This is a genomic window from Marinobacterium marinum (assembly GCF_013868415.1).
In the GTDB taxonomy this organism is placed as follows: domain Bacteria; phylum Pseudomonadota; class Gammaproteobacteria; order Pseudomonadales; family Balneatricaceae; genus Marinobacterium; species Marinobacterium marinum.
In genome coordinates this window covers 1-57,671 of sequence record NZ_JACEMT010000036.1, presented here as the reverse complement: position 1 = coordinate 57,671, position 57,671 = coordinate 1, and the positions used below count along the sequence as shown (strand labels likewise).

Genomic DNA, 57,671 nt, shown 5'->3' with positions numbered 1-57,671 from the left:
AAAGGTGCAACCGTATTCGGATACCATGTAAACGATCCCGAGCGGTTCGGTGTGGTGGAATTTAATCAGCAGGGCAAGGCGCTGTCGATCGAAGAAAAACCGACCCACCCCAAATCGAGCTATGCCGTCACAGGCCTCTACTTCTATGACAACGATGTGATTGAAATTGCCCGGCAGGTCAAACCATCGCATCGAGGCGAACTGGAAATTACCGATGTGAACAATGCCTACCTTCAGCGCGGTGATCTCAATGTCAGCCTGTTGGGGCGTGGTTTTGCCTGGCTGGATACAGGCACTCACGATTCGCTGATGGAAGCCAGCCACTTTGTCCATACGGTGGAAGCTCGCCAAGGGTTAAAGGTCGCCTGTCTGGAGGAGATTGCCTACCGTCAGGGCTGGCTGAGCGCGACCAGGCTGGAACAACAAGCTCAGGCGCTGAGCAAGACCGGTTACGGACAATACCTGAAGCGCCTGTTGCAACAGGAGATGCAATGAACGTTATCGAAACCCGATTGCCGGGCGTACTGATCATCGAACCGACCGTATTTGGCGATCATCGCGGTTTTTTTAAGGAAACCTTCCAGTTGGAGCGTTATCGCGAAGCCGGTATTACGCTGCCGTTCGTGCAGGATAACCATTCCCGCTCACAGAAGGGGGTATTGAGAGGTCTGCACTTCCAGAAAACCCGCCCCCAGGGCAAGCTGGTGAGCTGCAGCCGTGGCGCGGTGTATGACGTGGCGGTTGATATCAACCCCGAGTCGCCTACCTGCGGACAATATGTGGGCGTCGAGCTAACCGATGAAAACCATCGCCAGCTGTGGGTTCCGCCCGGCTATGCGCACGGCTTTTGTGTGCTGAGTGATATTGCCGATTTCCAGTACAAGTGTACCGATTACTACCACCCGGAAGATGAAGGTGGGCTGCTCTGGAATGATCCCGATATTGGTATTGAATGGCCGATTGATGAGCCACAGCTTTCGGCCAAGGATCAAGTCAACCTGACCTTGAAAGCACTGCTGGCACAGGGGTAAATCATGCGTGTTTTGATTACGGGTGCCCGTGGACAGGTGGGGCAGGAATTGTTGCGCCTTGCGCCAGAGAGTGTAGAGGCGGTAGGCGTCGGGTCTGACGAGCTGGACATCACGCGGCTGGAAGCGGTTCAGGCTGCCGTGGAGGTTCGTCAGCCCGCACTGATCATCAATGCGGCGGCCTATACCGCTGTTGATAAGGCCGAGTCGGAGCCGGAACGTGCCTATGCCGTGAATGAAACAGGCATCCGGAACCTGGCACAGGCGGCCGCTGCGGCGGGTATCCCCGTGCTACATATCTCGACCGATTACGTATTTGATGGCATGGCCCGGCAGGCCTACCGTGAAACGGATACCCCCTGTCCCGCCAGCGTATACGGTGCCAGCAAGCTGGCCGGTGAGCGTGCACTGGAAGCGACCTGTCCACAGCACATCATCATGCGTACCAGTTGGGTGTTTGGCCGTTTTGGCCACAACTTTGTGAAAACCATGGTACGTCTGGCGCGTGAGCGGGATGTGCTGGGAGTGGTGGCTGACCAGTCAGGTGGGCCAACGGGGGCAGCCAGTATTGCAGCGGCCCTGTGGGCCATGGCCCTGCAGTATCAGACTCAAAAAACACTGCCCTGGGGTGTTTATCACTTCAGTGGCGCTCCGGCGACCACCTGGCACGGGTTCGCGGCTGCCATATTCGAACAGGCCCATCGGCAAGGGCTGATTCAGGCTATCCCGAGGCTCAATGCCATTACGACTCAAGACTACCCGACACCGGCGCGCCGGCCTGCCAATTCGGTATTATCGTGTGAACGCATGATGACGGTATTTGGCATTGCTCAGCCGGACTGGCATGTAGAGTTGGAAGAAATGTTAGGTGACGCTTAATTACAACAGCTTAGTGCTATTGTCTAGCTTATGAAACCATATAAGAAGTGATAAGGTTCGACGCACGCATATTAACGGCGTTATTAATGAGAGTCAATATCATTTGAGTCGCCGCTGAAATAAAAGCCATGGCTTGGGCGATATTGACTGACAATCGGCAAACAGGGGTGTTGAGGATTGCCCGAAATGTAACCTCCGGGCGGTAGCGTGTCTGAAGCGGTTTATCCGGCCCTTCTGTGCCGTGCCGTTTGGCTTGTACCGGTATTCTCAGCGTCCTGAATCGGCAAAGGACCTGCCCGAATGAAGATTGAGCATCATGGAGCTCGCAACGGCGTAACCGGCTCCTGTCATCAGTTGCACGTCAGCGATAACACGAGTCTGCTGGTTGACTGCGGCCTGTTTCAGGGCAGCGAAGCAGGTGACGAGAATACGCACGACCGCCATCAGATTGATTTTGATATCAGTGGCGTCATCGCACTGATTGCCACCCATGTGCATATTGACCATGTGGGGCGTATTCCCTGGCTGTTGGCCGCAGGCTTTGATGGCCCGATCATCTGCTCTCAACCTTCGGCTCGACTGCTGCCGCTGGTGCTGGAAGATGCTTTCAAGCTGGGTATCAGCCGTGACAGGGCTCTGGTTGAGCGTTACCTGTCACGGATAGAATCGCGTCTTGTCGCCTTGCCGTACAAGCACTGGTTTACTCTGCTTGAAACGCCTGAGCAGAGAGTGCGAGTTCGATTACAGCGCGCAGGGCATATCCTGGGCTCTGCCTATGTAGAAGTGGATATAGAGAGCGTTACCCGGCCAGCATCAAAAACTGTCCCTGCCTTGAGTCAAGTGACTGCCGAGTTCAGTGGAAGTTCATTAAAGTACAAAAACAGTACCCGGATCGTTTTCTCGGGTGATTTAGGGGCCAGCCATACACCGCTGTTACCCGCGCCTCGGCCGCCGCAGCGGGCCGATGTCCTGGTGCTTGAAAGTACCTATGGCGACCGCAACCACGAAAGCCGTGCCACCCGAAAGCACCGTTTGAAGGCCGCTATCGACCGAGCCTTGCTGAACCGGGGGACGGTACTGATACCGGCCTTCAGTATCGGACGCACTCAGGAACTGCTGTATGAACTGGAAGAGCTGCTGAAGGGGCAGGATGACTTGCCGGTGATTCTGGACTCGCCCCTGGCTTCAAAATTCACGGCGGTCTACCGTGAACTGCAGCCCTTCTGGGATGAAGAGGCACATGCCCGCTTGAGGCAGGGCCGTAAACCGCTGGCGTTCGATACTTTGCTAACGGTAGACAGCCATGATGAACACCTGAAAATGGTCCACCACCTGGCGCGTTCAGGCAGGCCCGCAATTGTGATTGCCGGCAGCGGCATGTGTAACGCCGGACGTATCGTGAATTACCTGAAAGCGATGCTGGGCGATAAACGCCATGATGTGCTGTTTGTCGGTTATCAGGCGGAAGGTACGCCCGGACGAGCCATACAGCAGTACGGCCCCAAAGGTGGTTATGTGGAACTGGATGGCGAGCGATACACCATCCGGGCGGGTGTTGAAACCATAGGCGGCTACTCGGCCCATGCCGATCAGCAGGGACTGGTTAGTTTTGTGAAGGGCATGAAGCATAGACCGAGTGAAATACGGTTGGTGCATGGGGATCGCGTTGTCAAGAAAGCACTTAAAGCCGCCCTGCAAAGGGCTTATTCAGGTTTGTATATCAAGGAATAACCAGGTTACAGCATGACCCAACTCACCTGCTTCAAAGCCTACGACATCCGTGGCCAACTGGGCACTGAACTCAACGAAACCATCGCCTACCGTATTGGCCGTGCCTATGCCCAATACCTGAATGCGAAAAAAGTTGTGGTCGGTGGCGATGTACGTGCCACCAGTGAAGCACTCAAGCAGGCCCTGGCACAGGGCATCATAGATGCCGGTTGTGATGTCATCGATCTGGGAATGACAGGCACTGAAGAAGTGTACTTTGCCGCATTCCATCTGGATGTAGACGGCGGCATCGAAGTTACCGCCAGCCACAACCCCATCGACTTTAACGGCATGAAGCTGGTCAAACGCGATGCCCAGCCGATCAGCGGCGATAGCGGCCTGAAAGAGATACAGCAGCTGGCCGAACAACAAGCCTTCACCACGCCAGAACATATAGGTCAGCTCAGCCAACTGAATCTGCGACAGGCGTACCTGCAGCACCTGCTGACCTACATTGACCTGCAACAGCTCAAGCCTTTGAAGCTGGTCGTCAATGCCGGTAACGGAGCCGCTGGGCCAGTAATCGATGCGTTGGAATCCGAGCTACAGCAACGTGGTGTTCCGATCATCTTTATCAAAGTACACCACCAGCCTGACCCGACATTCCCCAACGGTATACCCAACCCGCTACTGGTAGAAAACCGTGACGCTACAGCCCAAGCTGTTATCGAACATCAGGCCGATATGGGTATCGCTTGGGATGGCGACTTTGATCGCTGCTTCCTGTTTGACGAACAGGGCCAATTCATCGAAGGCTACTACATTGTCGGCTTGCTGGCCGAAGCCTTCCTGAAGAAACACCCCGGTGAAAAGATCATTCACGACCCACGCCTGACCTGGAACACCATCGACATCTGCAAACAATACGATGGCCAGGCGATCCAGAGCAAAACCGGCCATGCCTTCATCAAAGAGCGCATGCGCAAGGAAAACGCCATCTACGGCGGCGAAATGAGCGCGCACCACTACTTCCGTGACTTTGCCTACTGTGACAGCGGCATGATCCCTTGGTTGTTGGTGGCCGAGCTGATCAGCACCGAGAAAAAAACACTCTCGCAACTGATTCACGAACGCCAGCAGGCCTACCCGTGCAGTGGTGAAATCAACTTCAAGGTAGCGGACGTGAAAGCCTGCATCCGGAAGGTGAAAGCACACTTTGAGGATCAGAGTCCGTTAATCGATGAAACGGACGGATTAAGCATGGAGTTTACAGACTGGCGGATGAATATTCGTGGGTCGAATACCGAGCCGTTGTTGAGGTTGAATGTGGAGAGTCGCCGGGATAGCGAATTGGTCGTGTGTACAGTGAATAGCGTTAAGGAATTGATTCAAAGTTGAATATGAACATCACTATCGCAGGTACCGGCTACGTGGGCCTGTCCAACGCTGTACTCCTGGCCCAGCACAACAACGTGATCGCACTGGACATCGTGCAAGCTAAGGTTGACCTGATCAACGCGCGTCGCTCACCGATTGAAGATGCCGAGATAGAAAACTACCTGGCCGGCAAGCCGCTTAATCTGACGGCCACAACCGACAAACAGAGCGCCTACGCTAACGCTGATTTCGTTATCATCGCCACCCCCACCGATTACGACCCCGACACCAATTTCTTCAACACCCAAAGTGTCGAAGCCGTAATCAAAGACGTACTAACGATAAACCCACGTGCCATCATGGTGATCAAATCCACTGTGCCGGTTGGCTATACCCAAAGCGTCAGGGAAAAGTTCGGCAGCGACAACATTTTGTTCTCACCGGAGTTTCTGCGTGAAGGCAAGGCACTGTATGACAATCTCTATCCCTCGCGCATCATCGTCGGTGAGCAGTCTGAAAGGGCGCAAACCTTCGCCGCCTTGCTACAGCAAGGCGCGACCAAACAGGACGTGCCTACCCTGTTTACCGACAGCGCTGAAGCTGAAGCGATCAAACTCTTCGCCAACACATACCTAGCAATGCGTGTCGCCTACTTTAATGAATTGGACACTTACGCTGAAAGCCATGGCCTCGACAGCCGTCAAATCATCCAAGGCGTCGGGCTGGACTCGCGCATCGGCATGCACTACAACAACCCCAGCTTTGGCTACGGCGGTTACTGCTTGCCCAAAGACACTAAACAACTGTTGGCCAACTACGCCAACGTACCTAGCAACCTGATCCGCGCCATTGTCGACTCCAACACCACCCGCAAGGACTTCATTGCCGAATCCATCCTGAAGCGTAACCCCAAGGTAGTCGGCATCTACCGGCTGGTGATGAAATCCGGCTCCGACAATTTCCGCGCCTCGGCAATTCAGGGCGTGATGAAGCGGATCAAGGCCAAAGGGGTAGAGGTGGTAGTGTATGAACCGGTACTTGATGCCGATAGCTTCTACAACTCCCGCGTGATCCGCGATCTGGATGAGTTCAAGCAGATCAGCGATGTGATTATCGCCAACCGCCAGGCGGATGTGCTGGAAGATGTCGCCGCCAATGTGTATACGCGGGACCTGTTTGGTAGTGATTAACGTGTAGATACCACTACTGTGGGAGCCTGCTTGCAGGCGATGACCTACCCAACCAATACGTTCAGGTTACAAAAAGCTACCCAGTAGCTCGCCCAAAGGTAAACACCCATTATGAAACTCCTCATAACCGGCGGTGCCGGCTTTATCGGTTCGGCGGTTATCCGCCACATCATCCAAAACACTCAGGACAGCGTCGTCAACGTCGACAAGCTCACCTATGCAGGCAACCTGGAAAACCTGCGTGAAGTCGACAGCTCTGACCGCTACGCCTTCGAGCAGGTCGATATCTGCAACCGCACCGAGCTGGAGCGAGTATTTGCTGAGCATCAGCCCGATGCCATCATGCATCTGGCCGCAGAAAGCCATGTAGACCGCTCCATCGATGGCCCGGCTGCGTTTATTGAAACCAACATCGTTGGCACCTACACCTTGCTGGAAGTCGCTCGCAGCTATTGGCAAGGGCTGGACGATACACGCAAACAGGCGTTTCGCTTCCACCATATCAGCACCGACGAGGTCTACGGCGACCTGCCGCACCCGGCAGAGGCGGATGATGCAACCCAGCACTTGTTCACCGAAACTACCGCCTACGCACCCAGCAGCCCATACTCTGCAAGCAAAGCCAGCTCGGACCACTTGGTACGTGCCTGGATGCGCACCTATGGTTTCCCGGTGCTGGTCACAAACTGCTCCAACAACTACGGGCCGTATCACTTCCCGGAAAAGCTGGTACCGTTGATGATCCTCAATGCGCTGGAAGGCAAGCCGCTGCCGATCTATGGCAATGGCGACCAGATCCGCGACTGGCTCTATGTGGAAGACCATGCTCGTGCACTGTATAAGGTCGTCACCGAAGGCAAATTAGGCGAAACCTACAACATCGGCGGCCATAACGAAAAGCAGAACATCGAAGTGGTCCACACCATCTGCGATATTCTGCAGGAACTGGCCCCGGCTGAAACCCGCTACCGTGACCTGATCACGCACGTACAAGACCGCCCCGGCCACGACCGCCGCTACGCGATTGACGCCAGCAAAATACAGCGCGAACTGGGTTGGAAACCGGCAGAAACCTTCGAGTCAGGTATCCGCAAAACCGTACAGTGGTATCTCGACAACCTGGAATGGTGCCGCCGTGTACAGGATGGCACCTACCAGCGTGAGCGCCTTGGGCAGCTCTGATTACAACAGTTTCAGTTACAAGGACAGACCATGAAAGGCATTATCCTCGCCGGTGGTTCCGGCACCCGTTTGTATCCGATCACCAAAGGCGTGTCCAAGCAGCTGCTGCCCATCTACGACAAGCCGATGATCTATTACCCGCTCTCGGTACTGATGCTGGCCGGTATCCGTGACATCCTGATCATCTCCACCCCCGAAGACCTGCCCAACTTTGAAAAACTGCTGGGCGATGGCAGCAACTTCGGTATTCAACTCAGCTACGCCGAACAGCCCAGCCCGGACGGTCTGGCGCAGGCCTTTATCATTGGTGAAGAGTTTATCGGTGATGACAGCGTCTGCCTGGTACTGGGCGATAACATCTTTTACGGTCAGGGCTTCTCGCCCAAGCTGAAACAGGCAGCTGCCCGCACGTCCGGCGCCACCGTATTCGGCTATCAGGTGAAAGACCCGGAGCGCTTTGGTGTGGTCGCTTTTGATGAAAACAACAAAGCGATCTCCATTGAAGAAAAGCCCGAACAGCCCAAGTCCAACTATGCCGTGACCGGCCTCTATTTCTACGACAACGATGTCGTGGAAATTGCCAAGCAGGTGAAACCCTCACACCGTGGCGAGCTGGAAATTACCAGCGTCAACCAGGCTTACCTTGAACGCGGCGATTTGAATGTGGAGCTGCTGGGGCGTGGCTTTGCCTGGCTGGATACCGGCACCCATGAAAGTCTGCTGGAAGCCGCGCAGTTTGTTGAAACCATCGAAAAGCGTCAAGGCTACAAGGTCGCATGTCTGGAAGAGATCGGCTTCAGCAATGGTTGGCTAACAAAAGACAAGCTTATCGAGGAAGGCAAGGCGTTAAGCAAGAATGGTTATGGCCAGTACCTGTTGGCCTTGGCGGGTGAAAAAGCATGATTCCAGTAACTAAGCCATACTTCCCCAGTCGAGAAAAGCTCGATAAATACATTGATGGCATTTACGAACGTCAATGGCTGACCAATAACGGTCAGTTGGTACAAGAGCTTACAAAACGCTTGGAAGACTATTTGGGTGTTGAAAACCTGCTGCTTGTTTCCAATGGCACTTTGGCTCTGCAAATTGCCTATCGTGCTTTGGGCGTGAGCGATGCAGCACCTAGCGCACAGCCTGAGGCGATCACTACCCCGTTTACTTTTATCGCCACCGCCAGTTCTTTGAAGTGGGATGGGGTACAACCAGTATTTGCAGACATAGACCCGAATACCTGGTGCCTAAACCCGGACAACATTGAGGCGGCTATTACACCGAATACTCGTGCGATTGTTCCCGTACACGTTTTTGGTAATGCCTGTGATGTAGAGGCGATTGAGGCTATTGCCCAGAAGTACAAACTGAAAGTGATCTACGACGCCTCTCACGCTTTCGGTGTGAAATACAAGGGTGAAAGCCTGCTCAAGCATGGTGATGCCGCAACCCTGAGTTTTCACGCAACAAAGCTGTTTCACACAGGTGAGGGCGGGGCCATTATCTTCAAGCACAAGGAAGAGCTTGAGCGGGCGAAGAAGATGATTAACTTCGGCATTACAGGGCCGGAATGTATAGAAGAGCTGGGCATTAACGCCAAAATGAATGAGCTGCAGGCCGCGATGGGCTTGTGTGTGCTGGATGAAATTGAAGCCAATTTGAATGCGCGACACACTATTTGGGAGCGCTATGCGCGAGAGCTGGCAGGTTTGGTGCAATTGCAAAAGCGTAGTGACGATCTGTCCTACAACGCCGCCTACTTCCCGATAGTGTTCAAGTCAGAGCAGGAGGTAGTGCGGGTAGCAGACCTGCTCAAAGATAATGGGATTCTGGCGCGTCGATACTTTTTTCCATCATTGGAAATAGTTGAGTTTTTAGACCAAAAGGAAATGCAGCCATACTCAAAAAATATAGCAAGTAGAATTTTGTGTCTCCCAATTTATGCAGCATTGGAAAAGTCGGAACAGGAAGGTATTATTAATGTGATCAAATCACACATGAGGTTGGAGTAGAAAGTCAATGGCATTTCTTTCGTCTGAGCAACTAAATACTATGGGGTTTGCGGAACTTGGTTCGAATGTACTGATTTCGGATAAAGCTTCTTTTTATAATTCAAAAAAAATCTCTATAGGTAGTAATGTTCGTATCGATGATTTCTGTGTTTTATCAGCTGGCGATGGTGGTATTGAAATAGGAGATCACGTTCATATTGCAGTGTTTTGTTCTTTGATGGGAAATGGGCGAATAAAGCTATCAGATTTTTCTGGCTTATCTTCTCGCGTTTCTATTTATAGTAGTAACGATGATTATTCAGGTTTGTCATTAACAAATCCAACGGTCCCCGATGATTTCAAAAATGTTCGTTCCGCGGACGTCCTACTATGTAAGCATGTTATCGTTGGTGCAGGCTGTGTAGTACTTCCTGGCGTAAAAATAAACGAGGGCGCTTCGATTGGAGCACTGAGCCTAGTTTCGAAGGACTGTGAAGAATTTAAAATATATTCAGGTGTTCCCGCTAAGCCTATAAAGGCAAGAAAAAAAGATCTGAAGGCTCTTGAAATGGATTTTATTAATAAACGATGAAGATATTGCACATCGCTTCAGATGATAAATTTATAGATCATGCCTATACGGTCTTCGAGAGGGCTTATCCCAGTGAGAATGAGGTATGGGTTCTGTCCAAATCGAGCGATTTAAAATTTGTGAAGCTCAATGTAGATAAAATAATCCCTTTAAGCCTAATTAAAAGGTGGGCTCCAAAAGTCTATAAAGAATGCTATCAAAATTACGACCTGGTTGTGTTTCACTCTTTTGGTGAGGTGATTTCACCTGAGATATTTAACATACCTAAAAATATACCAACGGTATGGCTGGGCTGGGGGTATGATTACTACGACTTGATCGGTAATCCTGGTGATCTTTTACTGCCCGAAACCAAAAAAGTTGCGGTTCAAAGCTATAAAGCGCTAATTCGATCGACGATTGGTAAGGCCCTTCGGGTTGCATTCAAATTGGCTGGTATTTCAAAGTCTAGAAAAAAAGCTATAGAAAGGCTTTCGTTATTTTCACCTGTTCTCCCGAATGAATACGACATGGTGCTGAGGTCCCGTAACTGGAAGAGCTTCCCTGAACATACGAGCTGGAACTACGGTACCATGGAAGATCATCTCATTAAGGGTTTTGAAGGTGAGCAGGTAGATGGCAACGCAATCCTGGTTGGTAATAGTGCTTCACTGACCTGCAATCACAAAGAAACATTTGATTTCCTGGTTAAAACCGGTGTTGAAAACCGGAAAGTTATAGCACCGCTCAGCTATGGCGATACAGTATATGGTGAAAAGATTGCAGCACTGGGGAAAAAATATTTCGGCTTGGATTTTAATCCGCTGAAAGACTTTATGCCTATACAAGATTATGTGGCCACAATCAAACAATGCGGCTATGTGATTATGAATCATAAACGCCAACAAGCGGTCGGTAATATTGTAATCATGCTGTACTTGGGTGCTCGTGTATTTTTGCGTGAAGAAAACCCGACATTTCCGTTTCTGAAAGATTTAGGTGTTGTTATTTCATCAGTACAAGAACTGGAAAAAGACATTTCACTGTTAGACACACCGCTATCCATTGAAGAAAAGGAACGCAATAAGCGGTTAGTAAGTGATTATTGGTCAAGAGAGTCAGGCATTGCCAGGACAAAGGCACTTGTAGACCGTGCATTAAGCCTTGCAAATAAAAGCAGTTGTAAGCCAAGAGGCAATGTGTGACACCACGTAAAATAGCCGCCTTCGCCATTGGCCCGATCGGTGGCGCACTGCTGAGCCTTATCACGCTGCCGATCATCACCTGGTTCTTTTCACAGGAAGATGTCGGCAGAATGGCGATGCTGCAGGTCACTATCGGCTTTAGCACACTGCTGTTCAGTCTGGGGTTGGACCAAGCCTATGTACGTGAATTTCACGAGGTGGACGATAAACCGGCTTTGCTCAAGCGTGCTTTGTTGCCGGGTTTATCCATACTGTTTGTGACACTGCTGGTCTTGCTGTCATTCGGCGGTACCCTTGCGGGCTGGTTGTTTGAGCGCCCTGAATGGCACTTGAGCCTGCTGATAGCGACGGTCTTGCTTGCGGCTTTCATATCCCGTTTCTTGTCACTGGTGCTGCGGATGAACGAGCAGGGTCTGGCATTCTCAATGAGCCAGTTACTGCCCAAGCTGGTATTGCTCGCCATCATCGCTGGCTATGTCTTGCTGGGTGCCGATACAAGCCTGACCAACCTGGTGATCGCAAATACAGCTGCCTTTGTGTTTGTCTGCGTGGTATTTGCATTCAATACCCGCAAGGAATGGATCGCCGGAATAACTGCAACGCTTGACTGGCAGCATCTGAAACTGATGCTGCGCTTTGGTCTTCCCCTGATACTGGGAGGCGTTGCCTACTGGGGTTTGACAGCAATTGACAAGGTGTTCTTGCGTACACTGGCCAGCTTTGAAGAGCTTGGCGTCTATTCAGTGGCTGTGAGCTTTGCAGGGGCTGCAACCATTCTGCAAAGTGTATTCTCCACCGTTTGGGCGCCTACAGTGTATAAATGGGCCAGCAAGGGCGAAGGGCTGGAGAACGTACATAAGGTAAGCCGTTACATACTTGGCCTTGTTGTATTGGTGTTCTGCCTGGCGGGACTGCTGTCATGGATCGTCACACTTTTCTTACCGGCAAACTATATCGCAGTGCAATGGATTCTGGTGGCATGCCTTGGCGCACCCTTGCTCTATACCCTGTCAGAAACAACCGTGGTGGGCATAGGTATCTCACGCCGCAGCAGCTTTGCCATGTTGTCCGCTTTGGTTGCCTTTGCTGTCAATCTTGTTGGGAACTGGCTGATGATCCCGCGCTTCGGTGCTGCTGGTGCAGCCGTTAGTACCTGTATTTCGTTTTGGGTCTTTTTCGTACTGCGTACTGAGTTTTCAATCTATTTGTGGAAACCGATGCCAAGGTTGCTGCTGTATGGGTACTCAGCTTTGACGGTAGCAGGGGCCAGCATTTTTACGCTTTACGGTGCCAGCATCTACCCATTTATGTTGGCGTTTTGGGGATTGCTGCTTGTTGCGGCACTATTCAGTTTCAAAGCTGAAGTGCTTGAAGCGGTCGGGTTTGTCGCTGTCAGATTAAGAAAATAAACAAGACGCTAAAAATGGACTTAAAAGCCGAGCAGGGTACCGCAGGCAACCAGAGCGCCACCCAGGTACTCAACACACTGCTCGACCGCTACCTCAGCCCTGCATTTGGTGCGCTGCCAAAACTGGAAGTCGAGCTGATCATGCTCGATGCGCTGGAACAGTTGGGCGTGATTAGCCCGCAGCCACAGGTCTATGAGTTGGTTTCCAAACTCAAGGTAACGCGTACCAAAGCGAACAAACTGCTGTACGAGCGTGAGTTGCGTCGTTCAACCAGCACGGATCTCGATAGTCGGGTAAAGGAACTGTTGCGCAGCCCACTGATCGACAAGAAAGGCACCCACTTCATGCTCGAAGTGGATAACCCACTGCTGCTGGATCATCTGCGTGACAAGGTACGCAAGCTTGGTTACATCAGTGACGGATCTTTCTCATCCAGTCTGGTCAAACTGTCGGTCGATGCTTTCGTGGCGCTGGTAGAGGATGCGCTAAAGGACGAGCTTGAAACCGCTGAAAGAGTGCTGAAAGAAGCCGGCGCACCGGATACCAGCATTAAGGGCGTGATCAAGGCGGCCTGTAGTAAGCTTGCCCATCGAATCGCATCCGATACCGGCGAAGCCGCCATGCAGCAGGTATCAGACTTCTTCGGCGCACTGGTGGGTGGCAAGGCCGATGAGTTGAGAGCGGCGGCGGTACAAGTGTTTCAGGGGCAGTAGGCCTGATCCAAGGGCTAGCATGAGCCGAGTCGAGATCATTGAAGTCATACGCCGCGCTGATCAGGGTGTAACTCGCCCATATATCTGTAGAGGTAATGATGGCAATATCTACTTCGTGAAGGGTGAGGGTGCCAGCCGTCGTAGTCTGCTTTGTGAGTGGATTGCAGGCAAACTGGCATTGCTGACTAATGTGCCCATCGCCCCTTTCGCTATCGTTGATGTACCTGAAGAGTTGCTTGCATTCTCTGCAGGCCTGGATTTGTAAGATTTGGGCGCGGGATCGGCCTTCGGTTCGCGTGAATGCGGCGTAACCGAACTGGCATTCAGTCGTATCCACGAAATACCGCAAAATTTGCAACAGCTGGTCGCTGCATTCGATTGGTGGATTCACAACGAGGATCGTACCCTGTCGTTTGAAGGCGGTAATCCCAATCTATTTTGGGATGAGGGTGAGCGGCAATTGGTTGTCATCGACCACAACCAGTCGTTCGATACCGGCTTTGATGCAGCAAGCTTCGTTGATCATCATGTATTTCATCAACAATTCCGTTTGCTGCAAGCCGACTTGGCAGCGCTGGCCGTGTTACGGCACACAATGCACCAAGCGCTGGATAATTGGCATGCTATCATCCTCATTGTACCCAATGAGTGGTGGTACATTGATGATGAGATGAGTGTCTCGGTCAGCTTTGATACAACGCAGATTCTACAATTACTGAACAGAGTCATCGATCCCGATTTTTGGAATACGCCATGAAACGAGTAGCCTGCCAGTATGCCATTCTGCGGTATATGCCCTATGTTGAAACAAGCGAATTTGCCAACGTCGGTATTGTGCTGGCTGCCGGTAATGTAGCTTATTTCGGCTTCCAGCTGCAGGATAAGCGCTACAAGCGGCTGACCGATTTTTTCAAGGACCTGGATAGCCGCACCTACAAAACGGCTATCCAGGCGATGAAAAACGAACTCACGCGCATTCAACAACTGGCCACCAGCCAAACTGCATTGACCGATGGGCTGTTTCAGGAACTGACGCGCCCGCGTGAAGCGCTGTTCCGGTTCAGTGACCCGGGCGTGGTATTGACGGATGATCCAGCCAAAACGTTGACTGAGCTGTACGAACACTACGTCGAGCACCGCTTTGTTACGCTACAATACCGTGAAACGGTGCTCGAAAAGAGAATCAAAACGCTTTTGCATCAGTTCGATCTGGCTGATCGGTATAAGTCTGCCAAATTGGGTGATGACGAATACCAGGTTGCACTGCCGTTTGTGGCTCGCCAAGGCGAGCAAGTATGCAAAGCCATCAAGCCACTTGACCTGAACCAGCGTGAAACCATCAAGATGGTCGAAAAAGCTGGCCAGTGGCAGTTCCGTATGAATGAGCTCGCACGCCGGGGCAAAAAACCCCGGCAGATGCTCTTTGCAGTTGATGGACCCGGAAACCAAGACACACAGCATACACATGCCTACCTGCGTGCCGTTGATCTGCTGGCTGAAACAGGGGCTGAAGTTATTACAATGGCTGAAATCGAACGGCTGGCTGAGTTTGTGATTGCGTAGAAGGCTAACGTCTATTCACTATGCCGCCCCTAATTGACCTTCTCCAGCCAAGCAAACTGCACTGGCTCACCGTTCCGCGCTATGCCGTTATTGCAGTGCCGCTGCTTTTGGCCACCGGCAGCAGCGCAAGTGGGCAGGGGACAGTCGCGCTGCCATTACTGCTGATCGCCACACTCGGTTGCGTGCGCCTGGTTTGGCTCAAACGGCTGCCCCACGAGTGGGCGAGGCTCGATAAGGCTAAACATGCCCTGAATGCAGCCCAACCGGATCGCGCGATCGGCATCCTGCTCAAGCCATTGGCTTTGGCAGGCACGCATTATCAGGTCAAGCGCGCCGTCTTGCTGGCGCGTGCATATTGTCATCAGGGTGATTTCATCAAAGCGCATGAGGTACTCAGTGCACACGACACCCGATACCTGCTACCGGATGAGCAACTGAGTCTGCAAATCGCCTGGGCGCAGTTGTTCATCGAGGCTGATAATCCAGCCGAAGCCCGGCGCAGGCTGGCCGATATTTCTGATCAGGAATGCCAGGCAAACCTCAACTGCCTGCTACTCAAAGCAGAGCTGGCATTACAGGATGAGCACTACCCGCAGGCCCGGACGCTGCTGGAATCCGGTCTGGACCACTGCAAAGAGCCGGCAGATCGAGTGCTGTTACACAATAACATGGCGCGCCTGGAAGGGTTGCAAGGGCACAGGGATGCCCAACTGCGTCATCTGCAATCAGCAAGGGTAGAATTCAGCAAAGCGCCTCGCGCTGGCTTGACCGATATTGTCCACCACAACCTGGCCATCGCATTGGTGCGTAAAGGCCAACCGGAAGATGCCAAAGCGGTGTTACGCGAAGCCTTTGCAGCGGGTGATACCAGCGGATTGGCGCATGTGATTGCAGTGCTTAATAACCACCTGCACACCGCGCGTGAAGCCGGGTATGCGGACTGGGTGCGCAACATCTATGCAGAGTTTGATCGACAGCTCGAACGGTTAAAACCACGCACGTCGCGCGAACAGCTTGCACTGGATATCACCCAGCTACGCATGATGCGCAACGATGGTATATCGTGCACAATCGATAACTATCCCGAGTTGATCGAGCACCTGCTGGACAGGCTGGCAACCACCACACCTGCCGTACCAATAAGCGAGCGTGTGGCCGGGCTGGTCGAACTGCGCCATGATCTCAAGCGAGAGATAGAAACAGAACTCCAGCAAACCAACAAAGTGCCTGTGCAGCTAATCAACCTGATGCAGCAATCCGCCCAGCAGCTGCTGAAACACACCGCGACAATCGAAACGTACTTGAGTAACTTATCACCCAAACTGATCGGCCCGCTGACGCTATGGCACCGCTACCGAACAGATGCCGACAAGGCACGGATCGAACTCGCCGAAGGCTCAACCAACTTACAAGCCGCGTTCAACGCTTTGTTCGACCACCTGCGTGAAAAAGCCGAATGGTTGGCAGAACAGGGCACTGCGCAGCAAACAATAGAAGCCTGGCTGATCATCTGCGATGAGTTGGTGGCCTATCACGATCAATGGCCACCCGCAGCACAGCCCAGCTGGCGTGCGCAGTATTCAGACCTGGCCCAACATGCACTCGATCAGGCCACCGCACTGATGGCAGGCCTGAAACACCACCGCCAACAGGTCGATCAATTGATTGGCCTGGCCTACTTCAACCTGAGGCTGCGTGAAGACAAAGTCGCCGCGGCGCGTTGGATGCGTGTTGTGAAGATGTACGAGCCGTCGCTGGACCATTATGCGAGTTGGTTGAGAGGGCATTATGGGTTTGTTTGTGGGGAGTTGGATGGGGCCTTCTATGTGTGAGTTTTATTCAGTTTTTCTCTGATCTCCATTGCACCTATTTAAGATGGTTTTTTGATGAATAAAAACATAAAAGAAATTATAAGGTCAATATTAGAGCATAGGGTAGACGTCGTCATAGGATTAGTTTTTATTTCTATATTTTCTTTGATATCATGGCAATGGATTGGAGAGTCTTGTTATATAAATAAAAAAGACTTGATTATGCCATCAGTTGTTATGGTTGGCTTGTTTCTGGCTTGGATTCAGTTCTTAAGCAACAAAAGTGTACAGCGGAAAGAAGCAGCGCTTACCTATTATCCCAGGCCCATGGAGCTTGAAAGGATCGAAAATGAAATTGATAGAGTGCTAAATTTTTGGTCAAGTAGCTATGCAATGGCAAGTCACGAGGTGAAACTGATGCTTGATGAAGAAATCACCAGCGTTGAGTATCAATTATGCTGGGATCGATTATCCAACCAAGTTAAGCGCGAAATATTGGATGTATATAATAAATATCATGCTGAAAAACCTAAAAGCCAATCATATAATAGTCCAAATACAGGAGATCATAATTACGATAAGCTACCAAACCAGGTATGCGGATTGGCCTACTGTGACGATTATGCGCCTCTAATTAAAGAGCGTTTCCTTGATATTAGAAGAAAATTTCATCTTTATCTGAACCAAATAGAAGGTTTTTGTCTCGCACTAAATAAGGGAAATATTGACTCAAAAACTGCGAAGGAAATGTATGTTCACAAGCTTGAAAATCACTTCAGAAAAGCTAAGCCCTACATCGACGCGGTAAGAGCAAAAAGAAACTCACCAGAGATCTATATCCAATTTGAAAAGGTTATTGACAAGTGGAAAAGTTAATAATGAATTTTTACCCTGGCCCTTATTCCTATCCTTATTTACTTACTGCCATGGTATTCGAATTTTAATTTTGACAAGATCGATTTTTTTATTTCAACAATCGTTTTAAAATAGGCGCACATGAATTCTTCCTTGCTTAACAATCAAAAAATGTATCTTTTTATATTTGGTGTTATTTTTTTGCCCTATTTAAAGTTGATGAATTATGTTGGCTATTATATAAACTCGCTATTGATACCTTTTTCAGTAGGGATAATTTTATTAATAATTTCAATTTTTGGATCTTTTAAGTTAAGAAAGGATTTTATTTTCTTTGGTTTGGCAGTGTTTTTCTTGGGTGTGTTAAGTTTGCTTGTAGATGGTGCCCTTGGGCGGTTAACTTTATTTAAACTTTTTAATGGATTATACAGTTCAACTCTTCCATTAATATATGCGGTTATTTTTTCATTTGGAATTTCAAAGTTTGGAATTGTATTTGTACATAAATCAATATTTATCGTCTTGATTCTCAATATATCATTTTTGGTTTTTCAGTATTTTTTGTACAATGTTTTTGGATTATACATTGATATGAATTCATGGTTTAATGGTGTGCCTACAACTGCATTTAACACTGCATATATTCATGATTTTGGTGTTAGATATTCTGGTTTTTTTTTGGAACCTAGTATTCAGGCTGCGCATATTGCTGCTTTTCTTTTTCTATATTACTTGTACGGCGGGTCTTCATTATTAATTTATTTTTTTTCTGTAATTACCATATTGATAACTAAATCAACAATTTCTTATTTTTTGGTTATTCCTGCAGTTTTTTTGTTTATTGGAATTCTACATCAGAGATATAGAATCCTTTCACTGGTTGTTATTCCTTCCGCAGTAGTTGTTTTTTTAATTTACATATATGAACCACTTGTTTTGAGATATGAGAGATTTATCGAAGGTGCTGATGCTAGTACTTCACTAAGGTTAAATCTATTGTATAAATTCTTCTCTGACACTAATAAGTTGATTTATGGCTTTGGTGATGTACATAAGAAAAATCTCGAATGGAATGATCCGCTCAATTCATTGGGCGACCATACATTTTTTCTAAACCAATTTGTAGTACATGGCTTAATAATTGGTATGTTTTTTTTAATGACATACTTGTATTTTATGAGAAATGTTTTTTTAAATTTATTCTCGGCATTTTTTCTGTTGGTTGTTTTTTTGAAATTTGGGATACCTTCTTATCCGTCTTCAGCTATTTTTTTTGTTATCATTATTTGTTATAAGACTTGTAACAAATTAAATAGCAGTGTTGGGTTATTTAGTAGTAACTATAAAGGATCTTGATTTTTAAATAAATCATGTAGATAGAATTTATAATCGAAGGTTATTAATGAACACAGCTCCGATAGTACTTTTCGTTTACAATAGGCCTTGGCACACGCGAAAAACAGTTGAAGCACTCCAAGCTAATGAACTGGCAACTATAAGTGACTTGATTATCTATTCTGATGGTGCAAGAAATTCAGAATCTGTTGAAAGTGTTCAAGAGGTCAGAAACTTCATCAAATCAATATCAGGCTTTAAAAGCGTAAAGATATTTGAGCGTGATAAAAACTGGGGGTTGGCAGCAAATATCATAGATGGTGTGACGACTGTAGTTAATCAATACGGTAAGGTTATTGTGATGGAGGATGACATTGTGACTAGCCCTGCGTTTTTAAAGTTTATGAACCAGATGCTTGACTATTATGAGAAGGAAAAGAAGGTTTGGCATGTCAGTGGCTGGAATTACCCAATTGAAACTGAAGGATTAGGGGATTTTTTCTTTTGGCGTGTGATGAACTGCTGGGGTTGGGCAACTTGGGCAGATCGATGGAGTTATTTTAAAAAGAACCCAAAAGAGTTAGTTAAAAAATGGGATAAGACTAAGAAGAAACACTTTGATTTAGACGGGTCGGGAGTGTTTTGGAATCAAGTTTTAAGGAATGCCTACTCGTCACTGGATACTTGGGCTATTTTTTGGTATGCGTCTATTTATGAAAACAACGGGCTTTGCTTGAACCCCACTATTAGTTTTGTAAAAAATATCGGACATGATGGAAGTGGTACTAACTGTAGTAGTTCAAAAATTTCCCAAGAAATTTCTAGTGAAGCGTCTTTTATTGAATACCCTGTAGATGTTTTGGAGTCAGAGCAGGCTGTACATCGCATTAAGTTTTTTTACAAAATCAATACAAAAAGCTTATTTTTGCGTGGAGTTAATAAGTTTTGTAGAAGTTTTTTTAACAAAAATTTGTTTTAGTTTAATTTTTGCAATTTAAACGTTAATAATTAAAGTCTTTCATTAATATATTTTTTATATTGGCGATAAAATTTCTAGTTATTATTATATTTAATATTTGGTGAGGTTTTTTGGCTTTGAAAATAATAATGGTTCATAATTTTTATTCTTCGGCCATACCCTCTGGTGAGAACCAAGTTTTCTTGGCGGAAAAAAAAGTTTTAGAAGAAAACGGATTTTTTGTTGGTACCTTTTTAAGACATAATAATGATATAAAGAAAAAACCTGTTTTGGGTGCATTAAAATCGGCAGTTTTAGCTCCATGGAATTTTTCAGCAGTGCGTCAGCTTCGTAAGATATGCCAAGATAATAGGGTTGACTTGATACATGTACATAATACCTTCCCAATGCTCTCCCCGTCGGTTTTTTATGCGGTCCCTAAGAATGTGGCAACAGTCCTGACTTTACATAATTATAGGATTTTTTGCCCTGCGGCTATCCCTATGCGTGCGGGAAAGGTATGTACATTGTGCATTGATCAAAGGACTTATTTGCCTTCAATCTTTCATGGTTGCTATAAAAAAAGCAGAGCTGCAACGCTACCTTTAGCTTTTTCTAATGCGCTACATGACTATATAAAAACTTGGCATGATAAGGTCGATGCCTTTATTTGTTTATCTGATTTTCAACGGGAGCTGGTTATTAAAGCAGGGCTACCAGCAGAGAGGGTTCACGTAAAGCCTAATTTTTACCCTGGCAATCCTACTGTTGTGCCTTGGTCTGAGCGTAAGCCTTATGTTGTTTTTGTGGGTCGCTTAAGCTCAGAAAAAGGGGTTATGACATTAATTAGGGCATGGAAAAAATGGGGTTCATTGGCACCCGAACTGCGTATTATAGGATCTGGTGAATTGCGCTGTGAGCTTGAAACTATGTCTGCTGGACTCTCGGTTAAGTTCCTTGGGCAGCTCACTGTTGAGCAGACACAAAATGAAATTGGCAATTCTATGTTGCAAATTTTACCGTCTGAGTGGTTTGAAACTTTTGGTCTTGTAGTGATAGAAGCTTTTGCACACGGTACACCTGCTGCGGTATCTAGAATCGGTGCTTTGCCATCATTAGTTCAGCATAAAAATAATGGTCTTATTTTTGAACCAGCTGATGTCGATTCTTTGCTTAATACGGTGAGGTCTGCTTGGAGCGATCCTGCTTTACTCCAAGATCTTGCTTCAAATGCCAGGCAGTCATTTGAAAGCCATTATACAAAAGAGGCTAACTTGAAAATGCTAGTTAATATCTATGATAAGGCCATTCAGGTTGCTAAATCCAAGTAGTTTTTATGAATATCATTGATTGATTTATGCGAGGTTGTTTTGAATAGAACAGCACTAATTACAGGTATAACAGGGCAAGATGGATCCTATTTGGCTGAACTTCTGTTGGAAAAAGGCTACGAAGTGCATGGTATCAAGCGTCGTGCATCCTCGTTTAATACAGAAAGAGTCGATCACATCTACCAGGACCCACATGTTGATAATCAGAACTTCATCCTGCACTACGGCGACCTTACAGACTCCTCAAACCTCACCCGTATCATCCAGGAAGTGCAGCCGGACGAGGTGTATAACCTCGGCGCGCAGTCGCACGTGGCGGTGAGCTTCGAGTCACCGGAATACACCGCCGATGTCGATGCCATGGGTACCCTGCGCATCCTCGAGGCCATCCGCCTACTGGGGCTGGAAAAGAAGACCCGCTTCTATCAGGCGTCCACCTCCGAGCTGTACGGTCTGGTGCAGGAGATCCCGCAGAAGGAAACTACTCCTTTCTACCCGCGCTCGCCCTATGCGGTGGCCAAGCTCTACGCCTACTGGATCACCGTCAACTACCGGGAGGCCTACGGCATGTATGCCTGCAACGGCATTTTGTTTAACCACGAATCGCCGCGCCGCGGCGAAACCTTCGTTACCCGCAAGATCACTCGTGGTCTGGCCAATATTGCACAGGGCTTGGAGAAGTGCCTTTTCATGGGCAATATGGATGCGCTGCGTGACTGGGGCCATGCCAAGGACTATGTGCGCATGCAGTGGATGATGTTGCAGCAGGATCAGCCGGAAGATTTTGTGATTGCCACTGGTGTGCAGTACTCGGTGCGTGAGTTCATTAAGTGGTCCGCAGCTGAGCTGGGTATTACCCTGCGTTTTGAAGGTGAGGGAGTGGATGAAATCGCTGTAGTTGAAACCATTGATGGCGATAATGCTCCGGCGCTGAATGTCGGCGATGTGATTGTTCGCGTAGATCCGCGCTACTTCCGTCCTGCTGAAGTGGAAACCCTGCTGGGTGATCCGGCCAAGGCGAAAGAGAAGCTGGGCTGGGTGCCGGAGATCACCGTGCAAGAGATGTGTGCCGAAATGGTTCAGGAAGACCTCAGGGTCGCTAAGCGCCATGCGCTGCTGAAACAACACGGCCATGAGGTGCCGGTGTCGGTGGAAAACTGAGGGTCAGGGATGAATAAGACAATCTTTGTAGCTGGCCATCGCGGTATGGTTGGCTCTGCCATCGTGCGCCAGCTAGAAGAAAGAGGTGGCTACCGGATTCTGACGGCAACTCGTAATGAGTTGAACCTGCTCGACCAAGTAGCTGTGCAGCGTTATTTTGCTGAGCACTCTATTGGTCAGGTGTACCTGGCTGCCGCTAAGGTGGGTGGCATTCAGGCCAATAACAGTTACCCGGCCGAGTTTATCTACCAAAACCTGATGATCGAGGCCAACATCATCCATGCCGCCCATCAATCCGGTGTTCAAAAGCTGCTGTTCCTGGGTTCCTCCTGTATTTATCCCAAACATGCTGAACAGCCGATGCGTGAAGATGCGCTTTTGACCGGTGTGCTGGAGCCCACCAACGAGCCTTATGCTATCGCTAAGATCGCCGGTATAAAGCTCTGCGAGAGCTACAACCGCCAGTATGGCCGCGATTACCGCAGCGTGATGCCCACCAACCTGTACGGCCCCAACGATAACTTTCACCCTGAAAACAGCCATGTGATCCCGGCGATGATGCGTCGCTTCCATGAAGCGGTGCAGTCAGGACAGGAAGAAGTTGTAATTTGGGGAACAGGAACCCCTATGCGTGAGTTTTTGCATGTGGATGATATGGCGGCGGCATCAGTGCATGTGATGAACCTGGCCGGAACAGTCTATCAGGCCTATACCCAGCCGATGCTCTCCCATATTAACGTGGGCACAGGTGTGGATTGCACCATTCGTGAATTGGCCGAAACATTGGCGAAGGTTACTGGTTTCCAGGGTGCACTCAGGTTCGATACCACTAAACCTGATGGTACGCCGCGCAAGTTGATGGATGTATCGCGTCTGGCTTCTTTGGGCTGGCAGGCAGGAATAGATTTGGAGTCTGGTTTGCAGAGCACCTATGAATGGTTCAAGGCCCATGTTGATGATGCACGGATGGGCTGATGAAAATACTGCTCTACGGCATCAATTACAGTCCTGAATTGACCGGTATCGGCAAGTACTCCGGGGAGATGGCACGGTGGCTTGCCGAGCAAGGCCATGATGTGCGTGTGATTACAGCACCGCCCTATTATCCGGAGTGGAAGGTTGGAGTAGGTTATTCCGCGCTGCGTTACCACACGGCAGTAGAAGAGGGTGTGCGTGTTACGCGTTGCCCTTTATATGTGCCGGCCAATCCGTCGGCACTAAAGCGGCTGGTTCACCTAGGTAGCTTTGCGTTCAGTTCCTTGTTCCCCGTGTTAGTGCAATGGCGTTGGAAGCCGGATCTGGTGGTGCAGGTGGTACCTACGCTGTTTTGCTCAGTGCCGAGTTTGCTGTTGGGGCCGCTGACCGGCGCACAACGGGTTATCCATATTCAGGATTATGAAGTGGATGCCCTGTTCGGCCTGTCCCTGGCGAAAGGTGGTCGCCTTAAGCGGTTGGCCTTTGCCGTGGAGCGTTGGCTGCTCAATCGCTTTGATTGGGTGTCGACGATCTCCGAGGGGATGTTAAAACGCGCCCGCGATAAGGGGGTGGAGGAGAGCAAGCTGCTGTTCTTCCCCAACTGGTCTGAGGTTGACCGTTTCCAGGGGGGCACCCGTGATGAGGCCTTGCTGCGCGGGTTAGGGGTGGATCCCGCCAAACGTGTGGTGCTCTATTCCGGCAATATGGGTGAAAAGCAGGGACTGGAGTCGGTTATCGAGGCGGCCAAGCTGCTCCGCGATCAAAGCGATCTGCATTTCCTGATTGTGGGTGATGGGGCTGCGAAGCAGCGGCTTATCGCCCAGGCACAAAGCCTGGAATTGGAGAATGTCAGTTTCGCACCGCTACAGCCGTACGAGTCTTTGCCGGCTTTGCTGGCATCGGCAGACTGCCATCTTGTTGTACAGAAGCGAGGTGCCGCTGATGCGGTACTGCCCTCCAAACTGACCAACATTCTGGCAGTGGGTGGCAATGCGGTGATTACGGCAGACTCGGATACTACACTGGGGCTGTTGTGCGCTGAATATCCAGGTATTGCGGAATGTGTTGAGCCTGAATCGGTAGCTGAATTGGTTGCAGGTATTGAACGAGTGCTGGCGTGGTCGCAGCCTAATGCCATTGCCGCAGACTACGCACGCCAGTATCTGGACAAAGACGTATTGCTGTCCCGTTTCGTTACCGTGTTTGAGCCCAGTAAGGGCGTACAGGCAGACCAGCATGTGGATAGATAACGACACCTTCAAGACTATCGTTGACACCACGCCGCTGGTATCTATTGATCTGGTGGTAGAGAATGCCAACGGTGAGATTTTGCTGGGTCAGCGCACCAACCGACCGGCTCAGGGCTACTGGTTTGTCCCGGGAGGACGGGTTTTGAAGGATGAATCCTTGGACGCCGCATTCAGACGTTTGACCCAGGCTGAACTGGGACAGGTTTTTGAACGATCTCAGGCACGACTGTTGGGTGTGTACGAGCACTTCTATTCCGACAGTGTATTTGGCAAAGGGGAAGGGAACCCCTCAACCCATTATGTGGTGCTTGGTTATCATTTAAAGTTGGATGCCGATATGGTGCTGACACCGCCGAAACAGCAGCACAGTGCTTACAGCTGGTGGAGTCCGAAGGTGATGCGGGACGATCCACAGGTTCATGAAAACAGCCGGGCTTATCTCGCAGCGCTTTAATCAATTACCAGGAAGTTAAACATGCTTTATCCCGTCATCATGGCCGGCGGCAATGGATCACGCCTCTGGCCGCTCTCGCGTCAGCTGAATCCAAAACAATTTTTACCGTTGGCAGATAATCACCGGTCCATGCTGCAAGCCACTATTCAGCGTTTGGAAGGACTAAATACGGCATTGCTATTGCTTATCTGCAATGAAGAGCATCGTTTTATCGCTGCCGAACAACTACGACAGCTCGGTATGGAAGAGGCTAACATTCTGCTTGAGCCTGTCGGACGTAATACGGCACCCGCTATTGCACTTGCGTCTTTACGAGCTGTTGACACCTCAACGCAGGATGAAGACCCTGTGTTGTTGGTACTCGCAGCAGACCATCTGATTCAGAATGTCGAAGCTTTTCACGCCAGTATTGCAACAGCATTGCCGCTTGCCCAACAGGGTAAGCTGGTCACCTTCGGTATTGTGCCCACTCATGCAGAAACTGGCTATGGCTATATCGAGCAAGGTACAGCTTTGGATACCGGTGGTTATATAGTTAGTCGTTTTGTCGAAAAGCCGGATCAGGTTACTGCAGAAAAATATCTTTCCAGCGGTCAGTACCTATGGAACAGCGGTATGTTTATGTTCCGTGCAGGACGTTACCTTGAGGAGCTTGAACGTTATCGCCCCGATATTTTGGCTGCTTGCCGTTCAGCGCTCTCAAACGCAAATCAGGACATGCATTTTACCCGTGTAGATGCGGAAGCTTTCGCCGTCTGCCCCGATGACTCTATCGACTATGCCGTGATGGAAAAAACAGACTCTGCGGTGGTCGTGCCGCTGGATGCAGGGTGGAGTGATATTGGTGCCTGGTCTGCGCTATGGGATGTAAGCGATAAAGATGTAAACGGTAATGTTTGTAAAGGCGATGTATTGGCACATGACAGCCGTAATACTTACCTGCATGCTGAAAGTCGTTTGGTCGCCACTGTCGGTGTTGAAGATTTGGTAGTGGTTGAAACCAAGGATGCGGTGTTGGTTGCACATCGAGACCGTGTGCAGGATGTAAAAAAAGTGGTTGAGTCCATCAAAAAGGATGGCCGCCATGAACACATGAACCACCGTGAGGTATATCGTCCCTGGGGTGTGTATGATTCCATCGATAGTGGCGAGCGCTATCAGGTTAAACGTATAACGGTAAAGCCGGGGGCCAAACTCTCTGTGCAGATGCATCACCACCGCGCCGAGCATTGGATTGTTGTCAGTGGTACGGCCAAGGTGACGAACGGCGACAAGACCTATCTGGTGACCGAGAACCAATCTACCTATATCCCGGTAGGGCAAGTGCATGCGCTGGAAAACCCGGGTGTCATCCCGCTGGAGCTGATTGAGGTGCAGTCTGGGGCCTATCTCGGTGAGGATGACATTGTGCGTTTTGAAGATCGGTATGGGCGGGTTGAGTAACCGGCTGTCGTTTTCACAGAGCAGCACAGGACGCGCTGTAATAATTAAACAATCAAGGACGATTGACCATGAAAAGCATCATCATCTGTGCCGACGGGACCTGGCAGTCGCCGGAGTCGGTGCAGGCGTCTCATATCCTGCGTTTGGCGCGGGGTATTGCACCGCAGACCACTGAAGGCCACAAGCAGGTGGTTTACTATGACTGGGGGATCGGCGCTGATGGCGATCGCCTGGTGGGCGGTATTACCGGCAAGGGGCTGGACAAGAATATTCTGGATTGCTATCGCTTTCTGGTGCATAACTACGCCGTTGGAGACCGGGTCTACCTGTTCGGTTTCAGCCGTGGCGCTTACACGGTGCGCTCATTGGCGGGGCTGGTGCGTAACTGTGGTATCCTGCGCCGTGAGCATGCCGGTAAAACAGCGAAGGCCTATGCGCTGTATCGTCAGCGGGGCAAGTCGTCGTCACCATCCAATACCCGGGCTGTCGCGTTTCGCAAGGCGTATGCCGTGGCCGATATAAGCCGCATTCACTTTGTCGGGGTGCTGGATACGGTAGGGGCCTTGGGAATACCGGCACCGTTTTTGGGGACGCTGGGCAGTACACGGTATCTGTTTCACGATACTGCACCGGGTCGTTGCATCCGTCATGCGCGCCACGCGGTGTCCATTGACGAGAATCGGCAGGATTTTGAACCGGCGTTGTGGCAATCGGTAGCGGGTGTCGATGTACAGCAAGTCTGGTTTGCCGGTGTGCACTCGGATATCGGCGGTGCCTATGAAGACCGGTCTCTGGGAGACTGTGCCGGCTTGTGGCTGGTGAATGAGGCAGGCCGTTGTGGCCTGCAGTTTGAATCACATTTTTTGCAGGGCCTGTTGCCTGATCATGCAGGCCCTCAGCATAACGAGTATCGAGGTTTCTACCGCGCCATGCGGCGTCGTGCCGTCCGTCAGGTCGAGCCAGTGTTGCATGTCAGTGTACGTCAGCGCAGGGATGATCCCCGGCTGCGTTATCGCAGCCCGGCGTTGCAAGCGATGCTTGCGCGGTTGAAGGGTGACTGGTCAGGCGTACGCTGGGTTGAAGGGTAGCCAAACCTTGAATGGTAAATAGCAGGTTACGACATGGATAAACAGGTCAGTCTTGATGCCCTGTGTACGCAAAAAGCGGGTTCAGCAACCCTTGCCACCCTGTTTCAGCAACAACCGGATCGTGGTGAGCACTGTCGGGTAGAGGCGCCGCATCTGCAACTGGATTACAGCAAGCAGCGGGTGACCGATGAGTCTCTTCAGGCATTGGAGCAGCTGGCCGAGTCGGCCGACCTGCCGGGGAAGCGTGCGCGTCTGTTTGCTGGTGAGGTGGTCAACCCCACGGAAAACCGTGCGGCCTGGCATACCGCCTTGCGTGTGCCGGCTGAAAAGCAGACCGATAGTCAGTGCTGTGTTGAAGAGCAGCTACAGCGCATGTCTGTTCTGGTTGAACAGATTCAAAGTGGTGTTTGGCGCGGATTTTCCGGTAAACGTATCCGTGATGTGGTGAACCTGGGAGTGGGCGGCAGTGATCTGGGGCCTTTGATGGTAACGCATGCCCTGCGTGAACATGCCCGGCTTGAAGCCCGTAGCCTACAGGTACATTTTGCATCGACCATTGATGGTAGCCAGCTGTTTGATCTGTTGGACCACTTGAATCCGGAAACCACGCTGTTCATTGTGTCGTCCAAATCCTTTACCACGATTGATACGCTGTCCAATGCCCGCACGGTGCGCTCCTGGTTGCGCAGTTTCTGTGATGATGATGCCTTGATTCTGCGATGCCACTTTGTTGGTGTGTCGGCGGCAAAGCAGAAGATGGATGACTGGGGGATTCCGTCTGAAAACCAGTTGTACTTCTGGGAGTGGGTCGGAGGGCGCTTCTCGTTGTGGTCTACCATCGGCTTGCCGATTGCGTTGGCGCTGGGTATGCCGGTTTTCCGCCGCCTGCTGGCAGGGGCGCATGCAATGGACGAGCACTTTAGAACGGCACCCTTGCTGCAGAACCTGCCGGTGATGTTGGCGCTGCTGGGTATTTGGAACGTGAATGGGCTGGATATTCGTGCCCATGCGATTCTGCCGTATGACGGTCGCTTGAAGTACTTCCCCTCATACCTCGAACAGCTGGAAATGGAAAGCAATGGCAAATCGGTTAGCGTTGAGGGTGAGCCGCTAAACCATGCCACCTGCCCGGTGTTGTGGGGTGAAATCGGTGCCAATGCCCAGCATGCGTTTTACCAGCTGCTGCATCAGGGCACTCAATCGGTGGCGTCTGATTTTATTCTGGCGGCGCGTCGTTATGAAAACGCCGAACATTATGCGCATTATGATGAGTTGATGGCGCAGCACACACTGAATATTGCCAACTGTCTGGCGCAATCTCGTGTTTTGGCGTTTGGCAATGAGGCTGTCGAGCCCAGTGACAACCCCTTCCGCCATTATCCGGGCAATCAGCCGTCGTCCACGCTGTTGCTGGACCGGTTGGAACCGGAGTCTTTGGGCGCCCTGGTCGCAGCCTATGAACACAAGGTGTTTACCCAGGCGGTGATCTGGAACATCAACCCCTTTGATCAGTGGGGGGTCGAATTGGGCAAGCAGGTTGCGCTGCAGCTGCAGCCGATGCTGGAGCCTGGCAATGCGGCCGGTCGTGAACGGCTGGACTCGTCTACCCGTGCACTGGCAACGACGATTAATGACTTGAGAGTGCCCTCGACGCAGGATAAGGAGCCCTCCTCATGCGTGTGATGATTGAAGGCCAGGACCTGGTTGCCTGGACGCTGAGTGCTGCCCTGGCATCGACCGGGTGTCGGGTCTCTGTTTCGGCGGACCGGCTGCCCCGTGATAACCAGGAGGTGAATGAACCGGACTTGCTGCGCTTGCTGGATAGCCAGCACCAGAGTGGGCGTTTGCAAACCGGCTATCCGGATACCCGTGCGTCACTGCTGGTGATCGGTCGGGATATGGGCGGGTTTGAATCCTGTTGTCGTTATCTTGAACCCTATTTGAGTGCGGCACTGGATGATGATGGCTATCTCAAGGTCATTGCGCTGGTGCAGCCGCTACCGCTGGGAACGACTGACCGGCTGCAGCAGTGGCTGCAGGATTCAGGGCGGGGACAGGTTAAGGTTGTATACTGGCCGGCCTTCATTCAGGCCGGTCGGGCGCTGGAAAGCCTGATGCGGCCCGAGCGTATTCTGCTGGGCAGTTGTGATGAGGGTGCGATCCAGTTCATGCGCCAGTTGTTGAACCCGTTCAATCGCAGTCGTGACACCCTGATGGTCATGCCGCCAAAAGAGGCTGAGCTGAGCAAGCTGGCGATTAACGGCATGCTGGCAACGCGGGTCAGCTTCATGAATGAGCTGGCACAGCTGGCGGCGGACAAGGGCATTGATATCGAGCAGGTACGCCAGGGCATTGGGTCGGATACACGTATCGGTTTTCAGTATCTGTACCCGGGCTGTGGCTTTGGTGGGCAGGCATTCCTGAAAACCCTGGCGCAGCTGAGCGGTGAGCTGGAGCAGCGTGATACGGAAGGTGTCAGTCTGTTACGCAGTGTCTGCAGTATCAACGAGCAGCAAAAAGATCTGTTGTTTCAGAAACTGTGGCGCTTTTACCGTGCTGACCTGGCCGGTAAACGTGTGGCAATTTGGGGATGTGCCTTCAAACCCAATACCGCTTCGGTTGAGGGCAGTCCGGCATTGACGCTGGTTGAAGCCTTGTTGGCCCACGATGTGGAGCTGGCGGTGTATGATCCGCGTGCCTTGCCGGCCTTGCGCAGGCATCTGGGCGAGCGGGCCGGAGTGGTGTATGCCGATAGCCCCGAGCAGGCAGCCGAGGGGGCGGATGCGTTGATGCTGGTCACCGAGTGGAAGGAGTTTTGGAACCTGGACATGCAGGCTTTGCAGCAGCGGATGCGCAGGCCCTTGCTGCTGGATGGACGCAATATCTATGATCCTGCTGCAATGGAATTGCAGGGCTGGACCTATTCTGCGGTTGGGCGAGGGGTTAACCTCTGATCCTGCTGTTCCCTGTTGTTGACCCCTGGAATATGTGATGTCTGCTTCGTCTTCGACTGCAAGAGTAAGTGCCTATCCGGTACATCGTTTGGCCATGTTATCCGATTGCATGGCGGTTCTGGTGGGCAGTGCCCTGGCGTATCTCTGGCGCTTTGGCATGACCCCTGTATCTGATCGCTTTGTTCTGGCGACCGTGGTGATGGCGCTGTGCGTGGTGCTGGTGAATTTCAGCACCGAGTCGTACAGTCAGTGGCGCACGACAACCCTGTGGCGGTTGTTGCTGAACCTGTTGCGCAACTGGTCACTGGTGGTGCTGGTGGTTGCCACGTTGATTTTCTTTGCGGATGCCTCGCAAAAATACTCCCGTTTATGGCTGGCGCTCTCACTGCTTTTCTCCTTTATTTTGGCTGCCGGTGCGCGTATGTCAGCCAGTGCGCTGCTGGCCCGCATCCGCTCCTCCGGCCGTAACCGGCGTCAGGTCTATTTGCTGGGGCCACCCGCTTCATTGCTGAAAGTGGCGCGCAAAATGCGCAAAAATCGCACAGAAGGCTTTTCCATTGGCGGGGTGACCCGAATGGCCGAGGCTGTCGGGGACGAGGTTCTGGCCGGCGCCGTCGAGCGTATTCGGCAGTCCGGCTGTAACGAAGTGTGGATCTGTATGCCGCTGGAGATGGGGGCGGTCGTCAAGAGGCTGATGTACCAGCTGCGCAATGAAACGGTCGAAATTCGCTATCTGCCGGAACTAACCGACATTCCGCTACTCAACCACCGTGTCAGCTCGGTTGCGGGCCTGTACTCGATTGATCTGAGTGTGACGCCGATGAGCGGCCCGGCGCGGGTATTGAAGCGTTTGGAAGACCTGCTGGTAGGCGGCTTGATTATGCTGCTGATAGCACCGATCTGTCTGGCCATTGCCATTGCGATCAAGTTGACTTCACCGGGACCGGTGCTGTTCAAGCAGTATCGTACCGGCATCAACGGGCGTGAGTTCAAGGTGTACAAGTTCCGCTCCATGAAGGTACACCGAGAACAGGCTGGGCAGGTGACTCAGGCCACCAAGGGTGATAGTCGTATTACCCCCATTGGCGGTTTTTTGCGTCGTACCTCGCTGGATGAGCTGCCCCAGTTTTTTAATGTGTTGCAGGGGCGCATGTCGATTGTTGGGCCTCGCCCCCATGCCTTGGCGCATAACGAGCATTACAAGGAGCTGGTGGAGTCCTATATGCGCCGACATAAGGTAAAGCCGGGGATTACCGGCTGGGCACAGGTCAACGGTTATCGGGGGGAAACCGATACCCTGGAAAAAATGCAGAAGCGTGTCGAATATGACCTTTGGTATATCGACAACTGGTCGCTGTGGCTGGATCTGAAGATTATTGTCCTGACGGTATTCAAGGGATTTATCAACAAAAATGCGTATTAAAAGGATTGTCATGTGAGTGTGTGCAGCGCAGGGAAAGCCTGCTGGCGGGCGCACCGAGACCGATGGCTGTTTGCTGTTAATACCGCGTTGCTGGGCTGGTTCTTTATCGGCTTGAGTGCGCTGGACTTGAACCCCTCTACGTCGGGGCTTTTGCTGCTGGCGCTGCTGTGTGCCGTGCCGACCTTGCAGCATGCGCCGGAGGTGTGGTCGTCGCAGCGCAGTTGGCTGCTGGGGCTATTGCTATACGGATGTTTCCTGATTGGTTATATGGCTCTGGAAGGGGGCGACGAGTTCAGCCGTTTTGATCGACCGGCCCGGTTTGTCGCCATGACGCTGGTGATGCTGTATCTGCTGAGGTTCGGGTTTTCCGGGCGCTTTCTTTGGCTGGCGGTGCTGCTGGGAACCTTGGTGGGTACTTACACCGGTTTGTATGAGGCCTTTGTTGAGGGAGCAAAACGGGCCCGAGGCGACTTTTACCCCATCACGTTTGGCTACCTGATGGCCGCATTAAGCCTGCTCTGCTTTTTTTATGCTCGCCATGAGCAGCAGCTGGCAATACGGCTGACCATGCTGCTGGCCGGGATTGTCGGGATTATCGGGGCGTTCAGTTCAGGCACCCGTGGAGTTGCCGTGATCTTTGCTGCCGTGGCTGTTGCGGCGTTAGTGCGCTGGATATGGCGCAAGGGCATTCGCATGCGCTGGCTGGCAGCAGGGCTCTTGCTGGTCTTGGGTACGCTGACGGTCTGCTATCAAGTGATGCCACAGGTGAAGCGCGCTGTGACTCAAACGCAGTGGGAGTTGCAACAGATTCAGGCCGGTAATCTGACTACTAGTTTCGGGCAGCGCTTGCAGATGTGGTCGGTGGCTTTGCATCTGGGGAGTCAACACCCGGTCACCGGTGTTGGGCACGATCTGGAGCAGATACGCAGCCAGAGTCGGGCCTATATTGAGGAGCGGGGTTTCAGTCAGGGGGCCTTGCAATATCACCATTTTCACAATGCCTACATCGAAGCCTTTGCCAAACGGGGTTTTCCCGGTTTGGCGGTATTCCTGCTGCTGATGGTTGCGGCTCCCTGGGGGATGAAAACCCATTATCGGGATGCGGTGTTAATGATACTGGCCGTATTTGTGGTAGGCGGACTGACCGAGGCCGTCATGACCAGTGGCCGTCTGCTGTATTTGTTGATGGTTGGGGTATCGGTATTCCGGTGCCTGGATTATTTCGAGGTGCGCCGCCAGCGCGAAATGCAGGCGGGCTCCCTGGTCGGAGGCGTGGCCCATGCCTGATCGCAGCACGTCGCCTGATATGATCACGGGGTTTGTGATCAACTTGGACACGGCGGTTGACCGACGCGCCCATATGGAACAGGTGGGCGCGTATTTTGATATTCCACTGACCTTTTTTACGGCGCTGACGCCAACGACGTTGCCGGAGCGCTGGCGTTCGTATTTTTATGATGACCAAGGGCGACCCTGGGCGGATCTCAAGCCGGGAGAGATCGCCTGTTATGCGTCTCACCTTGAGGTGATGTCACAGGCTGTTGAGCGCAATCAGCCCATAGTGATTGCGGAGGATGACTTGCGGCCTTTGGTGGACGCGATCGCGATCCGGGAGTTGCTGGCGTCACTGCCGGATGGCTGGGGGTTTGTGCGCCTGAGTGGTATCGTGAAATCACCGGCCATGCCGCGTGGCACCGAACTGATTGAAACGACCCGCCAGCCCAATAATATGGGGCTGTATCTGGTGTCTCCCTTGGGGGCACGGCGCTTTATCGAGTACAGCTCCCGGCGTTTTCGTGCCATTGATGAAGATTTGCGTCGAGTCTGGGAGCACGGTGCCGTAAATTACTGCACCCCGTCTCCCTGGGTCGAGATCAATATTTTTGATTCCAATATCGATGCGGCAGGTGATCGGGGTGATCTGCCGGAACGTAAGCGCACACGTCTGCTGGGACCATCGCCGTTACAGGTCGGGTGGCAAAAGCTTTGCTGGTGTCGACAGCGGTTTGGTGTGACGGGGTGTGTGCGGCTGATGCTGAATTATCTGACCAACAAGTTCCGTAAAAAATCACGCCGTAGTTGGGTTTTGGAGTAAAGCGGGGCAGGCATACATGGCGGCTTGCCCCTGGTCATATGTGCCGTTTTAGCGCGTCTGCAGATAGGCTTTCAGTTCGCTGGCCGTTTCCGGGTGTTTGAGTCCCAGAGCGATGTTGGCCATCAACAGGCCAGCCTTGTTACCGCAGTCATAGAGGTCGCCCCCCATGGTGAAGGCCTCCAGAGGACTGTTTTCCTGCAGCAGGGTTTTGATGGCATCAGTCAGCTGAATTTCATTGCCGGCACCGCGTGGTGTCGTTTTCAGTAGCTCCATGATGCGCGCCGGCAGAATATAGCGCCCGACGATGGCCAGATTGGATGGGGCTGCTGCCAAAGCCGGTTTTTCCACCACGTCCTGCATGGGCGCACTGTGGCCGCTGGCAGGGCGTGCGCCGCCACAGTCGACAATGCCGTAACGTTCGACCTGGTCTTCGGGTACGGCTTCTACCATGATTTGTCCGGTACCGCTGCTGTGATAGGCGGCCACCATCTGCTGCATGTCAGGCGTGTTGCCGTTCGCATCGATCAGCATGTCCGGCAGCATAACGGCAAAATCATCCTGTCCGGTCAGGGCGGCGGCGCACAGTACTGCATGCCCTAGTCCCTTGGCTTCATCCTGTCGCACCGATATGACCTGTACGCCGTCCGGCAGGATGTCCCGTACGGCTGCCAGCAGGGCATCTTTGCCTTTGTCGGCCAGTACCTGTTCCAGCTCTGCATTGTGATCGAAGTGGTCTTCAATGGCCGACTTGCCACTGCGGGTCACCAGTACAACCCGGGTAAAACCGGCGGCAACCGCTTCTTCCACAACATGCTGGATGACCGGCTTGTCGACAACGGTCAGCATCTCCTTGGGAATGGCTTTACTGGCGGGCAGCACACGAGTGCCGAGCCCGGCGACCGGGATTACAACGGTATTCAGCATGGGATCTCCTTTCATGCCTTGCTACTGGCGTTTCGGTTACGTACGGCGGCACGGATCAGCGCAATCATAACCCCCAGCATTCCGCCCAGCACAATGGACAGGGCCAGGATCAGAGCCTTTTTCGGCTTGATGGGGTCAGGACTTGCTACAACGGGGCCGTTGGTGAAGGCAAGTTGCAGGTTGTCCGGGAACTGTTCAGTCATGATGTCGACCTGTTCAGCTTTCAGGTCCTGGATCTTCTGGCTGAACTCGGCATCGTCGGTGCGGGCTTTCAGAATCTCGATTTCGCGGTTGGTTTCCAATTCGACCAGCTTGGCCTCCAGCTCGCGAATACGGCCGTCTTCAATGAAGGTCTCCGGACGGGCCTGCAGCTGAGTCAGCTCGGCATTCAGGAAATCGGTGCCCCTCAGGTACAGTGGGTCCTGATTGGAGCGGATATCCGCATTGATCTCGACACGGGGTGAACCGGCTTGCCGCCCTTGCTGGGACAGGGTCGAGGGGCGCTTGATATCCAGTTGTGTGGCGATTTTCAAGGCTTCCTGCAGGCGCTGTACGCGGTCGTTCAGGGTCTGGTTGTACTGATACCGGCGTGCCTTGAGCTGGTCTTCAACCTGTTCAACCTGCAGTTGGTGTTGCTCTTCCAGCTGAGTGATCTGAGCTTCCCGCTTCATGGCTTCGGTTTTGGTGAGCAGTTCAATGCGCTCGTCCAGGAGGCGTAATGTACTGGCTCGGCTGGCGTTATAGTCGTCTTGGAGTTTGTCATGCAGGTAGCGATTGGCCTGGTCCAGATACGCATTCAGGGCCGATGTGGCGGCGGTCGCGCTGGAAGCGGTCAATGAGATAACGGGGGTATCCAGTTCATAGGCGCTCTTATCATCCCTTTTGGGGATGCCGAGGGATAAGCGCTCGTTGAAGCCTTCCAGTTGCTTTTGCGGGTCAGGGTCCTGGCCCAGATCCGCCTTGAAGGCATCCGGCGCCTGCCCGATAAAGCGGGTTTTCACATCGTTGGAGCTCAATGACTGCAGGTACGTCTTGAACAGGGTATTAGTATCCAATCCTTTGAAGTTATGCAGGCTCTGCAGGTCTTTCAGGCTGGAATCCAGGGGGATTTCCAACTGGGCGCTGGCCTGATAGGTGGGGGTGCTCAGGAAGGCGTAGGCACCGCCCAGAAACAGCGTGATGGCGGTAACGATAACGACCAGCCATTTCTGCTTCCAGATATTGGCAACGAGTTCAAACAGGTCGATTTCATCATCATGATGGAAGGCGGGTTGTGTCGGTGTATTGTGTTGCATGTGTCATGATCCTGATGACAAAAATTGTGAATCCGGTGATAGCGGGGGACGAGTGTATCGCTTTTATGTGTGTTCGTCCCGCGGGTTACCGTTGTCGGCTTCCGCTTTCAGTCGCTTCTGCTCGTCTTGCCACAGGCGAAGCTCTTCATAGTAGGTATCCCAAACACAGGGTTCGCAAGCACTTTCGCAGCACTCGCCATCGGCGGGGGGAGTCGGCTTTTCCATTATTATCCTGTCGGGGTGTTACAAAGTTTATTGCATTCTACCGATAGGGTCGGCAACTGGCCATGCACCTTTTTGTGGATCATGCCGGCGAGTTTGCGTACGCCGGGCCGGGCCAGCTCGCCATCGGTTAAAATCAAATACAGCTCGACGCTGCGTTCGCCACTGCTCCCCAAAGGTAGGGGCTTGAGGGCTCCTGAGTGCAGTTGTGGCTGGATGCGTGTGACGGGGTACCAGGCATAACCGATCCCCTTGCCTGCGGCCATCATGGAGGCTTCGATATTGCTGAGCGTCCAGCGTTGTTCTGCACCCAGCCAGCCGGAGTCTACACTGCGGCTGCCTGAATCGCGTACCACCAATTGGCGGTATTGGCGCAGATCGTCGAGCGTCAAGGGGCGATTGAATTGGTGCAGAGGATGATCGGGAGAGGCGCAGGCGATAAAGCGCACATCCATGAGTTTTTCGCCCAGAAAGCCGGGAGGAACGCGCCCGCTTATGGCGAGGTCGACCTGTCGTTTCAGGACGGCCTCATCGCTGCCGCTGAGCACGGTTTCCAGCAGCTCGATGCGGGTGTGGGCATGCTGTTCGGCAAAATCGGCCAGTATGTCCAGCATCCAGCTGCGCGGGAAGATTGCATCCATGGCGATCTGGATCTGGGCTTCATATCCCTGACTGAATTGCCGTGCCAGCTCTTCGGTTTGCTCGGCCTGTGTTAGCAGGTGTTGAGCGTGTCGGTAGAGTGCTTGGCCTGCTTCTGTCAGGGTTGCGCGACGTCCGCTCAGCTTGAATACGCGCACATCCAGGCTGCTTTCCAGCTTTTGAACAGCATAACTGATGGCGGACTGACTTTTGCCCAGTTGTTCGGCGGCTTTGGCATAACCGCCGGCATCGACAACTGCGATCAGGGCCTGCCACTGTTCCAGTGTTACCTGCATGATCTATCCTTTGGCAACACGATGGAATCGGTTGCATGAACATGAGGGTAGGATGTTCCTCTGCAGGTTTGATTGTGGCAATCTGAATATAAAAAGGATACAGGCCGCATCATATTGGCAGGAGAAAAATTTGGCTGATCAGATCGATGGGGTATGTGAAGTGTTTGGAGCGGGAAACGAGACTCGAACTCGCGACCCCGACCTTGGCAAGGTCGTGCTCTACCAACTGAGCTATTCCCGCAAAACACTAAAAGGAGTGGCATCCCGTAGGGGGTTCGAACCCCTGTTACCGCCGTGAAAGGGCGGTGTCCTGGACCACTAGACGAACGGGACACTCCTGATAACTGTCGGTGGCCGACAGCGGTGCGAATATTAATAAGGCTCTTTGCTTGCGTCAAGCGTTTTTTTCGTTTTTTTGTTATAGAATCAACGTCTTTGGTGCATGAATTGAGTGGGTGAGGGCATGAGTCCGACACAAACCGGGTTGATCATTGTTGCAGTGGTTGTGGTTATGGCAATGGTGGCGTTTGTCATTCAGACAATTGAGAACCAGCGCCGTGAACGCCGCATGCGCCTATTGTTACTCAAGGACCAGGTGCGTCGAGCATCCCACTTGCTGCATACCCTGCCGGAGCATTACATCACCCGCGAAATACGTGATGTGCTGGTGCGTTACCTGCAGCAGCGCTGGAAAAGCATCCTGTTGCTGGAAAACAGTCCAGACAACCGCAAGCAGCCTGCCGAGCTGGAGGCGCTGGCCGGGCAGGCATTGCCGGTAGTGGAGCACCCGGAAGGTTCGATGACGCTGCATACGGATCGCCAGCATGCGGAAAGGACAGCCGCCTTGCTGCGAGAGCTGTATCAGTTTTTGACCGAGCTGCAGGCGGGAGGCATGTTGTCGGGGTTGCATGCGTCGGAAGTGATTTATCAGGTGAAGGAAGCCTATACCCGCACACGCCTGGATGTGGAGCTGATGGACGCCATTGAGGTTGAGAACGGTCGCGGTGTGGCGGCGGCCTTGCCGCGCTTTCGCACGGTTTGCGCCAAGTTGCAGGGCTTGAACCAGACACAGCAGCTGGACCGTCAGTTGTACGAAGTGGGAACGCATATTGACCATCTTCAGGCACAGGTTGATGAAGACCGCAAGGCGCGTGAAAAAGAAGAGCGTCAGCGTCAGCAGGAGGAAGCGGCCAAGAATGACCGTTTCAAGCCGGGGGTTTTCAGGTATCACCGTTAAGCAGTATTATCCGTCAATTCCGTTTAACGGCGTCCATTTCCCTGTGTAACCATGATTCGTCGCTTGGCGGTTCATCCATGAACAGAGACTTCCCCAGTGCTTCCCGAATCAGCGGCCCCTTTCAGTGATCTGCATGAGCAGTTGCGCTTTATGCAGGAGAGCCTTGATCACCTGACCGATCTGGTGATTGTGACCGATGCGAGTCCTCGCCCCGTCATTATTTATGTGAATCAGGCTGTCATTACCCGTACGGGATATAACCGTGATGAGTTGTTGGGGCGGACGCCCGGCCTGCTTCAGGGAGAGGGAACCGACCGTGAAGCGGTTGCCCGTATGAATGCGGCAATTGAAGCGCGGGTTGAAGCGCGGGAAGAACTGCTGAATTACACCCGAGCGGGAGATCCCTACTGGATCGAGCTTCATATCCGGCCTCTGCGTGGCAAAAGCGGTGATGTCACCCACTTTGTCAGTACTCAGGTTGACATCACCGAGCGCAAGCGCACCGAGCAGGATTTGCTTCTGTTTCGCCATGCCATTGATCAGAGTCCCTCCAGCGTCATCATTACTAATCGTGAGGGGCGCATTACGTATGTCAACCGCGGGTTTGAAGCCAATACCGGTTATGACGCCAAAGAGGTTTATGGACGCCGACCGGGATTCAGGGCCTGGAGTCGAAAAAGCGAGGAGGAAAAGCGCGCTTTTTGGCAGTGTTTGAACAGTGGACATGCCTGGAAAGGTGAGTTCATCAACCGGCGTAAAAACGGAGACAAGGTCATCAAGCGGGCCATAGTGTCGCCGGTACGGCAGGAAAACGGGGAGATTATTCGGTTTCTGTCGGTGGAACAGGATGTCACGGCTGAAAAAGAGGCATTGGCACAGCTGGAATTTTTGGCGTACCACGATGCTTTGACGGGGTTGCCGGGACGGCGTCTGTTTGAGCAGCATGTGGAGGAGGCTCTGGTGCGTACGCCCGAGGGCACCAGCCTGGCCTTTGTGCTGGTCACAATCGATAACCTGCGGCGGGTAAACGACACGCATGGATACGGAGTGGGTGACGAAGTTTTGAAAAGTGTTGCCCGACGCGTGCAGTCGTATTGTCACGGTGAGGGCGAAATGGCGTCCTGCTTGAGCGGAAACGAATTTTGCCTGTTGCTGAAGGCCGAAGGCTGCGGCAGCCAGGGTTGGTTGCCTGCCCGAATCCAGGCGCTGCAGCGCCTGATGAATGGCCCGGTGGTGGTGTTTGGTCAGACGCTTTCGATATCGTCCAGTGTCGGTGTCGCATGTCTGCCGCAGCACGGCCGTGATTTTGCGACAGCGCGGTGTCACGCGGACCTGGCGCTGAAGCGGGCCAAGCAGCAGGGGGCCGGGTGCTACGCCGTGTTTGAGCCTGAACTGGGGCGAGCGGCGTTGCGCAGGGTGCGGCTGGAGGAGGCGCTGCGCCACGCTCTGCAGCAGGATGCACTGAGTATTGCGGTACAGTCCCAGTATTCGCCTGACGGCCAGGTGCGTGGGGCTGAGGTGCTGGTGCGCTGGCAGCTGGGCCCTGAAGGGCGTCCGGTGTCACCGGCCGAATTTGTACCCATAGCGGAAGCTTCTGGCCTGATCCGGTCGTTGACGCTGCAGGTTTTGGCCAAGGCTCTGGATCTGGCTGCTGGGTTGATGCGGCAAGGAATTGAAATACCGTTATCGGTGAATTTCAGTACCGGGTTATTGCAGGATGACGCTCTGGTGGAGGCTGTGCTGGCGCTTTTGCACGACAAGGGAGTGCCTGCGCGAATGCTGATACTGGAAATAACGGAGAGTCTGTTTATTGACGCGCACCAGGGCGTGCCGGTGAATATGGGGCGCCTGTCGGCAGCCGGTTTGAGATTTTCGCTGGATGATTTCGGTACGGGGTACTCCAATTTGGCGTATCTCAAGCGCTTGCCCTTGTATGAGCTGAAAATCGACAAAAGCTTTGTCGATGATGTGTTGGAGGACGAGGATCGTCGCGCCATTGTGCGGGCGATTCTGGCCATTGCACGCAAGCTGAAGCTGTGTGTCGTGGCGGAAGGGGTGGAAACACATGCGCAGGCAAACTACCTGATTCGGCATGGGTGTGATCTGTTACAGGGGTACGTATTGCACAAGCCCCAGCCGGCCGAGGCCTGGTTGCAGCAACTGATGAAGGAAATGTGAAAAAAATGTAAAAAAGGGGTTGATCCCGTCAAGGGGGATACGTAATATATGCGCCTCCTCAATGAGGAACGCAAAAGCGTCAAGCAGTGTCCCGTTCGTCTAGTGGTCTAGGACACCGCCCTTTCACGGCGGTAACAGGGGTTCGAACCCCCTACGGGATGCCATGCGGGAATAGCTCAGTTGGTAGAGCACGACCTTGCCAAGGTCGGGGTCGCGAGTTCGAGTCTCGTTTCCCGCTCCAAGCGTTTTTGCAACAGGCTGCGTCCCGTTCGTCTAGTGGTCTAGGACACCGCCCTTTCACGGCGGTAACAGGGGTTCGAACCCCCTACGGGATGCCAATGCGGGAATAGCTCAGTTGGTAGAGCACGACCTTGCCAAGGTCGGGGTCGCGAGTTCGAGTCTCGTTTCCCGCTCCAAATGCCTGTAACAGTTTTAGTGTGTCCCGTTCGTCTAGTGGTCCAGGACACCGCCCTTTCACGGCGGTAACAGGGGTTCGAACCCCCTACGGGATGCCAACTCTTGTTTAGAGTTTTGCGGGAATAGCTCAGTTGGTAGAGCACGACCTTGCCAAGGTCGGGGTCGCGAGTTCGAGTCTCGTTTCCCGCTCCAAACTCTCCTCTCAAATACGTTTATATCTTCTCTGTACGCTTTCTAAATCCGGTTTGGTTTCGTGTGGCTTTCGCGTGATATAAGAAGCCCGGACTGCTGTCATTCAGCCCGGACCGGCAAAGCTCAGTGTTTGACGCCAGAGTCGGGTTCAAAAATGGCCTGCCTCAGTTGCAGGTAATCGATGCTGTTTTCGTGTGTCTCGGCTTCCGCCAGCGCTTCATCCAATTGCTGAAACTGCTCGATCTCATCATCGCTCATGAAGTGCAGGCACTCGCCGCCGAACAGCCAGAACAGATCACGTGCGACCAGGTGTACATACTGAGGGTAGGTGCGTACCAGTCGTACCATCAGGTCCTGGCCGTTGTTGAAGGCATCGGGCTGGTGTGTTTCATAGCCTTCCACCAGTTCGGCAAACTGGTCAAGAAACTCCAGGTTGACCGGGTCGATATGTTCGCCTTTGAAGCTCTCCTGTTGCATCAGGTTGTTATAGGCAATTTTCAGCAGGTTGAGATGAAAGGCATGGGAATCAGTCACGCGGTACTCCAAGGGATCGCTGGTGTAATCGGGGTGTCTCGGGCGGGAAGCCGGACAGCAGAACGGGTACAATGGGGCGTGCGGGTTGAATTTTCAAGTTTCAGCCGCACATAGTAGCTCCTCCTGATATGGGAACAGGTTGTTTTTTCCACTACAGGCTCAAAGGCAGGACATGACGACAGCTTTATCGATACAAGACCTGCGCAAGGTCTATGGCAATGGCTTCGAGGCCCTGAAGGGGATCTCGCTTGATGTGCAGCAGGGCGACTTTTTTGCGTTGCTGGGACCCAACGGGGCCGGCAAGTCTACCACGCTGGGGATTGTCTCCTCTCTGGTCAACAAAAGTTCGGGCAAGGTGAGCGTATTTGGTTACGATATCGATACGCAGCTGGCTCAGGCCAAGCAGTGTCTGGGAGTGGTGCCTCAGGAGTTCAATTTCAATCCGTTTGAGAAAGTGCTGGATATCGTGGTGACCCAGGCTGGCTACTACGGTATTGGTCGCAAGCAGGCTACGGAGCGTGCCGAGCACTATCTGCGCAAGCTGGGGCTGTGGGACAAGCGCAATGAGCGTGCCCGCATGTTGTCGGGGGGGATGAAGCGTCGCTTGATGATCGCCCGAGCGCTGGTGCATGAGCCGAAGTTGTTGATTCTGGATGAGCCCACGGCGGGCGTTGATATCGAGCTGCGCCGCTCCATGTGGGACTTTCTGACGGAAATCAATGCGGCAGGAACGACCATCATTCTGACCACGCATTACTTGGAAGAGGCGGAAAGCCTGTGCCGCAACATTGCCATTATTGACCATGGCACCATTATCCAGAACACCAGTATCAAGGCCTTGCTGCAGCAGCTGGATACCGAGACCTTTATTCTCGACTTGAATGGGGGCTTTAAGGAGCTGCCCAGTCTGGAGGGCTATGTCATACGTGCGCGGGATGCCAATACACTGGAAGTGGATGTGCCAAAAGCGGCCGGCTTGAATGCGCTGTTTCAGCATCTGGCGGCGGAAGGGCTGGATGTGAGCAGTATGCGCAACAAGGCCAACCGTTTGGAAGAGTTGTTTGTGTCCCTGGTGGACAAGAATCTGAAACAGGAGAGTGCATGAACACCCGGTTGCTCTGGACCGCTTTTGTCACCATTGTCGTCAAGGAAATTCGCCGCTTTACCCGTATATGGGTACAGACGCTGTTGCCCCCGGCGATCACCATGACGCTCTATTTTATTATTTTTGGCAACCTGATCGGCTCCCGTATCGGCGAGATGGGCGGTTTCGACTATATGGAGTATATCGTGCCGGGGCTGATCATGATGTCGGTGATTACCAACTCCTACGGTAACGTTGTCTCGTCCTTTTTCGGCACCAAGTTTCAGCGCAATATCGAGGAGCTGCTGGTGTCGCCCGTGCCGAACTGGGTGATTCTGTCCGGTTACGTGATCGGCGGGGCCGCTCGTGGCCTGGGCGTCGGCTTTATTGTTACGCTGTTGTCGCTGTTCTTTACGGATCTGCAGATCCATCACCTGCTGATCACCATTACGGTGGCGCTGCTGACGGCGATCCTGTTCTCGCTGGGCGGCTTTATCAATGCGGTGTACGCCAGGACTTTCGATGATATTGCCATTGTGCCCACGTTCATCCTGACGCCGCTGACCTATCTGGGTGGGGTGTTTTACAGCATCCAGCTGCTGCCGGACTTTTGGCAGGGTGTTTCCCAGTTGAATCCTATACTGTATATGGTTAACAGCTTCCGTTACGGCATCTTGGGCGTGAGCGATATCAATATCGGTTTTGCCTTTGCCATGATCGTCGGCTTTATCGTGCTGCTGGGCGGCTATGCTCTGCATCTGTTGAACACCGGCAAGGGGATTCGTGAATGAGCGAGCATGAGCAGGTCAAGGCATCGCCGCTGGGGCAGGAAACGCTCTATGCAAACCGCTATGATGCCTCGCTGTTATATCCGATTGCGCGGGACCTGAGCTGGGAAGCCAAAGGGGTCAAGCGGGCCACTCTGCCGTTTCGGGGGCTGGATATCTGGAATGCCTATGAAGTGTCCTGGCTGGATCAGGGAGGGAAGCCGATTGTACGGATGGCCGAATTCCGTATCCCGGCCGTTTCGCCCAATATTGTCGAGTCCAAGTCGTTCAAGCTGTACCTGAACTCCTTCAATCTGAGCCGCTTTGACAGCGAGGCTCAGGTCAAGGAGCGGATGCAGCAGGATTTGTCAGACGTGGCAGGTGCGCCTGTCGAGGTGTTGCTGACGCCGCTGACCGCACCCGTCGAGGTGATGCAGCTCAAGGGGCTGTGTCTGGATGAACTGCCGCTGCAGGTCGAGCATTATACCCCGGCCCCGGAGTTGCTTGTGACGAATGGCGCCGTGCAGGAGGAGACGCTGGTCAGTCATCTGCTCAAGTCCAACTGCCCGGTGACGGGGCAGCCGGACTGGGCCAGTGTGCAGATCCGCTATCGCGGCGCGCAGATTGATCACAAGGGGCTGCTGGCCTATCTGATCTCCTATCGTGAGCATGGTGATTTCCATGAGCAGTGTGTCGAAAACATTTTCATGGATATCTGGCAGCGCTGCCGACCGCAGAAATTGAGTGTGTATGCGCGTTACGTACGTCGTGGCGGGCTGGATATCAACCCCTACCGCTCCAGTATTAATGATGAGCCGCAGAACGTGCGCCTCTCGCGCCAGTAACCCAAGAGGATGGACCAATGGAAGCTCTTGACGCCTTGATTAACCGTGTCTCCTGTCCGCGCCTGGAAGGGCCGGCACCGACGGCCGAGCAGGTCGAAAACATGCTGAAAGCGGCGTTGCGCGCACCGGATCATGGGGCCTTGCGCCCCTGGCGTTTCATCATCACCGAAGGTGAAGGGCGCGAAAAGCTGGGGCGGCTTTATGCGGAGGCTGCACGCCAGGATGATCCTGAGCTGGCGGAGGCCCGTTATGAAAAGTACTGTAATATGCCCTTGCGTGCACCGATGGTCATTACGGTTGTGGCGGTGACGCAAGAGCACCCGAAGGTGCCGGTCAGCGAGCAGCTGATTTCAGCGGGCTGTGCAGCGCATGCGATTATACAGGCGGCCCATGCCCAGGGTGTGGGAGCCATGTGGCGTACCGGCGAGATGGCCTACCATCCGAGCGTTGAGCAGGGGTTGGGGCTGGTTGAAGGTGAGGGTATCGTGGGGTATATCTACCTGGGGCATCCCTGCCGCAAGCGTGAAGCGCCGCAGCTGGTGGTTGATGATTTTGTTACCCGCTGGGAAGGATAAGGGGCGAGGCTTCGGTCGTCGCGGCCTTGTCGGCCCAAGGTGACACTCCCATTCGGGAATCCAACGGAGGTTAGACTTCAGATGACAATCAGCACGGTCGATTTTCTGGCTTGGTTAAAAACTCAGATTCCATTGCTGGAGCACTTGGGGATTGAACAGCTGAACTGGGACGGTCTGTCGCTGGAGATTCCGACGCCGCTGGCACCCAATGTCAATGACAAGGGGACCGGGTTTGGCGGCTCGCAGGCGGCCATTGCCACAGTGGCGGGCTGGTGTCTGACGACGCTTTGCCTGCGGGAGCGGGGTCTGGACTGTGATGTGGTCATTGCTGACAGCCATCTGCGTTATCTCAAGCCTGTTACCGGTGATTTTGTGACACGGGTGTCCTTGTATGCCGGTACCGATGCGGATGCTCTGGCAGCTCGTGTTGGCGAGCGAGGCAAGGGCAAGCTGGAGCTTGTGGTCGAGGTGCTGTGCGAGCGGCAGGTATGCATGCGTCTGGAGGGGGTGTACGTCGCCATCCGGCGCTGATGCGCCGGGGCGTGTTTATTCGCCCTGGCGTGTCGAAGTAATGGTGCGGCTCAGCAGAATAACCGGCACGATGCCGACCAGTACTATCAGCAGTGCCGCCAGTGCACTGGTCTCCAGCATTTCGTCAGACGCATACTGATACACGTAAGTCGCCAGTGTATCGTAGTTGAACGGTCGCAGAATCAGAGTGGCCGGCAGTTCCTTCATGGCATCCACGAATACCACCAGCAGAGCCGTCATCAGGCCGCCTCGAATCAGCGGCAGGTGCACCCGGCGCAGGGTCTGCAGCGGGTTCAGTCCCAGTGAGCGCGAGGCCATGTCCATGCTGGGTGTGACCTTGGCCAGGGAGGCTTCAACGCTGCCGGAGGAGACGGCGAGAAAGCGTACGCAGTAGGCAAACACGATCGCAAAAGGCGTACCGCTGAGCAGCAGGCCTGTGCCGAAGCCGAAATTTTGCCGCATGAAGGCATCGATGCTGTTGTCGAAAGCGGCCAGGGGGATTACAACACCAATTGCCAGTACGGCTCCGGGCAGTGCGTAGCCGAGACTGCTGAGGCGTGTTGCCAGTATCAGCGCCTTGAAGCCGGGGTAGAGACGTTTGCTGTAGGCCAGGATAATGGCTATGACTACAGTCAGCAGTGCGGCCAGTGCCGACAGGGTAAAGCTGTGGCTGGCATGGGCCAGGAAATCCGCTTCGGTGAACTGTTCCAGTCGCGGCAGGGCATAGGTGCTCAGCACCAGGAATGGAACAATAAAGCCCAGTATTACCGGCAGGGCGCAAGCCAGTGTGGCGAGCCCGGATTTGAGTGGTGACAGGGTGTAGCGGTCAATGGTGCGGAAGCGGTCGCCACTGGTAAATTGCTGCTGGCGCGAGCGTGCAATCCGCTCCAGGCTGATCAGCAGGATGACAAAAACCATCATCAGAGTGGCGATCTGGGCGGCAGCACCCAGGTTGCCCATATTCAACCAGGCGTCATAGATACCGGCGGACAGGCTTTTGACGGCAAAATAGTCCACGGTGCCGAAATCATTCAGGGTTTCCATGGATACCAGGGACAGGCCTACGGCGATGGCGGGTCGTGCAATCGGCAATGAAATCCGATAAAAGCTTTGCAGGGGTGAGCAGCCAAAGATGCGACTGGCATCGCGAATGCTCATCGATTGCTCCAGAAAGCTGGCGCGGGACAGCAGGTAAACGTATGGGTAGAGCACCAGAGTCAGCATGCTGATGGCGCCGCCCAGGCTGCGAATCTCCGGGAACCAGTATTCGCGTGCGGTTTGCCAGCCGAACAGGTCACGCAGGAAGCCCTGCACGGGGCCGGCGTATTCGAGCAGGTCTGTATACAGATAGGCGATCAGGTAGGCCGGCATGGCGAACGGCAGCAGCAGTGCCCATTCAAACAGGCGCCGCCCCGGGAAGTTGCACATGGTGACCAGCCAGGCCGTGCCAACGCCCATTATGACCGACAGGGCGCCAACGCCTGCCAGCAGCAGCAGTGTGGTTTGGATGTATACCGGCAGAATGGTGTCGACCAGGTGTGGCCAGATATTCTCGGTCGGAAACAGGGCCAGCCAGAAAACGGCCAGCACCGGCAACATCACCAGCAGGGCACTGCTCCAGGCGACCGTATACCAGCCCGGCATGAAACGACGGGGCTTGCGGGTGTCGACGAGCGGTGTTGCCGTAGTGGCAGCGGCGGTGATATTGGTCATGATTCGGTAAGACGCACAAAAACGGTAGCCGGAAAGACTACCGTTTCAGCGTCAAAGTGTCGATTCTTCAATGATAAATCAGTTATCGAAGCCGACTTTGTCGACCAGACGGGAGGCCTCGGCGCGGTGTTTGACCACATCACCCAGGTTGATATCGTCGGCCTTGAACTCGCCCATGTGTTCTTTCAGCAGGCTTGACCACTCGATCCCCGGGCGAACCGGGAACTCGTAGTTAACCTCGGCATACATTTTCTGTGCCTTTTCGCTGGTCAGAAACTCGATCAGCTTGATGGCGGCGTCCGGGTGTGGAGCGTGCTTGGCCAATGCCGCGCCGGAAATGCTCATGTGGGCGCCACGGTCATCCTGATTCGGGAAGACCAGATTGACGGACTTGGCCCATTTGATCTGTTCGGGTTCTTTGTCGTTGGTCAGCATTTTGCCGTAGTAATAGCTGTTGCCCAGTGCCAGATCGCACTGACCTTCCATGACAGCCTTGACCTGAGAGCGGTCATTACCCTGCGGGCGGCGAGCCAGGTTGTCCTTGACGGCTGTCAGCCACTGTTCGGCCTCCTCGACACTGTGGTGCTCAATCATGGAGCCGATCAGTGACAGGTTGTAGGAGTGCTTGCCGCTGCGAGTACAGATGCGGTCTTTCCATTTCGGATCGGCCAGCTCTTCATAGCTTTTGATTTCGCCCGGCTGTACACGCTCCTTGGAGGCGTAGATGATGCGCGAGCGGGCTGTCAGGCCTACCCATTTGTCTTCCTTGGAGCGGTAGTGATCCGGTACGTTGGCATCGATGAGATCGCTCTGGATCGGTGCAACCAGGTCGCGTTCGACGGCATCATGCAGAGGGCCGACATCGGACGTCAGAATAACGTCGGCGGGAGAGTTGGCACCTTCATGCTCCAGGCGCTCAAGCAGGCCTTGCTTGGAGAAAATCACGTTGGCCTTGATACCGGTTTCTTCAGTGAAGGCTTCCAGCAGCGGCTTGATCAGGAACTCCTGACGGTAGGAGTAGATGTTCACTTCATCAGCGGCCTGAGCGACACCGCCCAGAGTTGAAAGAGCCAAGCCGGCCAGTAATGCTTTTTTCGCGGTCATCGGTATCTCCATTGCATCAGGGCAGAAGCGCCCGGAGTCGAAGCGGATAAGAACTTAATGCGAATTGTTATCAGTTTGTGTTCCCATGTCAATGGTATTGAGTATGATTCTTGTTTTATGATCGTCAAAAGTGGCCTTGCAGTGTTCCAGATCAACACTGTGCTTTGGCCTCAGACCCGGAGACAGGATGAAATTCGCCTCGCTCAAAACGTCAATGGAAACAGGCGTGACAGCAGAACCGGTACGGCCGTTTCCACTCTGAGGATGCGAGGGCCGAGATGAATGGTGTTCAACCCGGCTTCACGCAGTTTTTCGACCTCGTACGGGATAAATCCACCTTCGGGACCAATGGCCAGAGTGGTGGGTCTGTCCTGGGCGGCAGGGCAAGGAGCGGCCTGGTAAGGATGAGCCACCAGAGCGCGAGTATTCCGTGCCAGGGCGGGCAGTTCGTCTTCGACAAAGGGCTTGAAGCGCTTGCGCAGATGAATACGGGGCAGGCGGGTGTCGCCGGCCTGTTCCAGCCCCAGCAACAGGTGCTCCCGAATTTTATCGGGGCGCAGCAGAGGGGTCGACCAGTAGCTTTTGTCGACGCGGTAGGAATTGATCAGCCACAGGTCTTTAACGCCCAGTGTGGCTGCGGTTTCCAGCGTACGCTTAAGCATTTTGGGGCGTGGCAATGCCATGATCAGCTGCAGGGGCAGCGGTGTTGGCGGTGCTCGGTCAAAACGGACTGACAGGGTAAGCGAGTGTTCACCTATTGTCTCGACGGTACCTTCGCCCAACAGGCCGTTCAGTACACCCACTCTGAAGGTTTCGCCTGCCTGTGCCTGGTGGATGCTGCGCATGTGCTGATGGCGGCGTCCGCTGATTTGAACGCGGTGGGGGGTGATAAAGTCGGACGTGTAGAGCAGGATCAGGTTCACGAGGGCTACCGGGCAAGATAAAGCGCCGATCATAGCATCCCTGCCGGATGGGCGCAGTGTGCGGGCGAGGTATTCAGGCCAGTTCCAGCTTCTTCAGGCGATAGGCCAGTTGGGGACGGGTCATGCCCAGCAGGCGGGCGGCTTGTGACACATTCTGGGCGGAGCGCTCCATGGCGCTGCGAATAAGCTGCTCCTCCAGTTGTTCCAGACTGAACTCTTCCTTGAGCAGGTGATCGCACAGTTCAGTCTGAGACAGCGGTGTTGCGGAATCCTGTGCGATCTGCCGGGCCAGCACACCCTGCTGGTTGATGCTGTTGAGCGGGTGAGAGGGCTCCGACAGAGACGGAAAAAACGCATCCAGGTCGATGGTATGGCTATTGTCGGTCAGAATCACTCCCCGTTCGATCATGTTTTCCAGCTCGCGGATATTGCCGGGCCACTTGTAGTGCATCAGGGCTTGCATCGCCTTGTCCGATACTCCCTGCGTGTGCTTGTTGTACAGCGTGTGGTATTTCTTCAGGAAATGATTAATCAGCAGGGGGATATCTTCGATACGCTCTCTGAGCGGAGGAATATGCACCGGATATACGTTGAGGCGATAGAAGAGGTCGGCCCGAAACTTGCCATCGCTGACGGCCTGTTCCAGGTCTTCGTTGGCGGCCGCGACAATGCGGATATCAATCTGGCGGGTACGGACATCTCCTACACGCTCGACCTCACCTTCCTGCAGTACGCGCAGCAGACTGGCCTGGGCGCGGGGGGAAAGCTCGACCACCTCATCCAGAAATATTGTGCCCTGGTTGGCCCGTTCGAATTTTCCTTCACGGGATTGGGTGGCGCCTGTAAAGGCACCTTTTTCGACGCCGAACAGTTCGGCTTCAATCAGATCGGGCGGTATACAGGCGCAGTTGACGGCAACAAAGGGCTTGTCGGCACGGTCCGAGCTCAAGTGCAGGCCTCGGGCTACAATTTCCTTGCCGACACCGGTTTCGCCTTGTAACAGAACGGTTACCCGGCTGCTGGAGGCGCGCCGAATAAGCTGGCATACATTCTTGAAAGCGCTGGACTGCCCAACCGAGTTGAAGAGCAGATCCTCGCTTTGGTCGCTGTTGCGGAAATTGTCGCGCAGCTCGCTGATTTCGCTTTGCAGGCTGAACAGCTCATCCGCTATGGGGTCGGGGAGCAGGTAGCGTTCAAGCTGAGCCTGATCTTCCCACTCCTCTACCGGCCTGCCCACAATGTGGCAGTGTTCGTGTCCCATGCCGGCGCAGGATGTTTCCTTGAACAGGATGTTCCGTCCCATGAAATAGGTTGTGTAACCACTGGCATAACCGATCAATGTCCAGCAGACGGGCTCGCTGGAAGGCCCTGAATCCTGGAGGTGTGAGTCGGCCTCATAAGAGTCGAACCAGTCAAATTCAGCATGGAAAATGCCGGTATCGACATCCAAATCAAGTGAAATGGGTTTGACGTTCACCATCCCCTTGATGCAATGCAGCTGTGGGCCGACAAAGAAGGCGTCTTTTGTTGACATATCCGGTCGGATCTTTCTGACCAGCTCGGCATCCTTCCACCCGGAATGATAGCCAAAGCGCATTAAAAAACCCTTGGCGCGTTCAACGCCCAGGGTTTCAACCAGTTCCTTGCGCAGCAGACCCATGGCGCTGGAGTGAATCAGCAGCATACGTTGTTCGTTGAGCCAAACCTTTCCCTGGTCGCTCTCAAAACAGATCTGGGACAGCAAATCACGGCTGCCCGGAAATTCGAGTGATTGCATGTTAGCCATAGTTGTTTTTATACCGGCTGTTGGCGATGTGTGGGTTGTATCGAGTGACAGGTTTGTTTTTATTGTTGAGGTATTTGCTCTGCGATGGGAAGGGTAAAAAAGCCCTTATCAGACTAAAGTCTAAGCTCATTTCTCCCGCTTGAAAACACCTTGAAACTGATCATTTGATCAATCATGGATGGATGATTTGATCATTTAATCACTTCTTGGTGTCTTCTTGTTGCTATTTTGGAATAGTCTTTTCCTTTTATTGATGTTTTTGTTTTTCATTTTAAATCAAAGCCTTATGTTTGATTTTTTGCGGATAAGCCCGTTTCATCATTACTTTGGCACGTCCTTTGCTAAATCTCAGGGTGAGATGCGTTGATGAGCAGAGGATAACAATGACAAGACTCGCACTGCACAACAGCAACACTGATCTGCCGCCTCGGCAGAACTTTGATCGCTTGATGAAATACATTCGGGTTCGCAGCGAACCGGATGCCCGCTTCGTCGAATTCGATTTTGCCATTGGTGATCCCTCCCTGTTTGTCGAGCTGGTGATGCCTCAAGGTGCCTTTGCAGCCTTTTGTGCCGCCAATGATGTGGTGTCCATGACGGAAGCGCAGATGCGTGACGTTGATGCCGACATGGAAAAGTGGCGTTACGGCGATGAAACGCTGATGGCGCACAACCACAACCGAGCTTCCGAATAACAACAACTGCAGCCTGGGAAGAGTTTCATGAGCATTGAGATCAAGACCGCCACGCTGGAACCGGTCCGCAATACCTACGCCAACGTGGAGCGTCGTTTTGGGGATAAACCGGCGACGCGCTATCAGGAGGCCACTTATGACCTCCAGTCAGAAGCCAATTTTCACTATCGTCCGTTGTGGCAGCCGGATCTGGAACTGAACGATCCACGGCGTACGGCGATCGTGATGCAGGACTGGTACGCCTTCAAGGATCCGCGCCAGTTTTACTACGGTGCCTATGTACAGCAGCGCGCCAAGATGCAGGAAGTGGCCGAGAGCAATTATGCCTTCTTCGAGAAGCGTGACCTGGCGCGTTTCATAAGTGATGAAGTGCGTGCCGATATCATCCGTTATCTGGTGCCGCTGCGCCATGTGGAGCATACCGCCAACCTGAACAACATGTACGGCACGGCTTACGGCTTTGGCACTGCCATTACGCAGGCGTTGCTGTTCAACGGTATGGACCGTTTGGGTATGGCGCAGTACCTGTCGCGTATTGGCTTGATTCTGGATGGTAACAGCGGTGATGCGCTGGTTGACGCCAAGCAGCAGTGGATGGAGGCGGATATCTGGCAGGGGCTGCGAGCCTTGTGTGAAGAGACGCTGGTCACCGAAGACTGGTTTGAAGTCATGGTGGCGCAGAACCTGGTGCTGGATGCACTGCTGACGGATCTGGTCTACCGCCAGTTCGATAACAAGCTGAATGAACAGGGTGCTCAGGATATTGGCATGCTGACCGAATTCATGCAGCTGTGGAACAAGGATACCTCGCGCTGGATGGATGCTGTCCTGAAAACGGCGGTTGCCGAGTCGGACGAAAACCGGGCATTGCTGGCGCAATGGATCGAAACCTGGCGAGGCAAGGCAGCGGAGGCCCTGGCGCCTTTGGCTGAAGCGATGTTGGGTGCAGAGGCGCTGGCAGAGGCGCTGGAGCTGCTGGACAAGCGAATCGCCAAGGCCGGTATCAAATAAGGGAGGATCGGACAGATGTCTAAAGTGTATATCGCGCTGCAGGATAATGATGAATCCCGCTACATCGTTGAAGCCATCGAGGATGACAATGCTGAGGCAACGGTCATTCACATGCCTGCCATGATTCGTATCGAAGCGGAGAATTTCCTGACGGTAAGGCGTGAAACCGTCGAGGAAAAAATGGGCCGGGACTGGGATGTGCAGGAGCTGCACATCAACCTGATTACCCTCGGTGGCAATGTTGATGAAGACGATGAGCAGCTGACGCTGACTTGGAACGAATAACAATAAGGTGAACGCAATGGCAGCCAAGAAACTCAACATCAAAGACAAATACCGCCTGCTGACCCGTGATCTGGATTGGGAATTCTCCTACCAGGATCACAAGAAGGCCTTCCCGTTCGAGGAATTCGAGGGGATCAAGATTACCGACTGGTCGAAATGGGAAGACCCGTTCCGACTGACCATGGACGCCTATTGGAAATATCAGGCCGAAAAGGAGCGCAAGCTATATGCGATTTTTGATGCCTTTGCGCAGAATAATGGCCAGCTGAATATTTCGGACCCGCGTTATGTCAATGCGTTGAAAGTGTTCCTGACCGGTGTTTCTCCACTGGAATATCAGGCGTTCCAGGGCTTTGCTCATACCGGTCGCCAGTTTGGCGGTGTCGGAGCCCGTGTTGCCTGCCAGATGCAGTCGATCGATGAGCTGCGTCACGTGCAGACACAGGTTCATGCCATGAGCCACTACAACAAGTTTTTCGATGGCCTGCAGGACTGGTCACACATGCATGACCGCGTCTGGTACCTGTCCGTGCCCAAGTCGTTCTTCAACGATGCACGTGCAGCCGGTCCGTTCGAATTCATGGTGGCGATCGGTTTCAGCTTCGAATACGTGCTGACCAACCTGCTGTTTGTGCCGTTTATGTCCGGTGCCGCCTACAACGGCGACATGGCCACGGTAACGTTCGGTTTTTCGGCTCAGTCCGACGAGGCGCGTCACATGACGCTGGGTCTGGAAGTGATCAAGTTTCTGCTCGAACAGCACGAAGACAACGTGCCGATTGTTCAGAAATGGATCGACAAGTGGTTCTGGCGCGGCACCCGTCTGCTCACCATCGTGTCCATGATGATGGACTACATGTTGCCCAACAAGGTGATGAGCTGGAAGGAAGCCTGGGAAGTCTACTTCGAAGAAGCCGGTGGTGCGCTGTTCAAGGATTTGGCGCGTTATGGCATCCGCATGCCGAAACATGCCGATCTGATCGCGAAGGAAAAAGAGCACGTGTCGCACCAGGCCTGGTGGATTTTCTACACCCACGGCCATGCTGCCGGTTTCCACACCTGGATTCCGACCGATGAAGAGCTGGATTGGCTGAGTGAGAAATACCCGGACACCTTCGACAAGTATTACCGCCCGCGCTGGGAGTTGGCGAAGGAAATGGAAGCGAAAGGTGAGCGCTTCTATACCAAGGCGCTGCCGCAGCTGTGCACTACCTGCCAGATCCCGATGGGCTTCACCGAGATGGATAACCCGACCCAGATCAGCTATCGCGAATCTATTTACAAGGATGAGCGTTATCACTTCTGCTCGGATGGCTGTAAGGAAATCTTTGACGAAGAGCCGGAGAAGTACGTGCAGTCCTGGCTGCCGGTTCACCAGATTTTCCAGGGCAATTGCGGTGGCCCGGATGTCGAGGATGTGTTGCGCGACTACTACCGCATGAATGTGGGGGCCGACAACCTGGATATCAAAGGCTCGCCGGATGAAGAGCGGTGGAAAAAATGGAAGGGCGTGGCCTGACAGGCAACTGAGAAGCCGGTTGTGTTGGCTGTGTCTTGTTGAAAATTGGCAAAAGTCGGTCCTTTGCAAAACCTGAGCTCGCCGACTTTTGCCGGGCACGGCCAGCCTCGCCAACGCTTCTCGGGCACCTGTGTATCGAGAACAAGCTGAGGATAAAAATAATGCCAGTACAAGCCATTACGCCGGACTATGTCGGCGACATTAAAGACCGTTTTGAAAACTTTCATGGCAACCAGGTGGTGTATGTGGGGTGGGATCATCATCTGATGTTCTGTGCCGCCTTTGCCTATCCGCTGCCGCCGGAAACGCCGTTTCGGAGCTTGTTGGAAACGGTGATGCCGGAAGGCTTTTCACTGCATCCTGAGTGGGAACAGATCGACTGGAATACGGCGACCTGGTTGCTGAATGGCGAGCCTTTTGTCCCCCAGCCGGATGTGGCGCTGAAGGATCAGGGAATCGGCCACAAGTCGCTGTTGCGCTTCCAGACGCCCGAACTGAAGGGCTACCAGAACGCAGGCGTCTGAGGAGAGCGTTATGAGCTACGAAGTGACCGTAGAACCGACCGGTGATGTGATTGAAGTGGAAGAGGGACAAACCATCCTGGATGCCGCTCTACGCCAAGGTGTCTGGCTGCCGTTTGCCTGTGGGCACGGCACCTGTGCTACCTGCAAGGTGCAGGTGCTGGAAGGCGAGGCAGACCTGGGCAATGCTTCCACGTTTGCGCTGATGGACATGGAGCGAGATGAAGGCAAGGTGCTGGTGTGTTGCGCCATGCCGGAATCCGACATGGTTATTGAAGCCGACATCGATGTAGATCCCGACTTTCAGGGACATCCCGTGCGCGATTTTGTCGGGCGTGTAACCGAAATCGTTGACCTGTCGCCGACCATCAAGGGCATCACGCTGGCGCTGGATGACAGCATGGCGTTTCAGGCCGGGCAATATGTCAATCTGACAATTCCCGGTGTTGAAGGCACACGCGCCTTTTCGATTGCCAATACGCCCGGGGACAGTGACCGGCTGGAACTGCACGTGCGGAAGGTACCGGGTGGCGCGGGAACGACCTGGCTGCATGAGCAGCTGAAGGAAGGTGACAGCCTTGACGTGTCCGGTCCCTACGGTCAGTTCTTCGTACGCAAGTCCGATGACAGGGGCACGATCTTTATTGCCGGCGGGTCGGGGCTGTCCAGCCCTCAGTCCATGATTCTCGACCTGCTGAGTGAAGGGGATACGCGCCCGATTTACCTGTTTCAGGGCGCGCGCAATGTGGCTGAGCTGTACAACCGTGACGTGTTCGAAGCCCTGGCCGCCGAGCACGACAACTTTCATTACATCCCGGCCTTGAACGAGCCTCGGGAGGACGAGAACTGGCACGGTTTCAAGGGCTTTGTACATGAAGCGGCGGTGCAGCATTTTGACAACCGGTTCAATGGTCACAAGGCCTATTTGTGTGGTCCGCCACCCATGATTGATGCTGCGATTACCGCCCTGATGCAGGGCCGTCTGTTCGAACAGGATATTCATATGGAAAAGTTCTTGACGGCGGCGGACGGTACGGATGATCAGCCTCGGTCTGCTCTGTTCAAGCGGATCTGATTCCGGGCGACAGCCGGGTTCGGCCCCGCTTTCGGGATCCTATCTTTCCACTGTGTCGGTCGTCCGCTTTTGCGGTAACAGTTTGATCAGAACGGAAAGCCGGCCCGAAAGCGGGCGGAACAGAGGTCGAACGATGAATAACAATAACCAGACATGCCTCGAAACAGAGGCATCGACAGACCATCAGGTTGCACTGAATGAAGCGGACTGTGGATTCAGTGCGCGCTCGGATATCAGTGTGCTGGTCGCCATGGAGCGAGCCGGTCGACAACTGATACCGGTGGGGTGCCGAGGCGGCGGGTGTGGCAAGTGTCGCATCCGTATTCTGCGGGGAGAGTACTTCAGTAAGCGCATGAGCCGTGCCTGGATTTCTCCCGAGCAGGAGCGTGAAGGCCAGGTGCTGGCCTGCCGGGTATTCGCCCGCAGTGATCTGTTGATTGAACCCGATCCACCAGAAATCGGTACCCATGGCACGGCTGTGGGTCAATCTGACCAATAGAAGAATAAAAGGTAATCATCATGAAAAAAGGTGTAATGCGCCCCGGACATGTACAAATTCGTGTGCTGGATCTGGAAGAAGCGGTTAACCATTATGTCGAGCTGATGGGGCTGATCGAAACGGATCGCGACGAGCAGGGCCGTGTCTACCTGAAGGGCTGGACCGAAGTGGACAAGTTCTCGGTGGTGCTGCGAGAAGCCGATGAAGCCGGCATGGATTTCATGAGCTTCAAGTGCCTGAACGAGGAGGTGGTTGATCGCCTGAACCGGGAGTTGCTGGCGTTCGGCTGTGGCGTTGAAGAGATCCCGGCCGAGGAACTCAAGGGCTGTGGTCGCCGAATCCGCTTTCAGGCACCGACCGGGCATTACTTTGAACTCTTTGCCAACAAGGAACAGACCGGTCGTTACGGCGTCGGCAATCACAACCCGGAAGCCTGGCCCCGTGATCTCAAGGGCATGAAGGCGCAGCGGTTTGACCACTGCCTGCTGTACGGCCCGGAGCTGGACCAGACCCTGGACCTGTTCCGTGAGGTGCTGGGCTTTGACCTGTGCGAACAGATCATGACGCCGGACGGCAAGCGAGTGGCACAGTTCCTGACTACCAGCATGAAGGCGCATGACATCGCCTTTATCGATCACCCTGAGCCGGGCAAGTTTCACCATGCCTCGTTCTTCCTTGAAACCTGGGAAGATGTGCTGCGTGCCGGTGACTTGATCTCCATGACCGATACCTCCATCGATATCGGGCCGACCCGCCACGGCATTACCCATGGCCAGACGATCTACTTCTTTGATCCGTCCGGCAACCGCAACGAGGTGTTCTGCGGCGGAGACTACTTCTACCCGGACCACGCGCCGATCAC

At 53.2% G+C, this 57,671-nt stretch carries 54 protein-coding genes, 8 tRNA genes and 1 pseudogene (1 of these 63 running past the window's edge); 52 read left to right on the top strand and 11 right to left on the bottom strand.

The features are described from left to right. The 31 genes and pseudogenes from rfbA (H1S06_RS04060) to H1S06_RS03905 all read left to right on the top strand — a co-directional run. Positions 1–495, top strand: the 3' portion of a protein-coding gene (rfbA, locus tag H1S06_RS04060; protein WP_181737496.1) for a glucose-1-phosphate thymidylyltransferase RfbA. 381 nt of this gene lie to the left of the window's left edge; only the last 495 of its 876 coding nucleotides appear in the window; its start codon lies off the left edge, out of view; the stop codon is at positions 493–495. Further along, complete coding sequence (gene rfbC / locus H1S06_RS04055; protein WP_181737494.1) at positions 492–1,031, top strand: dTDP-4-dehydrorhamnose 3,5-epimerase; 540 nt, start codon at positions 492–494, stop codon at positions 1,029–1,031. Before rfbA (H1S06_RS04060) ends, rfbC begins: the two co-directional genes overlap by 4 nt. A 3-nt stretch (positions 1,032–1,034) precedes the next feature. Continuing rightward, on the top strand, positions 1,035–1,907 hold the full coding sequence (gene rfbD, locus H1S06_RS04050; protein ID WP_181737492.1) for a dTDP-4-dehydrorhamnose reductase: 873 nt from the start codon (positions 1,035–1,037) through the stop codon (positions 1,905–1,907). Positions 1,908–2,207: 300 nt separating this feature from the next. Then, entirely contained in the window at positions 2,208–3,638 is a 1,431-nt protein-coding gene (locus H1S06_RS04045) for an MBL fold metallo-hydrolase RNA specificity domain-containing protein (protein ID WP_181737490.1), read from the top strand. A 12-nt stretch (positions 3,639–3,650) separates the two neighbouring features. After that, complete coding sequence (locus tag H1S06_RS04040) at positions 3,651–5,015, top strand: phosphohexomutase domain-containing protein (RefSeq protein WP_181737488.1); 1,365 nt, start codon at positions 3,651–3,653, stop codon at positions 5,013–5,015. Between the two features lie 2 nt (positions 5,016–5,017). Then, complete coding sequence (locus H1S06_RS04035; protein WP_181737486.1) at positions 5,018–6,184, top strand: nucleotide sugar dehydrogenase; 1,167 nt, start codon at positions 5,018–5,020, stop codon at positions 6,182–6,184. A gap of 111 nt (positions 6,185–6,295) precedes the next feature. Then, positions 6,296–7,366: a dTDP-glucose 4,6-dehydratase gene (rfbB, locus tag H1S06_RS04030; RefSeq protein WP_181737484.1), complete on the top strand. Its 1,071-nt coding sequence runs from the start codon at positions 6,296–6,298 to the stop codon at positions 7,364–7,366. A gap of 30 nt (positions 7,367–7,396) precedes the next feature. Next, positions 7,397–8,269, top strand: a complete 873-nt coding sequence (gene rfbA / locus H1S06_RS04025) for a glucose-1-phosphate thymidylyltransferase RfbA (protein ID WP_181737482.1) — start codon at positions 7,397–7,399, stop codon at positions 8,267–8,269. Then, complete coding sequence (locus tag H1S06_RS04020) at positions 8,266–9,369, top strand: DegT/DnrJ/EryC1/StrS family aminotransferase (protein WP_181737480.1); 1,104 nt, start codon at positions 8,266–8,268, stop codon at positions 9,367–9,369. Before rfbA (H1S06_RS04025) ends, H1S06_RS04020 begins: the two co-directional genes overlap by 4 nt. A 7-nt stretch (positions 9,370–9,376) precedes the next feature. Beyond that, positions 9,377–9,940: an acyltransferase gene (locus H1S06_RS04015; RefSeq protein ID WP_181737478.1), complete on the top strand. Its 564-nt coding sequence runs from the start codon at positions 9,377–9,379 to the stop codon at positions 9,938–9,940. Next, complete coding sequence (locus tag H1S06_RS04010; RefSeq protein ID WP_181737475.1) at positions 9,937–11,124, top strand: TDP-N-acetylfucosamine:lipid II N-acetylfucosaminyltransferase; 1,188 nt, start codon at positions 9,937–9,939, stop codon at positions 11,122–11,124. Before H1S06_RS04015 ends, H1S06_RS04010 begins: the two co-directional genes overlap by 4 nt. After that, positions 11,121–12,533: a lipopolysaccharide biosynthesis protein gene (locus H1S06_RS15690; RefSeq protein WP_181737473.1), complete on the top strand. Its 1,413-nt coding sequence runs from the start codon at positions 11,121–11,123 to the stop codon at positions 12,531–12,533. The genes H1S06_RS04010 and H1S06_RS15690 overlap by 4 nt, the downstream gene beginning before the upstream one ends. Positions 12,534–12,547: 14 nt before the next feature. Further along, positions 12,548–13,246, top strand: a complete 699-nt coding sequence (locus tag H1S06_RS04000) for a hypothetical protein (protein WP_181737471.1) — start codon at positions 12,548–12,550, stop codon at positions 13,244–13,246. 19 nt (positions 13,247–13,265) lie between these two features. Next, a pseudogene (locus H1S06_RS03990) lies at positions 13,266–14,003 on the top strand (HipA family kinase). Continuing rightward, positions 14,000–14,809, top strand: coding sequence for a DUF3037 domain-containing protein (locus H1S06_RS03985; RefSeq protein WP_181737465.1), 810 nt, complete (start codon positions 14,000–14,002; stop codon positions 14,807–14,809). Before H1S06_RS03990 ends, H1S06_RS03985 begins: the two are co-directional and overlap by 4 nt. A gap of 20 nt (positions 14,810–14,829) precedes the next feature. Next, a complete protein-coding gene (locus tag H1S06_RS03980) occupies positions 14,830–16,641 on the top strand; it encodes a tetratricopeptide repeat protein (protein ID WP_181737462.1) in 1,812 nt (603 codons plus the stop codon). Between the two features lie 54 nt (positions 16,642–16,695). Beyond that, positions 16,696–17,496: a DUF4760 domain-containing protein gene (locus H1S06_RS03975; protein WP_181737460.1), complete on the top strand. Its 801-nt coding sequence runs from the start codon at positions 16,696–16,698 to the stop codon at positions 17,494–17,496. Between the two features lie 120 nt (positions 17,497–17,616). Then, positions 17,617–18,831: a hypothetical protein gene (locus H1S06_RS03970; RefSeq protein ID WP_181737458.1), complete on the top strand. Its 1,215-nt coding sequence runs from the start codon at positions 17,617–17,619 to the stop codon at positions 18,829–18,831. A 46-nt stretch (positions 18,832–18,877) separates the two neighbouring features. Further along, positions 18,878–19,789 (top strand): glycosyltransferase, encoded by a 912-nt coding sequence (locus tag H1S06_RS03965; protein ID WP_181737456.1) that lies wholly within the window; start codon positions 18,878–18,880, stop codon positions 19,787–19,789. A 110-nt stretch (positions 19,790–19,899) separates the two neighbouring features. Beyond that, positions 19,900–21,099: a glycosyltransferase family 4 protein gene (locus H1S06_RS03960; protein WP_181737454.1), complete on the top strand. Its 1,200-nt coding sequence runs from the start codon at positions 19,900–19,902 to the stop codon at positions 21,097–21,099. 39 nt (positions 21,100–21,138) lie between these two features. Continuing rightward, positions 21,139–22,260, top strand: a complete 1,122-nt coding sequence (gene gmd, locus H1S06_RS03955; RefSeq protein ID WP_181737452.1) for a GDP-mannose 4,6-dehydratase — start codon at positions 21,139–21,141, stop codon at positions 22,258–22,260. Between the two features lie 9 nt (positions 22,261–22,269). Then, on the top strand, positions 22,270–23,235 hold the full coding sequence (fcl, locus tag H1S06_RS03950) for a GDP-L-fucose synthase (protein WP_181737449.1): 966 nt from the start codon (positions 22,270–22,272) through the stop codon (positions 23,233–23,235). Continuing rightward, positions 23,235–24,485 carry a glycosyltransferase WbuB gene (locus tag H1S06_RS03945; RefSeq protein ID WP_181737447.1) on the top strand — a complete coding sequence of 417 codons (1,251 nt, stop codon included), beginning with the start codon at positions 23,235–23,237 and terminating at the stop codon, positions 24,483–24,485. The genes fcl and H1S06_RS03945 overlap by 1 nt, the downstream gene beginning before the upstream one ends. Continuing rightward, a complete protein-coding gene (locus tag H1S06_RS03940; RefSeq protein WP_181737445.1) occupies positions 24,472–24,939 on the top strand; it encodes a GDP-mannose mannosyl hydrolase in 468 nt (155 codons plus the stop codon). Before H1S06_RS03945 ends, H1S06_RS03940 begins: the two co-directional genes overlap by 14 nt. A 21-nt stretch (positions 24,940–24,960) precedes the next feature. Continuing rightward, positions 24,961–26,382 carry a mannose-1-phosphate guanylyltransferase/mannose-6-phosphate isomerase gene (locus H1S06_RS03935; RefSeq protein ID WP_181737443.1) on the top strand — a complete coding sequence of 474 codons (1,422 nt, stop codon included), beginning with the start codon at positions 24,961–24,963 and terminating at the stop codon, positions 26,380–26,382. A 68-nt stretch (positions 26,383–26,450) separates the two neighbouring features. Further along, complete coding sequence (locus H1S06_RS03930; RefSeq protein ID WP_181737441.1) at positions 26,451–27,470, top strand: DUF2235 domain-containing protein; 1,020 nt, start codon at positions 26,451–26,453, stop codon at positions 27,468–27,470. A gap of 33 nt (positions 27,471–27,503) precedes the next feature. Further along, positions 27,504–29,153, top strand: a complete 1,650-nt coding sequence (gene pgi, locus H1S06_RS03925; protein ID WP_181737438.1) for a glucose-6-phosphate isomerase — start codon at positions 27,504–27,506, stop codon at positions 29,151–29,153. Then, on the top strand, positions 29,144–30,424 hold the full coding sequence (locus H1S06_RS03920) for a nucleotide sugar dehydrogenase (RefSeq protein WP_181737437.1): 1,281 nt from the start codon (positions 29,144–29,146) through the stop codon (positions 30,422–30,424). The genes pgi and H1S06_RS03920 overlap by 10 nt, the downstream gene beginning before the upstream one ends. A 37-nt stretch (positions 30,425–30,461) precedes the next feature. Then, entirely contained in the window at positions 30,462–31,847 is a 1,386-nt protein-coding gene (locus H1S06_RS03915; protein WP_220183756.1) for an undecaprenyl-phosphate glucose phosphotransferase, read from the top strand. A 12-nt stretch (positions 31,848–31,859) separates the two neighbouring features. After that, positions 31,860–33,134 (top strand): O-antigen ligase family protein, encoded by a 1,275-nt coding sequence (locus tag H1S06_RS15685; protein WP_181737435.1) that lies wholly within the window; start codon positions 31,860–31,862, stop codon positions 33,132–33,134. Beyond that, positions 33,127–33,942: a glycosyltransferase family 25 protein gene (locus tag H1S06_RS03905; RefSeq protein ID WP_181737433.1), complete on the top strand. Its 816-nt coding sequence runs from the start codon at positions 33,127–33,129 to the stop codon at positions 33,940–33,942. The genes H1S06_RS15685 and H1S06_RS03905 overlap by 8 nt, the downstream gene beginning before the upstream one ends. Positions 33,943–33,990: 48 nt before the next feature. Here the strand turns inward: H1S06_RS03905 and H1S06_RS03900 are convergent, their stop codons facing one another. From H1S06_RS03900 to H1S06_RS03875, 6 genes are all read right to left on the bottom strand, one after another. Next, positions 33,991–34,866 carry a UTP--glucose-1-phosphate uridylyltransferase gene (locus H1S06_RS03900; protein ID WP_181737431.1) on the bottom strand — a complete coding sequence of 292 codons (876 nt, stop codon included), beginning with the start codon at positions 34,864–34,866 and terminating at the stop codon, positions 33,991–33,993. Positions 34,867–34,877: 11 nt separating this feature from the next. Then, positions 34,878–36,161 (bottom strand): Wzz/FepE/Etk N-terminal domain-containing protein, encoded by a 1,284-nt coding sequence (locus H1S06_RS03895; RefSeq protein ID WP_181737429.1) that lies wholly within the window; start codon positions 36,159–36,161, stop codon positions 34,878–34,880. 63 nt (positions 36,162–36,224) lie between these two features. Then, positions 36,225–36,386 (bottom strand): oxidoreductase-like domain-containing protein, encoded by a 162-nt coding sequence (locus H1S06_RS03890; protein WP_181737427.1) that lies wholly within the window; start codon positions 36,384–36,386, stop codon positions 36,225–36,227. 2 nt (positions 36,387–36,388) lie between these two features. Further along, positions 36,389–37,318, bottom strand: coding sequence for a LysR family transcriptional regulator (locus H1S06_RS03885; RefSeq protein WP_181737425.1), 930 nt, complete (start codon positions 37,316–37,318; stop codon positions 36,389–36,391). 165 nt (positions 37,319–37,483) lie between these two features. Then, positions 37,484–37,559: transfer RNA gene (locus H1S06_RS03880), tRNA-Gly, on the bottom strand. Between the two features lie 16 nt (positions 37,560–37,575). Continuing rightward, positions 37,576–37,651 (bottom strand) — tRNA-Glu (locus H1S06_RS03875). Positions 37,652–37,781: 130 nt separating this feature from the next. Here H1S06_RS03875 and H1S06_RS03870 point away from each other — a divergent pair. From H1S06_RS03870 to H1S06_RS03835, 8 genes are all read left to right on the top strand, one after another. Next, the gene (locus tag H1S06_RS03870; RefSeq protein ID WP_181737423.1) at positions 37,782–38,555 is read left to right on the top strand and encodes a hypothetical protein; all 774 of its coding nucleotides are present in this window, start codon (positions 37,782–37,784) and stop codon (positions 38,553–38,555) included. A gap of 96 nt (positions 38,556–38,651) precedes the next feature. Continuing rightward, complete coding sequence (locus H1S06_RS03865) at positions 38,652–40,733, top strand: putative bifunctional diguanylate cyclase/phosphodiesterase (RefSeq protein ID WP_181737420.1); 2,082 nt, start codon at positions 38,652–38,654, stop codon at positions 40,731–40,733. A gap of 88 nt (positions 40,734–40,821) precedes the next feature. Then, positions 40,822–40,897, top strand: a tRNA-Glu gene (locus tag H1S06_RS03860). Between the two features lies 1 nt (position 40,898). Continuing rightward, positions 40,899–40,974: transfer RNA gene (locus H1S06_RS03855), tRNA-Gly, on the top strand. A 21-nt stretch (positions 40,975–40,995) separates the two neighbouring features. Beyond that, positions 40,996–41,071, top strand: a tRNA-Glu gene (locus tag H1S06_RS03850). Positions 41,072–41,073: 2 nt separating this feature from the next. Further along, positions 41,074–41,149, top strand: a tRNA-Gly gene (locus H1S06_RS03845). A gap of 23 nt (positions 41,150–41,172) precedes the next feature. After that, positions 41,173–41,248, top strand: a tRNA-Glu gene (locus tag H1S06_RS03840). Positions 41,249–41,266: 18 nt separating this feature from the next. Then, positions 41,267–41,342 (top strand) — tRNA-Gly (locus tag H1S06_RS03835). 123 nt (positions 41,343–41,465) lie between these two features. On the opposite strand, the gene H1S06_RS03830 is transcribed toward H1S06_RS03835, so the two are convergent. Then, entirely contained in the window at positions 41,466–41,876 is a 411-nt protein-coding gene (locus tag H1S06_RS03830) for a PA2817 family protein (protein ID WP_181737418.1), read from the bottom strand. A gap of 172 nt (positions 41,877–42,048) precedes the next feature. Between H1S06_RS03830 and H1S06_RS03825 the strand changes: the two genes are divergently transcribed. The 5 genes from H1S06_RS03825 (at position 42,049) to H1S06_RS03805 (ending at position 45,678) form a co-directional block, all read left to right on the top strand. Then, positions 42,049–42,981: an ABC transporter ATP-binding protein gene (locus H1S06_RS03825; RefSeq protein ID WP_181737415.1), complete on the top strand. Its 933-nt coding sequence runs from the start codon at positions 42,049–42,051 to the stop codon at positions 42,979–42,981. Then, positions 42,978–43,751: an ABC transporter permease gene (locus tag H1S06_RS03820; RefSeq protein WP_181737413.1), complete on the top strand. Its 774-nt coding sequence runs from the start codon at positions 42,978–42,980 to the stop codon at positions 43,749–43,751. The genes H1S06_RS03825 and H1S06_RS03820 overlap by 4 nt, the downstream gene beginning before the upstream one ends. Beyond that, entirely contained in the window at positions 43,748–44,572 is an 825-nt protein-coding gene (queF, locus tag H1S06_RS03815) for an NADPH-dependent 7-cyano-7-deazaguanine reductase QueF (protein ID WP_181737411.1), read from the top strand. The genes H1S06_RS03820 and queF overlap by 4 nt, the downstream gene beginning before the upstream one ends. Before the next feature lie 17 nt (positions 44,573–44,589). Next, positions 44,590–45,147: an NAD(P)H nitroreductase gene (locus H1S06_RS03810; protein WP_181737409.1), complete on the top strand. Its 558-nt coding sequence runs from the start codon at positions 44,590–44,592 to the stop codon at positions 45,145–45,147. 81 nt (positions 45,148–45,228) lie between these two features. After that, positions 45,229–45,678 (top strand): YiiD C-terminal domain-containing protein, encoded by a 450-nt coding sequence (locus H1S06_RS03805; RefSeq protein ID WP_181737407.1) that lies wholly within the window; start codon positions 45,229–45,231, stop codon positions 45,676–45,678. Between the two features lie 15 nt (positions 45,679–45,693). Here the strand turns inward: H1S06_RS03805 and H1S06_RS03800 are convergent, their stop codons facing one another. From H1S06_RS03800 to H1S06_RS03785, 4 genes are all read right to left on the bottom strand, one after another. Then, positions 45,694–47,391, bottom strand: coding sequence for an ABC transporter permease (locus H1S06_RS03800; protein WP_181737405.1), 1,698 nt, complete (start codon positions 47,389–47,391; stop codon positions 45,694–45,696). A 78-nt stretch (positions 47,392–47,469) separates the two neighbouring features. After that, positions 47,470–48,495, bottom strand: coding sequence for a Fe(3+) ABC transporter substrate-binding protein (locus tag H1S06_RS03795; RefSeq protein ID WP_181737403.1), 1,026 nt, complete (start codon positions 48,493–48,495; stop codon positions 47,470–47,472). Positions 48,496–48,698: 203 nt separating this feature from the next. Next, positions 48,699–49,418 (bottom strand): 16S rRNA (uracil(1498)-N(3))-methyltransferase, encoded by a 720-nt coding sequence (locus H1S06_RS03790; RefSeq protein WP_181737401.1) that lies wholly within the window; start codon positions 49,416–49,418, stop codon positions 48,699–48,701. 73 nt (positions 49,419–49,491) lie between these two features. Continuing rightward, entirely contained in the window at positions 49,492–51,204 is a 1,713-nt protein-coding gene (locus tag H1S06_RS03785) for a sigma-54-dependent Fis family transcriptional regulator (RefSeq protein WP_181737398.1), read from the bottom strand. Between the two features lie 383 nt (positions 51,205–51,587). Between H1S06_RS03785 and H1S06_RS03780 the strand changes: the two genes are divergently transcribed. The 8 genes from H1S06_RS03780 to H1S06_RS03745 form a co-directional block, all read left to right on the top strand. Beyond that, positions 51,588–51,899: a phenol hydroxylase subunit gene (locus tag H1S06_RS03780; RefSeq protein ID WP_181737396.1), complete on the top strand. Its 312-nt coding sequence runs from the start codon at positions 51,588–51,590 to the stop codon at positions 51,897–51,899. 27 nt (positions 51,900–51,926) lie between these two features. Continuing rightward, the gene (locus tag H1S06_RS03775; protein WP_181737394.1) at positions 51,927–52,910 is read left to right on the top strand and encodes an aromatic/alkene monooxygenase hydroxylase subunit beta; all 984 of its coding nucleotides are present in this window, start codon (positions 51,927–51,929) and stop codon (positions 52,908–52,910) included. A gap of 15 nt (positions 52,911–52,925) precedes the next feature. Next, positions 52,926–53,195 carry an MmoB/DmpM family protein gene (locus H1S06_RS03770; protein ID WP_181737392.1) on the top strand — a complete coding sequence of 90 codons (270 nt, stop codon included), beginning with the start codon at positions 52,926–52,928 and terminating at the stop codon, positions 53,193–53,195. A 16-nt stretch (positions 53,196–53,211) separates the two neighbouring features. Continuing rightward, positions 53,212–54,714 (top strand): aromatic/alkene/methane monooxygenase hydroxylase/oxygenase subunit alpha, encoded by a 1,503-nt coding sequence (locus H1S06_RS03765; protein WP_181737390.1) that lies wholly within the window; start codon positions 53,212–53,214, stop codon positions 54,712–54,714. A 161-nt stretch (positions 54,715–54,875) separates the two neighbouring features. Continuing rightward, the gene (locus tag H1S06_RS03760; protein ID WP_181737388.1) at positions 54,876–55,238 is read left to right on the top strand and encodes a phenol hydroxylase subunit P4; all 363 of its coding nucleotides are present in this window, start codon (positions 54,876–54,878) and stop codon (positions 55,236–55,238) included. Positions 55,239–55,248: 10 nt separating this feature from the next. Beyond that, positions 55,249–56,310, top strand: a complete 1,062-nt coding sequence (locus H1S06_RS03755) for an NADH:ubiquinone reductase (Na(+)-transporting) subunit F (protein WP_181737386.1) — start codon at positions 55,249–55,251, stop codon at positions 56,308–56,310. A gap of 133 nt (positions 56,311–56,443) precedes the next feature. Next, entirely contained in the window at positions 56,444–56,809 is a 366-nt protein-coding gene (locus H1S06_RS03750; protein ID WP_181737384.1) for a 2Fe-2S iron-sulfur cluster-binding protein, read from the top strand. A 20-nt stretch (positions 56,810–56,829) separates the two neighbouring features. Next, positions 56,830–57,671 (top strand): catechol 2,3-dioxygenase (locus H1S06_RS03745; RefSeq protein WP_181737382.1); only part of this gene is annotated, 842 nt, incomplete at its 3' end.

Coding starts and splice junctions, on each gene's coding strand:
- rfbC (WP_181737494.1), top strand. CDS start 492: ATGAACGTTATCGAAACCCGATTGCCGGGCGTACTGATCATCGAACCG.
- rfbD (WP_181737492.1), top strand. CDS start 1,035: ATGCGTGTTTTGATTACGGGTGCCCGTGGACAGGTGGGGCAGGAATTG.
- H1S06_RS04045 (WP_181737490.1), top strand. CDS start 2,208: ATGAAGATTGAGCATCATGGAGCTCGCAACGGCGTAACCGGCTCCTGT.
- H1S06_RS04040 (WP_181737488.1), top strand. CDS start 3,651: ATGACCCAACTCACCTGCTTCAAAGCCTACGACATCCGTGGCCAACTG.
- H1S06_RS04035 (WP_181737486.1), top strand. CDS start 5,018: ATGAACATCACTATCGCAGGTACCGGCTACGTGGGCCTGTCCAACGCT.
- rfbB (WP_181737484.1), top strand. CDS start 6,296: ATGAAACTCCTCATAACCGGCGGTGCCGGCTTTATCGGTTCGGCGGTT.
- rfbA (WP_181737482.1), top strand. CDS start 7,397: ATGAAAGGCATTATCCTCGCCGGTGGTTCCGGCACCCGTTTGTATCCG.
- H1S06_RS04020 (WP_181737480.1), top strand. CDS start 8,266: ATGATTCCAGTAACTAAGCCATACTTCCCCAGTCGAGAAAAGCTCGAT.
- H1S06_RS04015 (WP_181737478.1), top strand. CDS start 9,377: ATGGCATTTCTTTCGTCTGAGCAACTAAATACTATGGGGTTTGCGGAA.
- H1S06_RS04010 (WP_181737475.1), top strand. CDS start 9,937: ATGAAGATATTGCACATCGCTTCAGATGATAAATTTATAGATCATGCC.
- H1S06_RS04000 (WP_181737471.1), top strand. CDS start 12,548: ATGGACTTAAAAGCCGAGCAGGGTACCGCAGGCAACCAGAGCGCCACC.
- H1S06_RS03985 (WP_181737465.1), top strand. CDS start 14,000: ATGAAACGAGTAGCCTGCCAGTATGCCATTCTGCGGTATATGCCCTAT.
- H1S06_RS03980 (WP_181737462.1), top strand. CDS start 14,830: ATGCCGCCCCTAATTGACCTTCTCCAGCCAAGCAAACTGCACTGGCTC.
- H1S06_RS03975 (WP_181737460.1), top strand. CDS start 16,696: ATGAATAAAAACATAAAAGAAATTATAAGGTCAATATTAGAGCATAGG.
- H1S06_RS03970 (WP_181737458.1), top strand. CDS start 17,617: ATGAATTCTTCCTTGCTTAACAATCAAAAAATGTATCTTTTTATATTT.
- H1S06_RS03965 (WP_181737456.1), top strand. CDS start 18,878: ATGAACACAGCTCCGATAGTACTTTTCGTTTACAATAGGCCTTGGCAC.
- fcl (WP_181737449.1), top strand. CDS start 22,270: ATGAATAAGACAATCTTTGTAGCTGGCCATCGCGGTATGGTTGGCTCT.
- H1S06_RS03945 (WP_181737447.1), top strand. CDS start 23,235: ATGAAAATACTGCTCTACGGCATCAATTACAGTCCTGAATTGACCGGT.
- H1S06_RS03940 (WP_181737445.1), top strand. CDS start 24,472: ATGTGGATAGATAACGACACCTTCAAGACTATCGTTGACACCACGCCG.
- H1S06_RS03935 (WP_181737443.1), top strand. CDS start 24,961: ATGCTTTATCCCGTCATCATGGCCGGCGGCAATGGATCACGCCTCTGG.
- H1S06_RS03930 (WP_181737441.1), top strand. CDS start 26,451: ATGAAAAGCATCATCATCTGTGCCGACGGGACCTGGCAGTCGCCGGAG.
- pgi (WP_181737438.1), top strand. CDS start 27,504: ATGGATAAACAGGTCAGTCTTGATGCCCTGTGTACGCAAAAAGCGGGT.
- H1S06_RS03920 (WP_181737437.1), top strand. CDS start 29,144: ATGCGTGTGATGATTGAAGGCCAGGACCTGGTTGCCTGGACGCTGAGT.
- H1S06_RS03915 (WP_220183756.1), top strand. CDS start 30,462: ATGTCTGCTTCGTCTTCGACTGCAAGAGTAAGTGCCTATCCGGTACAT.
- H1S06_RS03905 (WP_181737433.1), top strand. CDS start 33,127: ATGCCTGATCGCAGCACGTCGCCTGATATGATCACGGGGTTTGTGATC.
- H1S06_RS03900 (WP_181737431.1), bottom strand. CDS start 34,866: ATGCTGAATACCGTTGTAATCCCGGTCGCCGGGCTCGGCACTCGTGTG.
- H1S06_RS03895 (WP_181737429.1), bottom strand. CDS start 36,161: ATGCAACACAATACACCGACACAACCCGCCTTCCATCATGATGATGAA.
- H1S06_RS03890 (WP_181737427.1), bottom strand. CDS start 36,386: ATGGAAAAGCCGACTCCCCCCGCCGATGGCGAGTGCTGCGAAAGTGCT.
- H1S06_RS03885 (WP_181737425.1), bottom strand. CDS start 37,318: ATGCAGGTAACACTGGAACAGTGGCAGGCCCTGATCGCAGTTGTCGAT.
- H1S06_RS03870 (WP_181737423.1), top strand. CDS start 37,782: ATGAGTCCGACACAAACCGGGTTGATCATTGTTGCAGTGGTTGTGGTT.
- H1S06_RS03825 (WP_181737415.1), top strand. CDS start 42,049: ATGACGACAGCTTTATCGATACAAGACCTGCGCAAGGTCTATGGCAAT.
- H1S06_RS03820 (WP_181737413.1), top strand. CDS start 42,978: ATGAACACCCGGTTGCTCTGGACCGCTTTTGTCACCATTGTCGTCAAG.
- queF (WP_181737411.1), top strand. CDS start 43,748: ATGAGCGAGCATGAGCAGGTCAAGGCATCGCCGCTGGGGCAGGAAACG.
- H1S06_RS03810 (WP_181737409.1), top strand. CDS start 44,590: ATGGAAGCTCTTGACGCCTTGATTAACCGTGTCTCCTGTCCGCGCCTG.
- H1S06_RS03805 (WP_181737407.1), top strand. CDS start 45,229: ATGACAATCAGCACGGTCGATTTTCTGGCTTGGTTAAAAACTCAGATT.
- H1S06_RS03800 (WP_181737405.1), bottom strand. CDS start 47,391: ATGACCAATATCACCGCCGCTGCCACTACGGCAACACCGCTCGTCGAC.
- H1S06_RS03795 (WP_181737403.1), bottom strand. CDS start 48,495: ATGACCGCGAAAAAAGCATTACTGGCCGGCTTGGCTCTTTCAACTCTG.
- H1S06_RS03785 (WP_181737398.1), bottom strand. CDS start 51,204: ATGGCTAACATGCAATCACTCGAATTTCCGGGCAGCCGTGATTTGCTG.
- H1S06_RS03780 (WP_181737396.1), top strand. CDS start 51,588: ATGACAAGACTCGCACTGCACAACAGCAACACTGATCTGCCGCCTCGG.
- H1S06_RS03775 (WP_181737394.1), top strand. CDS start 51,927: ATGAGCATTGAGATCAAGACCGCCACGCTGGAACCGGTCCGCAATACC.
- H1S06_RS03770 (WP_181737392.1), top strand. CDS start 52,926: ATGTCTAAAGTGTATATCGCGCTGCAGGATAATGATGAATCCCGCTAC.
- H1S06_RS03765 (WP_181737390.1), top strand. CDS start 53,212: ATGGCAGCCAAGAAACTCAACATCAAAGACAAATACCGCCTGCTGACC.
- H1S06_RS03760 (WP_181737388.1), top strand. CDS start 54,876: ATGCCAGTACAAGCCATTACGCCGGACTATGTCGGCGACATTAAAGAC.
- H1S06_RS03755 (WP_181737386.1), top strand. CDS start 55,249: ATGAGCTACGAAGTGACCGTAGAACCGACCGGTGATGTGATTGAAGTG.
- H1S06_RS03750 (WP_181737384.1), top strand. CDS start 56,444: ATGAATAACAATAACCAGACATGCCTCGAAACAGAGGCATCGACAGAC.